Genomic DNA, 57671 nt, shown 5'->3' with positions numbered 1-57671 from the left:
CCATCGACGCGGCCGGCAACAGCAGCACCGCGGCCACGGTGACGATCGACGCCGCGGCGCCGGCGGCGCCAGTGCTGGTGAGCGTGACCGACAACGTCGGGCCCGTGCTCGGGACCGTTCTCTCGGGCGGCAGCACCAACGACGGTACGCCGACGCTGGCCGGTACCGCCGAGGCCGGCAGCACGATCAATATCTTCAACGGCACGACGCTGATCGGCACCGTCACGGCCACCGGGGGCGCGTGGACGTTCACGCCGCCAGACGACCTGGCCGACGGCACCTACACGCTCACGATCACCGCGACCGACGACGCGGGCAATGTCAGCCTGCCCAGCGCGCCGTTCGTGCTCGTGATCGACACCGCGCCGCCGAATACGCCGGTCATCGCCAGCATCACCGACAACTTCGGTCCGGTACTGGGCGCGGTGGGCCCCGGCGGCTTCAGCAACGACAACACGCCGACGCTCGCGGGCACCGCCGAGGCCAACAGCACCGTCAATATCTTCAACGGTGCCGCGCTGGTCGGCACGGCCACGGCCGATCCGCTCGGCAACTGGACGTTCACGCCGGCCACGGGCCTGCCCGACGGCACGTATACGTTCACGGCCGTCGCCACGGACGCGGCCGGCAATGCCAGCGGCGCCAGCACGAGCTTCGCGATCACCATCGATACGGCTCCCCCGCCGGCGCCGACGGTCGTGCCGACCGACGGCACGATCCTGTCGGGCACGGGCGAAGCGGGCAGCTTCGTCAATATCGACCTCAATGGCGATGGCGTGGCCGACGCCACGGTCGGGGTCAATGCAAGCGGCAACTGGTCGTATCAACCCACCACGGCGCTCGGCAACGGTGTCGTCGTGACGGTCACGGCGACCGACCGCGCGGGCAATCCCAGCGCCGCCGGCGCCTCGACGACGGTCAACATCAACCTCAACGACACCACGCCGCCGGCATTGCCGACCATCGCGGCGACCAACGGCACGGTACTGGCCGGCACCGCCGAGGCCGGCAGCCGCGTCAATATCGACCTTACCGGTGACGGCGTCGCCGATGTCTCGGTGTTCGCCAGCGCGGGCGGCGCATGGACCTATACCCCGCCCGTGCGGCTCGGCAACGGCATCGTCGTCACGGTGACCGCGACCGACGCGGCCAACAATACGAGCCCGCCCGCCTCGACGATCGTCGATGCGGCGGCGCCCGCCGCGCCGGTCCTGCTGACCGTGACCGACGACGTCGCGCCGGGCCTCGGGTCGATCCTGGCCAATGGCGTGACCAACGACACCACGCCGACGTTCACGGGCACGGCCGAGGCCGGCAGCATCGTCAATATCTACAACGGCACCACGCTGCTCGGCACCGTCACGGCAACGGGCGGCGCGTGGACCTTCACGCCGCCCGCGCTCATCGACGGCACCTACACGATCACCGCCACCGCGACCGACGCGGTCGGCAACACCAGCGTCGCCAGCGGCGGCTTCACGTTCCGCGTGGATACCGCCGCGCCCGCGCTGCCCACCGTGGGCGCGAGCAACGGCACCACGCTGACCGGCACCGCGGAAGCCGGCAGCCTCGTCGGGCTCGACTTCAACGGCGACGGCGTGGCCGATGCGACGGTCACGGCCACCGCCGGCGGCACGTGGACCTATACGCCCGCCGTGCCGCTCGTCAATGGCACCGTGGTCGCGGTCACCGCCACCGACGCGGCCGGCAATGTCAGCGCTCCCGCCAGCACGGTCATCGACCGGCTCGCGCCAGCCGTGCCGATCCTCCTGACCGTCACCGACGATGTGGCGCCCGTGGTGGGCGGTATTGCGCTGGGCGGGCGTACCAACGACACCACGCCGACGCTGACCGGCACCGCGGAAGCGGGCAGCACCGTCAGCGTATTCAACGGCGTGACGCTGCTCGGCACCGTCGTCGCGGACGTCAACGGCAACTGGTCCTTCACGACACCGGCCCTTGCCAACGGCACCTACGCGCTGACCGTCACGGCCACGGACGCGGTCGGGAATATCAGCGGCGCCACCGCGCCCTTCGGCTTTATCGTCGATACCATCGCGCCGGTCGCGCCGGTCATCACGCGTGCGAGCGGCACCTCGCTCACCGGCACCGCGGAGGCGGGCAGCGTCGTCGCCATCGACCTCAACGGCGATGGCGTGGCCGATGTCTCGGTGACCGCCACCGCGGGCGGCACGTGGTCTTTCTCGCCATCGCCCGCGCTGGGCAACGGTATCGTCGTCGGCGTGACGTCCGTCGATGGGGCCGGCAATACCAGCCCCCGCGTGACGGCGACCGTCGATGCGCTGGCACCGACCGTGCCCGTCATCTCCAGCGTGGTCGATAACGTGGCGCCCGTGGTCGGCACGCTGCTCAGCGGCGCGAGCACCAACGACACCACACCGACGCTGAACGGCACCGCCGAGGCGGGCGCGCTGATCAGCGTGTTCAACGGCGCCACGCTGCTCGGAACGGTGGTGGTCGATGGCACGGGCAACTGGAGCTTTACCCCGACGGCGCTCGGCAACGGGACGTACGCGCTGACCGTCACCGCGACCGATGCCTCGGGCAACGTGAGCGCGCCGACCGCGGCGTTCACTCTCACGATCGACACGGTGGCGCCGACCGTCACGACGGCGATCACGACGATTACCGACGACACGGGCACGATCGGCGACTTCGTGACCGGCGATACCACGCCGATCGTCGGCGGCACGCTGAGCGCCGCGCTGGGCGCGGGCGAAGTGCTGCAGGTCAGCCTCAATGGCGGCACCACGTGGACGAACGCGATCGTCGCGGGCACCGCGTGGACCTGGTATTCGAGCGGCGTGCTGGCCGACGGCAGCTACACCATCAGCACGCGCGTGGTCGATGCGGCCGGCAATATCGGCGGCATCGCGAGCCAGGCGCTGACCATCAACCACAACGTCGCACCGCAGGTCACGGTACGCGATGCGGGTGGGCTGCTCGGCATCGCCGACGCGAACGTGCTGGGGCTCATCGAGCTCGGCCAACAGCAGTTCTTCGCGGCCAGCGACTACAACAACAATATCCAGCAGGTGCAGATCTCGTTCGGAGGCGTGCTGGACCTGCTGGCACTGCAGACGCTCAACGCCAACCAGACGCTCGCGGCCGAGCTCGGGCTGCGGTTCACGGTGGTGAACAACCCGGGCGTGCTCGGGATCGGCGCGTCGTCGCTGCTTACGGTCACGTCGCTCGACGGCGGGCCGATCGACAACCTGCACCTCAACGAGCTGCTCGGGTCGGTCACGCTGAGCAACGGGCTGCTGGGTGTCAACGCCGCGCTGCTGAACTCGCTGACGATCTCGGCGACCGATACCACCGGACTCACGTCCACCAGCACCGCGAGCCAGCTGCTCAGTGCCGGCGTGCTGACCAACCTGCTCGGCGGCACGCAGTCCTCCACGATCATCGAAGGCACCACGACCGCCAATACGCTCAACGGTTCCGCCGGCGACGATCGGATGTACGGCTATGCGGGCAACGACACGCTCAATGGCGGCGGCGGTAACGACCTGCTGCGTGGCGGGGCCGGCAACGACACGCTCAACGGCGGCGCGGGCAACGACATCCTGATCGGTGGCAGCGGCAACGACACGCTGACGGGCGGCACGGGCGGCGACGTGTTCCTCTGGGAGGTCAACGGCACCGACAACACCGCCGGCAACGGCAGCGACGTGATCACGGATTTCGTGGTGGCCTCGGGCCCGAACCAGACCGGTGCGGACCGGATCGATATCTCGGCGTTGCTCGTGGGGTACCAGCACGACGCGGATGGTCCGGCGCATTACGTCAACGGCGTGGCCACGATCGATGCCGGCGACGCGATCCGCAACTTCGTGAGCGTGACCAACGTCAACGGCAACACGATCATCGCCATCGACCGCGACGGCGCGGGCGCCGCGTTCTCGTCGCAGACGCTGGTGACGCTGAACAACGTGACGACGAACCTGGAGACCTTGCTGGCGAACCACCAACTGGTGGTGTGAAGGGATTGACCCTCTCTCCCCTCTCGGGGGGAGAGAGGCCGGGGGTGAGGGCAACCACCCCCTAACGCACTCACGACCGCAACAATTGCCCACCATCCGTCCAGAACACCTCAGTCGCGCGATGGCCGCCTGTACGCTCGCGCTAGCGTACGCCGGGGCCATTGCCGCCCCATCGGAGTACATGCTGCCCGCATCGTCCCCGCTGGCTGCCCCGCCCACCCCGTCCTCGACCATCGACAGCACCGGCGGCATGCGCCATATCCAGGTGCAGGGCATCGGCATCCGCGAAGCCATCGGCCTGGCCATCTCGCGGCATCCCGACATCAGCCGTGCCAACGCCGTGATCGCGCAAAGCACGTCCGAGATCGCGGTGGCCAAGGCCGCCTGGTATCCGAAGCTCGAATATGGCGTGCGCCCCGGCTACGGCGGCACGTACGGCACCGGTGGCAACCTTGCGGGCGTGCGCAGCTCGGTGGGCGTGAGCCAGCTGGTCTATGACTTCGGCAGGACCCAGAGCCGCATTGCCGCGGCCGATGCCACGCTCAGCCGCAACCGGCATTTGCTGTCCGACACCATGGAGACGATCGCGCAGAACACCGCGGCCACCTTCGTGGAGCTCGCCGCCAGCCAGGAGATCGTCGCCGCCGCGCAGCGGCAGGTGGAAGCGCTCACGGCCACGCGCGCCAAGATCGGCGACCGTGTCCGTGCCGGCCTGTCGGTCAACTCGGATCGCAATATGGCCGACATCGCCATCCAGCGCGCGAAGTCCGACGAGCTGCGCGCGCGCAGCCGCTTCGACGTCGCGGCCTCGCGCCTGGCGGAGCTCATCGGCATCAAGCCCGAGCAGGTCGAGGACCTCAACAACACCGACGGCGATATCCGCAACCTCGGCGACGAAACGGGCAACGTCGAACAAACGCCCGCGGTACTGGCGGCGGGCGCCGCCGTGGAAGCCGCGCAGGCCCATGTCTCGCAGGCCGAAGCCGAACGCTTCCCGTCCGTCAGCGTAGGGGTCAGCCGCTCGGTGTCGACCGGCCCCGCCAACGCCCTCGACGACACCTGGGTCGGCGTATCGATCTCCGGCGATTTCTCGCTCGGCGGCCTCAACCAGCACCGCATCGCGGCCGCGCAGGCCGAACGCCGCGCCGCGCTGGATGCGCTCGACAACCAGCGCCTGATCGCGCGTACCGCGTTGCGCGCGTCGTCGAGCGAAGCCGCCGGCGCGCTGGCCCGGCGCGAAAGCTACGAGAAGATGATCGCCCTGCTGCGCGCCTCGCGCGATCTGTACTGGCAGGAGTACATCCTTAACAAGCGCACGCTGACCGACGTGCTCAATCCCGAGCGAGAAATCTTTATCGCCGAGCAGGAATGGGTCAGCGCCATGGCGGACGCCACCGTCGCGCGCGTACGCGCGCACGTGGCCGTGGGCCGATTCGTCGACCTGTTGCGCGAGCAGGAACTGGGAGCCGGCAAATGAGAGGAAAACCATGAGCGCCATTCCGGAAAAGAACCCGCTGGAGACGAACCCGGAAGCCGACGGCGTCCCGCTCGAGCGCTGGACCGAAGCCATCCTCATGGCCGCCCGCCACCTCGGCCTGACGAACTCGCCCGAACTGATCCGTGGCGCCTCCGCGTGGGCCGACCGGGCCGACGGCGAACGCACCGTGGTCGAGATGGCCGCCGCGGCAGGCATTACCGCGCAGTACGCCGATATCCGGCCCGAGGACCTGTCCGACGTGCTGCTGCCCGCGCTGGTCCCGATCGACGAACGCCATGTCGGCCTGATCGTGTCGGTCTCGCAAGGCAAGGCCATGGTCCAGCTGGCCACGGACGGCGGCAACGTCGAGCGCACGCCGATGCTCGCGTCGCTGGTCCGGCCGGATCATCAGGGCAAGCTGCGCGTGCTGCTGCTGCGCGAACGCGAAGCGCCGCATAGCGACCGGCTGGACGCATATATCGCCATGCAGCCCAGGTCGTGGCTGACGGGCGCCTTCACGGCCAACTGGCGCACGATGCTCGAACTCGGCCTCGGCTCGCTGTTCGGCAATCTGCTGGCCGTGGCCACCTCGCTGTTCGCGATGCAGGTGTGGGACCGCGTGGTGCCCGCGCGCTCCACCAACACGCTGTGGGTCCTGACCGCTGGCGTCGCGCTGGCACTGTTGCTCGAACTGGCCATCCGCACCGCGCGCGTGGCCATCGCCGATCATTTCGGCAAGCAGGTGGACCTCAAACTGTCTGCCATGTTCTTCGCGCGCGTGCTCGATATCCGCAACGACGCCCGCCCGCAGTCGCCGGGCACGCTGATCTCGCAGTTGCGGGACCTCGAGCAGCTGCGAGAGCTGCTGACCTCGAGTTCGCTCGGCGTGCTGATCGACCTGCCGTTCGTGCTCGCGTTCCTGTTCATCATCTGGCTGCTTGGCGGCTGGCTCGTGCTCGTGCCGCTGGTCGCGATTCCGCTGCTGATCCTGCCCGGCATCCTCGCGCAGGTGCCGCTCGCGCGCCTGTCCACCGAGGGCATGGCGGAGTCCGCGCTGCGCAACGCCATCCTCATGGAATCGATCTACCGCGCCGAGGACATCAAGTCGCTGCAGGCCGAGCCGCGCTTCCGCAAGCTGTGGCAGCACGTCAACGAGGTCAACGGCGAGATCGGTCTCAGGCAGCGCTTTATCGCGGGCATCCTCGTCAATTTCTCGCAGACGATCCAGCAGGTGGCCTATGTGGGCGTGATCGTCGGCGGCGTGTACGGCATTCTCGACGGCAACCTGTCATTCGGCGCCGTGCTTGCGTGCTCGATCCTGACGAGCCGCACGATCGCCCCGCTCTCGCAGATTCCTGCCGTGCTCGGCCGCATCCAGAACGCACGCGTGGGCAAGAAGGCGCTCGACAAGCTCCTCGACTTGCCGCTCGACCACGAGCCCGGCCAGGACGCCTATCACCGGCCCGCCCTCGTCGGCCGCTACCGTTTCGAGAGCGTCGTCTACGGCTTCGACCCGCAGGAAAAGCCCGCGCTCGTCATTCCGCAACTGCGCATCGAACCGGGCGAACGCATCGCGATTCTCGGCCGCGTGGGCGCGGGCAAGTCCACGATGCTGCGGCTGATGGCCGGCCTGGCCACGCCCGTGCAGGGCCGCGTGGTGTTCAACGAGACGCCGATGGGATTGATCGATACCGCGGACATCCGCCGCGACGTCGGCGTGGTCATGCAGGAGTCGAACCTGTTCTACGGCACGCTGCGCGACAACTTGCGCATCGCCGATCCGCTCGCCACCGACGAGGCATTGCTCGAAGCGCTTCGCCTCGCGTGCGCGGACCAGATGCTGCTGAACCAGCCGCACGGCCTGGACCTGCGTATCCGCGAGAACGGCGTGGGCCTCTCCGGCGGACAGCGGCAGGCCCTCGTGCTCGCGCGCACGCTGCTGCGGGCACCGAACGTGCTACTGCTCGACGAGCCGACCGCCTCGCTCGACGAGGCCACCGAGCACAGCATCATCGAGCGCGTAGGCGGCTGGCTCGGCAATCGCACGCTGGTCGTGGCCACGCACCGCTATGCGGTGCTCGGCCTCGTCGACCGGCTTATCGTGCTCGACGGCGGTCGCATCGTGCGGGACGGGCCCAAGAACGAAGTGCTGGCCAGCCTGCGGCAAAACGCCGCGAGATCGGCCGCGTCGCCGGCCGCTCACATGCGGCCGACGCCTTCCGCAGGAGGTCTGGCATGAACACGTACACGATGTGGATGCGGACGGGCCAGCCCGCCAACGGCCCGCGCTACCTGCTATGGCTGATCATCGGCGCGCTCGCGATCTTCCTCGTCTGGGCCGGCTTCGCCGTGCTCGACGAAGTCGCGGTGGGCGAAGGCAAGGTGACGCCCGCGTCCAAGGGGCAGATCATCCAGAGCCTCGAAGGCGGCATCGTATCGGAGCTGTCCGTGCGCGAAGGCGATGTGGTGCAGGCCGGGCAAAAGCTGGCCACGCTCGATCCGGTGCTCGCGCGATCGTCGATGGAAGAAGCGCTCGAGAAGATCGTCGCCCTGCAGGCGCGCGCGGCCCGGCTGCGCGCGGAGATGAACGATGCCGCGACCGTGAGCTTTCCGCCAGAACTGGCGAAGGAGCAAGCCGTGGTCGATCGCGAGCGGCAGGCCTTCGAGACCAACCGTCGCGCGTTCCGCGAAAACGTCTCGAACCTCCAGAAGCAACTGAAGCTCGCGCAGGATGAACTCCAGATCGCGCTGCCGCTGCTGCGCACGGGCGCCACCAACGAAGTGGAAATCCTGCGGCTGCGGCAGAAGGCGGCCGAGCTTGCCACCAAGCTGTCCGCCACGCAGAGCGAGTACTACGTGGCGCTGAAATCGGATTACGCCACCACGATGGGTGATCTCGGCCCGCTGCTCAAGGTCCGGGAGGGCCGCGCCGACCAGCTGCGGCGCACGTCCATCACCTCGCCATCGCGCGGCATCGTCAAGGACATTCGCATCTCGACCATCGGCGGCGTGGTCGGGCCCGGCGGCGTGCTGATGGAAATCGTGCCGCTCGGCGACCAGTTGCTGATCGAAGCGCGCCTGAGTCCGCGCGATATCGCCTTTATCCATCCGGGACAGGCGGCGACGGTCAAGATCTCCGCATACGAGTCGTCGGTCTACGGCACGCTGCCGGCCAAGGTGGATCGCATCTCGCCGGACACCATCGAGGATCAGGTGGACAAGCGCGTCTATTACTACCGCGTCTATGTCCTGACCGACCACGCGTATCTGGAAACCAGCGATGGCAAGCGGCATCCGATCCTGCCGGGGATGGTGGCCACGGCCGAGATCCAGACCGGACACCGGACCGTGCTGCAATACCTGCTGAAGCCGCTGAATCGCGCCGCGGAGGCGCTCAGGGAACGTTGAATCCGGGGCCCGGCGCGGCCTCGCGACGAGCGAGACCGCGCCGGCCGCCGGGGCGTTGCTACATCGTCGAGCCGCCCATGCCCGCGAGCACCTTGTCCAGCGTGATCGGATACTCGCGCACGCGCACGCCGCTCGCGTTGTAGATGGCGTTGGCCACCGCCGCGCCGACCCCGCAAATCCCGAGTTCGCCGACACCCTTCGCCTTCATCGGGGACGACATCGGATCCACCTCGTCGAGGAAGATCACATCCTGATGCGGAATATCGGCATGCACGGGCACCTCGTAGCCGGCCAGGTCGTGGTTGACGAAGAACCCGCGCCGCTTGTCGACGGCGAGTTCCTCCATCAGCGCGGCCCCCACGCCCATCGTCATGGCGCCAATCACCTGGCTGCGCGCTGACTTCGGATTGAGAATGCGCCCGGCCGCGCAGACCGCGAGCATCCGCCGTACCCGAATCTCGCCCGTCGCCACGTCCACGCCCACCTCGACGAAATGCCCGCCGAACGTCGACTGCTGATACTTCTTGTCGAGGTCGCCGTACTCCATGCTGTCCTCGGCCACGAGCTCGCCATCGGAGGCGACCGACGCCAGCGGCACCGCGCGACCGGCCGATGACACCTGCCCGTTCGCGAATACCGCATCGCCGGCATTGAGTCCCGCGCGCTTCGCCACGGCCTCGCGCAGCTTCACGCATGCCGCGTAGACGCCCGCCGTGGAGCTGTTGCCGCCCCACTGCCCGCCGGATCCCGCCGACACCGGAAACGACGAATCGCCGAGGCGCACCGCAACCTTCTCGATCGGCACGCCGAGCATCTCGGCGGCCGTCTGCGCGATGATCGTGTAGCTGCCCGTGCCGATGTCGGTCATATCGGTTTCCACGATGACCATGCCCGAGCGATCGAGCTTCACGCGCGCGCCGGACTTCATCACGAGGTTGTTTCGGAACGCGGCCGCCACGCCCATGCCGACCAGCCATTGGCCATCGCGCACCGCACCGGGCTTCGGCTTGCGCGCACTCCAGCCAAAGCGCTCGGCGCCCATGCGCAGGCACTCGGCAAGCCGGCGCTGCGAATACGGGCGCTGCGGATGTTCGGGATCGACCTGCGTGTCGTTGGCCACGCGGAACGCGATCGGGTCCATGCCGAGCTTCTCGGCCATCTCGTCGATGGCGATCTCCAGCGCCATCAGCCCGGGCGCTTCGCCCGGCGCGCGCATCGCGTTGCCTTCGGGCAGATCGAGCGTGGCCAGCCGCATGGCGGTCATCCGGTTGGCACCCGCGTAGAGCAACCGCGTCTGCTGCACGGCCGTCTCCGGTTGGCCGCCCGGCAGATCGCCCGACCAGCTTTCGTGACCGATCGCCGTGATCTTGCCGTCCGGCGTGGCGCCGATGCGAATGCGCTGGATCGTCGCGGGACGGTGCGTGGTGTTGTTCATCATCATCGGCCGCGCAAGCGCGACCTTGACGGGGCGCTTCGCGGCGCGCGCGCCGAGCACGGCCAGCAGCGACTCGGCGCGCAGGAACAGCTTGCCGCCAAACCCGCCGCCGATGAACGGCGAGATGATGCGCACGTTCTCCTTGGGAATGCCGAGCGTGGCGGCCATGTCCTGCTTGCCCCAGTCGATCATCTGGTTCGCCGTCCAGATCGTCACCTTGTCGCCATCCCACGCGGCCAGCGACGCATGCGGTTCCATCATCGCGTGCGACTGGTCCGGCGTGGTGTAGATCGCATCGAGCTTGACGGGCGCCTTGCCGAACGCCTCGGTGAAATTGCCGACGGCCGTGTCGGCCTCCTCGGACTTCGGCTTGACCGCATTGGTGCGCGCGTTGTGCAGGTCGTACGCGCCGGGCTTCGCATCGTACTGGACGCGCACGAGGTTGGCCGCCGCGCGTGCCTGCTCGAACGTCTCCGCCACGACCAATGCCACGGCCTGGTGGTAGTGCTGGATCTCCGGGCCACCCAGCAGGGGCGCGGTGTTGCGCTTGCCCTTGCCGAGCTTGCCGGCGGTCTCGGCCGTGACGATCGTGATCACGCCCGGCGCGCGGCGCGCCTCGGCGAGGTCCATCGACGCGATGCGGCCCTTGGCGATGCCGGCATGGACGATATACCCACAGGCGGGGTTGGGCGCCACGTCGTGACGTTCGTACGCATAGGGCGCCTTGCCGCACGCCTTCATCGGCCCGTCGATACGGTCCAGCGGCTTGCCGACCACCTGCAGGCGGTCGATCGGATTCTCGGTAGCGGGGGAATCGAATTTCATGGGTCAGGTCCTCGCTTGCGTGAGCACGGCACCGAGCGTGCGCTGGGCCAGCACGATCTTGAATCGGTTGTCCTCGGTCGGCATCGCCTCCGCGAACAGGCGGTCGCTCGCGGCCTTGGCGCCGCGCGCCAGTTCGGCATCGGCGGCGTCCATGCGCCATGGCTTGGGCGCGACGCCGCCGAGCGCCACGCGTCCCGTGCCGTCGCGCTGCACGATCGCCGCCACGGACACCAGCGCGAACGCATACGAGGCGCGGTCGCGCACCTTGCGGTAGATCTGCGCGCCGCCGACCGGCGCGGGCAGCGTCACCGCGGTAATCAGTTCGCCGGGCATCAGCGAGGTCTCTACCTGCGGGGTATCGCCGGGCAGGCGGTGCAGATCGACGATCGGTATCACGCGGCGCGTGCCGTCCGCGCGTACGGTCTCCACATTGGCGTCGAGCACGCGCATGGCCACGGCCATGTCGCTGGGATGGGTCGCGATGCAGGCCTGACTGCCGCCCACCACGGCAAGCTGCCGGCTCACGCCGCCGAGCGCGCTGCAACCGCTGCCGGGCTGGCGCTTGTTGCAGGGCTGGTTCGTGTCATAGAAATAGGGACAACGCGTGCGCTGCAGCAGGTTGCCGGCCGTCGTCGCGCGATTGCGCAGTTGCCCCGAAGCACCGGCCAGCAACGCGCGCGACAGTACGCCATAGTCGCGGCGCACGCGGGCGTCGGCCGCGAGGTCGGTATTGCGCACGAGGGCACCGATGCGCAGCCCGCCCTGCGGTGTCGGCTCGATCTTGTCGAGCCCAAGGCCGTTCACGTCGATCAGATGCGCGGGCTGTTCGATCTCGAGCTTCATAAGGTCCAGCAGGTTCGTGCCGCCGGCAATGAAGCGTGCGCCTGGCGTGCGCTGGGCCGCTGCCGCGGCGGCGGCCGGATCCTGCGCGCGTTCGTAGGTAAAGGCTTTCATGCGCGGCTCCTTCCGGTCGTCGTCCCCGTGGCGGCTGCCGCCTCCACGATCGCCTCGACGATATTGGAGTAGGCGCCGCAGCGGCAGATATTGCCGCTCATGCGCTCGCGAATCTCCGCTTCCGTCAGCTGCGGCCGCGCGGTCAGGCTCGCGCTCACATGACTCGGAATGCCGGCGCGGATCTCGTCGATCACGGCCACGGCAGAGCACACCTGCCCCGGCGTGCAGTAGCCGCATTGATAGCCATCGTGCTTCACGAACGCACGCTGCATCGGGTGCATGCGCTGCGGCGTGCCGAGGCCCTCCACCGTCGTGACTTTTGCGCCCTCGTGCATGATCGCGAGCGTCAGACACGAATTGATGCGGCGGCCATCGAGGTGCACCGTGCAGGCGCCGCACTGGCCGTGGTCGCAGCCCTTCTTGGTTCCGGTCAGATGCAGGTGCTCGCGCAAGGCGTCGAGCAGCGTGGTGCGGGTATCGAGGTCGAGCGTGACGCGCTGGCCGTTGACCTCGAGCGTGACTTGAGACATCGCAGGTTGGCTCCTAGATGCGGAAACGGCGGGGGCCGAGGGGGCGCCCTGCGCGGAAGCCAGCGGCGGAATGGCCGCGGCGGTGGCGGCGGTCGCGCTGGCTTTGAGCACATCGCGCCGCGTACAGCGAAAAGCGTGAACGTCGTCCATTGTTCGTATCCTTCTTCCAGGCGGAGATCGATGGAACAGATGGCTTACCGGGCTTTCGTGGGGGGGATTGGGTCAGGCGGGCGGTCCTGGCCGGCATGCCAGAACGGTCTGGCACGCAAGAAGCGTGCGGGGGTCGCGTGCGGCGACGGAAGGACGGTGCTGCAAGGAAATCCGGGGGAGAGGGTGCCCCCTCCCCGGTAAAAATTACTGCCCGGTGCGATGAATCGACAACGCGCCAAACGACTGCGTCACCGGCATCAGCTCGATCACGTTGATATTGACGCGCGCCGGCAGCGTGGCTGCCCAGAACACGGTCTCGGCGATATCGTCGGGCGTGAGCGCGTCCGCGCCCTCGTACACCTTGGCCACGCGCGACTGGTCGCCGCCGAACCGCACCGCCGAAAACTCGGTGCCGCCCACGAGGCCCGGCGCCACGTCCGTCACGCGGACCCTGGTGCCCGTCAGATCCGCGCGCAGGTTCAGCGAGAACTGCCGCACGAATGCCTTGGTGCCGCCGTAGGCGTTGCCGCCGGGATACGGATACTCGCCCGCCGTCGAACCGATGTTCACCACGTGGCCGCGATTGCGCGACACCATGCCCGGCAGCACCGCGCGCGTCATGTACATCAGGCCCTTTACATTGGTGTCGACCATCTGGTCCCACTTGTCGAGGTCCGCCGACTGCGCGGGCTCGAGACCCAGTGCCAGCCCCGCGTTGTTGACCAGCAGATCGATCTCGGCGAACGGCGCCGGCAGCCCGGCGATCGCGGCCTGCACGGCCTCGCGGTCGCGCACGTCGAGCACCAGCGGCAATACCTTGTCGCGGCCGAGTTCGTCGGCCAGCGCATCGAGGCGGTCCTCACGGCGGCCCGCGGCGATCACGCGATGACCCGCCGCGGCGAAACGCCTGGCGATGGCGATGCCGAATCCAGCGGTGGCGCCCGTGACTAGTACATTCATATCCGTTTCCTGCTGTGCTTGTAGTGGTGGAAATTCACGCATCGCCGTCCTTCACGTACTGCGCGATGCCGTTGCCGAACGACCAGTCCTCGCGCCCGTTCGGCGACAGCTGGATCTGGACGTCCTCCCGCCGCAGCCCCGGGCTTCGCGCAAGGCGATCCGCCACGGCCCGATATAGCGCCTGCTTGGTCTTCGTATCCCGCCAGTTGCTCTGCAGGATGTTGATAAAGACCACGTCGTCGCTCCGGTGTACGCCGAGATAGTCCGCATCGTAGATGAATTCGTCGCGATCGTGCTGATGGATCAGCTGGAAGCGGTCCTCCGGCGGGACGTGGAACGTCTCGACGAGCGCCTCGTGCACGCCGTCGGCGATGGCGCGGATATGGGCGGGCGATTTGCCCTTGAGCAGGGAGATGCGGACCAGCGGCATGGTGGACTCCGTTGTTTGCGTGGTTGACGTGTCCAAGATAGCCGCCAATAATGTTTCTGAAAATCAGAAATATTCAAATCTTTACTTCCACGTAATCGAACGATCATGCGCACCAACCTTGACATGGATGTGCTGCGGACATTCGTGACGGGCTTCGAGCTCGGCAGCTTCGCGCGGGCGGCGGACCGTCTGGGCCGCTCACAGTCGGCCGTCAGCACCCAGCTACGCAAGCTCGAGGACCAGATCGGCCTGCCCCTCGTCCAGAAAGCGGGCCGCGGGCTTGCGCTGACCACCGCGGGCGAGGCGTTGCTGAGCTATGCGCGGCGGCTGCTCGAACTCAACGACGAGGCCGTGGACACCGTGCGCGGCGCGAATCTCGAGGGATGGGTGCGGCTGGGGTTGCCGCAGGATTTCGCCGATACGCTGCTGCCAGCGGTGCTGGGTCGCTTTGCGCGCGCGCACCCGAAGGTTCGAGTGGAGGTGCAGGTCGATCGCAGCGTGCCGCTGGCGGAGAAGACGCTGCGGGGGGAACTCGATATGGCGCTGGTGTGGGGCGACGGTAGCGATTTGCCGCACTACCCCAATGGCGAGCGCGTGGCCGACGTGCCCATCGCATGGGTCGGCACCCCCGAGTGGGCCGAGCGGGCCGAGCGGGCCGCACGTCGGCACGCCCTGCCCGACGAACCGCTGCCGCTGATCGCGTTCGTCCCCCCGTGCACCTTCCGCGCGGCCGGTATCGCCGCGCTCGATGCCGCGGGCATGCCCTGGCGCCTGGCGTTCACGAGCCCCAGCCTCTCGGGCCTCTGGGCCGCCGCCGAGGCCGGCCTCGGCGTGACGCCGCGCACGACGGTCAGCCTGCCGGGCACCCTGACCGCGCTCGATCCGAAGACGAGCGGCCTGCCGCCGCTGCCAACCGCCCCGCTTTCGCTCCATCGCGCCGAAGCGGACCCGAGCGCGGCGGTACAGAGACTGACGACGATCGTGCTGGAGACCATCCGCGAGGCCCTGGATCAGGCGCCCGCGAACCGATCCGTCGCCGCGACGAGCTGATCCAGTATCCCCGGCTCCGTCCACGCATGGCCCGCGCCCTCGATCACATGCAACGTGGCAGCGGGCCACGCCGCCTGCAGCGCATAGGCGTACCGCACCGGACACGGCATGTCGTACCGCCCATGCACGATCACCCCCGGTATCCCCGCGAGCCGGTGCGCATCCCGCAGTAGCTGCCCGTCCTCGAGCCAGCATCGATGCGTGAAGTAATGGTTCTCCAGCCGCGCGAACGCCAGCGCGAAATGCCCGTCGTCGTGCTTGGCCGTATTGTCGGGATTCGGCAATAACGTGATCGTCTGCCCTTCCCAGACACTCCACGCCCGCGCCGCCTCGACCTGCTTCTCGAGATCGTCGCCCGTCAGCAGCTTCCGGTAGGCGGCAATCATGTTCCCGCGCTCGGCCTCGGGCACGGGCGCCTGGAAGCGCGCCCATTTCTCGGGATGCATCTCGGAGACCCCGTATTGGTAGTACCAATCGAGTTCCGCCTGCGACACGGTGTAGACGCCCCGCAGCACGAGCGCAGTCGTCCGCTCGGGAAACTTCTCCGCATAGGCCAGCGCCAGCGTGGAGCCCCAGGACCCACCGAACACGAGCCACCGCTCGACGCCGGCCAGCAACCGCAGCCGCTCGATGTCATCCACCAGATGCCAGGTCGTATTGGCTTCCAGCCCCGCATGCGGCGTAGAGCGTCCGCATCCGCGCTGGTCGAACAGCATCACGTCGTAGCGCGCGGGGTCGAAGAGCCGCCGATGGTCGGCGGAGATCCCCCCGCCCGGACCGCCATGCAGAAACACCGCGGGCTTGGCCCCGGGCGTGCCGACACGCTCGTAGTAGATGACGTGGCCGTCGCCGACGTCGAGCATGCCGGTCTCGTAAGGTTCGATGGCGGGATAGAGGGTGCGCAGGGTCATGGCGGGATCGAAAATGGGCGATGGAACGCCGGAAATTCTACGCCCGGCAACGATTCGAGCGTTTATTACACGCGCGCTTACAGCCATTTACATCTGCTCACCATCGCATAACCCACTGTAATGATTAGTGGTGCATCATGAACTCCATCAACAAAGGCCAGCGAATCTGGCCGACCACAGCCCCGAAGGAGCTCACCATGCGCAAGTCGATTCGATATACGGGCATTGCCCTGCTCAGTGCCGCACTGCTGGCCGCAGGCCCGGCATCGGCGCGCGACTACGGCCGCGACCGCGGTCACTATCACGGTGGCGGCCATGGCGGCGGCGGTGGCGGCGTAGCCCTCGCGATCGGCGCGCTCGCCGGTCTCGCGATCGGCGCGGCCGTCCTCAGCAGCAGCACCGCCGTTGCCGCGCCGGCCCCGGTCTACGCCCCGCCGCAACCGGTCACGTATATCGAGCAGGGCGGTTATGTCGAGCAGGGTTACACCTCGTACCAGCAGCCCTACCCGCAACAGCAGGTGCAACCGTACTCGCAGGTGCCTCCGGGCTACTGCTACCGCAGCAGCGACCGCGCCTATGTACCGTGCTCGCAGCCGGCGCAGGTCAACTACTACGGCTACTGATCGCCGCACGCATATACATTGAGATACAAGCGCGAGGGTTCGCGAACATACGTCGGATACATCGTCAGGGACAAATAGCAGGGCATCCCGTCCCCGTAGGAAACAACGATGAAAACGACGCGCTTCACCCTCGCCTCCCTCGCTTCCCTCGCGCTGGCCGCCTCGGCCGCCCTGCTCGCGCACCCGGCCCTGTCCGCCCCGTCGGACAACAAGGCAGCCGCCAGACCGGACCCCAATGCCTCGCCGATCTATGGCGTGACGATCCCCAAGGGCTATCGTCAGTGGGAGTTCGTCGCCCCGGCGCTCGAAAAAGAGCCGCTCAACGAACTGCGCACCGTGGTCGGCAACAAGATCGCGATGGACGCATACAAGAAGGGCAAGCTCCCCTTCCCCGACGGGTCGATCCTGGTCAAGCTCGCGTACAAGTACACGCAGTCTCCGGACTTCGAATCCGCGCTCGTGCCCGACCACGCGACCACGGTGCAGGTAATGGTCAAGGACTCGAAGAAATACGCCGCGTCGGGCGGCTGGGGCTATGGCCGTTTCATCAACGGCAAGCCCGTCGACGAGGCCCAGCACCAGACCTGTTTCGCCTGCCACGCGGCGCGCGTGAAAGACCGCGATTACGTATTTACCCGGCTCGTACCGTAAGCGCGCCAAATCGCGATTTATTGGCCTCAGAGCGTGTAAAAACGACAATTTTCGCGCGCGGTGGGGCACCCCCGTCCGTTGCCGGCATCCTGTAAGATACGAGTTCTCCGCAGCCTGCCAGCCCACCGCTGGCGGCTGCGTTTTGACTGGAACGACGACCGGACCGACGCGGGCATTGCGTGACTGCACAACAGACACATCTCGAGACTCAATCTGAAGGACACGGCGAAGGACAGGGCAAGGACGCTGCCGCCGCCGACGTACTCGCGGCACTCCGTGCGGCAACGTCCGCGCGGCATGCGACGCTGGACAGCTCGATGCCGCTTTCCCAGCCCGAACCGGCCCTCGTCGATTACCGCGACCATCTGCTGCTGATCCGCGCCTGGCTCGCCCCCCTCGAAGCGTGGTTCGCGCAGTTCGGCGACGGCCCGCAAGATCCGAGGCTGCTGCCCACCGTGCAACGCCTGCCCGCGCTCGACGCGGATCTCTCGCATGCCACGATGCCGCCGGGCGGCCCCGAGGTCCCGCCCGTGGATACGGCCTCGCTGCGCACGGATGCGGCTTACCGCTGGGGCATCAGCTACGTCATCGAGGGTTCGCAGCTCGGCGGCGCCGTGCTGTATCGCCAGCTGGCCGAGCGCTTCGCGCCGCATCCGCTTCGATACCTCGGTCCGCAATCGCCGGGCCCGCGATGGAAGCAGTTTCTCGACGCGCTGCGCGCCAACGTGCACGGCCCCGCCGATATCGCGGCGGCGTGCGAAGGCGCATGCCGTGCGTTCGACGACCTGCTGGCGCGCACCGCCGCCGTGGACGGGATCGCCCCGTGAGCAGCGCGGTCAACGACGCCGGCAACGACGCCGGCAACAAATCGGGCGGCGACGCGGCCAACGATGGCGGGAACGACCCTACGCGTCTGCCCGTCGACACCGCCTACCTGTTCGAGGTGCTCCCCGACGCGTACCTGATTCTCGACGCGCGCCTTATCGTCCTGCACGCCAACGCGAAGTACCGCGCGATGACGGGCCGCACGCTCGCCGAGGTCGTCGGCAAGTCCGTCTACGAGATCAATCAGGCAGGCTCGGCCGCGCAGCGCCGGGCCCGCGCCGAATGGCTCGATGCCACACTGCACGGCCTCGCCCCCGGCGAGGCACGCCTGTCTTCGCTGATCCGCTACGACATCAGCACGCACGGCGCGTTTGCCGAGCACTACTGGCAGGTCCGCGCGTCGCGTGTGGAGGCTCCGCCCGCTGCCGCATCGGTGGCGCCCGACGGGTTGCTGCTGCTCCAGGTGATGGACGTGACGACCCAGGTCGTCGCCGAAGAGCACAATCGCCGCGAGCACGCGAAGCTGCGCTCGCAGGCCCGGCTGCGGCAGGTGCTGGTCGAGGAAGCCAACGAGGAGTTGCGCTACAACCAGGCGCGGCTGGACGAAGTGCTGTCGTTCGCGCGCGTCGGCGCGTGGGAGATCGACCTCGCCACGGGGTTCATGATCTGCACCGACCAGTGCAAGGCCAATCTGGGCCTGCAGCCCACGGACGCGCTCGACGAACGGCGGCTGTTCAGCGAACTGATCCATGAAGACGATCGCGAACGCGTGCGTGCCGCGATCGATGCGAGCATCGACGCCCGCGCGCATTTCGAGGTCGAGTACCGCGTCACGTGGGCCGACGGCAGCGTGCACTGGCTGATGTCGCGCGGCGCGGCCCGCCATCTTGGCGATGGCACCGCGCAGTCGATGCTCGGCTTCACCATCGACATTACCGCGCGCAAGACCAGCGAACTGCGCAGCCAGGCCTATGCGGCCGAGCAGCAGCGCGCGCGCGAGCACAGCGATCGCGCCGTCCGCGCGATGGACCACTTCGTCGCCGCCGTCAGCCATGAACTGCGTTCGCCGCTGCATGCCATCCTCTGGTGGACCACGCTGCTGCAGCGCGCCAAGGACATGGCGCACGTGGAGCGCGCGACCGAGGTCATCGAGCGCAATACGCACCAGCTTGCGCGCATGGTCGATGACCTGCTCGACAGCGGCGCCATTGCCACGGGCAAGCTCTCGGTCGAACTCCGGCCGCTGGATCTGGCGGCACTCGCCAGCGTCGTGGCCGAGGATATCCGCGTGGGCGCCGAATCGAAGGGTCTCGTCGTGCGCGCGGACTCGCTGACCCCCGCCATCGTGCTCGCCGACGAAAGCCGCATGCGCCAGATCGTGTGGAACCTGCTGACGAATGCGGTCAAGTTCACGGACCGCGGCAGTATCGAGCTGGCCGTGACCCTCGACGGCGCGCGCGCCGAGCTGACGGTGCGGGACACGGGCGCGGGCATCGAGGCAGAAGCGCTCGAACGGATCTTCGAGCGTTTCGAACAGGCGCGCGGCGAAGGCACGGGCCGTACCGCGGGGCTTGGGCTGGGACTCTGGATGGTGCGGAACCTCGTGCAGGTACACCGCGGAACGGTGACCGCGCACAGCGACGGCCCGGGCACGGGCGCGCTGTTCCGCGTGGTGCTGCCGCTGGCCACGCCGGACGATATCCGGCGCGCGGCCGCGCAGCGCTAGGGGTGCGGGGTCAGGGCCGCGGGGTCAGGGTTGATAAGGCGGGGGCTCGTTCAGCACCGCCCAGAACACGCCCAGGTCGTTGATCGCCGCCATGAAGTCGTCGAACTCCACGGGCTTGACGACATACGCGTTCACGCCAAGGTCGTAGCTGCGCAGCAGGTCGCGCTCCTCGCGCGAGGACGTGAGCATCACCACCGGAATACGCCGCAGCCGTTCGTCGTCGCGCACGGCCTTGAGTACCTCGTGCCCATCGATCTTGGGCAGCTTCTTGTCGAGCAGGATCACCGCGGGATTCTCTTCCACGCGGTCCACCCACTTGCCCTCGCGACGCAGGAAATCGAGCGCTTCCGCGCCATCGCGTACCGACACCACCGGATTGGCGAGCCGGGACCGCTCGAGCGCGATCAGCGTCAGCTCGATATCGTCGGGATTGTCTTCAACCAGCAGGATCGGCCTCAGCACGATCGTCCTCCACTTTCTTCGTATCTTTGAAAACCGGCCGGTACGGCTGGCCGGATGACACCGCAGCCAGTCGTGCGGCCGTCTCGGTAGCGGTCTCGTGGACCGGCACGCTCTCGGGCGTGACTTCCCGTGGCAGCGAGAACGAAATCGTGGCGCCCCGGTCGAGCTCCCCCTCGGCCCAGGTCTCGCCGCCATGGCGCTCGATGATACGCCGGACGCTGGCCAGGCCGATTCCCGTGCCCGGAAACTCCTCGAACCGGTGGAGCCGCTGAAACACGCCGAACAGCTTGTCCGCGTACTTCATGTCGAAGCCCACGCCATTGTCGCGCACCGTGATCACGTCTTGTCCGGCGAGGTTGCCCTCGCCTTCGGTGCGGGTCACGGAGATGCGTGCCACCGGCTGACCGTCGGTCCCCGTGCGCGTGCCCGTGAATTTTATCGCGTTCGAGATCAGGTTCCGCAATACCACGACCATCAGCACCGGATCGGCATTGACCATGCCCAGATTGCCGATCTCCCATTCGATGCGGCGGTCGATCTGGCGATCGCCGAGTTCCCGGGTTTCATCGGCCACCACGCGCGCGAGCAGATCGTCGAGATCGATGGCCTGCGCGCGCAACGCGGCGCGTCCCATCTGCGAAAACGACAGCAGGTCATCGACGAGCTTGCCGCCGAAGCGCGCCTGGGCAATGATGCGCTCGACGAAGTGCCGGCCACGGTCGGACAGCTTGGCCTGCTCCATCTCGCGCAGCAGGTCCGCATAGCCGACGATATGGCGCAACGGGGCGCGCAAGTCGTGCGACACCGTGTACGAGAATCCTTCGAGCTCGCGGTTCACGCGACCGAGTTCGAGTGCGAGCTGCGCGAGCTCTTCCGCGCGGCGCAGCACGAGGTTCAACAGCGCGCCGCGGAACTCGCCCGCGATCTCGACCTCCGCGAGCCGCCACGGGGCCGAGCGGTTGCGCACGGTCTGCGTCCAGACCTCGAAGCTTTCGCGCGGGGACAGCGACGGCGACAGCGTCGACAGCTTGGCGCGGGGATCGCCCGCCCAGCGGATCGTGCGCACGACCTCGGGCCGGAACCAGATCACGTAGTTGCGGAACAGGCGCGACAGCGACACCGCGAGCAGCCCCGATGTGGCGGGGGACAACTCGGTGATCTCGGGCCACGCCTCGGCGAGGTTGTCGGTGGCGAATACGTCCTCGGTCCGCGTGTCGAACCAGTTCACGAGGCGTTCGATCACGCCGGTTGCGGGCGCGTCGCCCATCCGCACCACGCGGCCTTCGAACACCACGGCCGCGCCGGTGGCGCCGGGCAGGTCCAGCAGGTCGCGCGGGTCGGCGGCGATCGCGTCGATGAAATCGTCGGCGTTGGCCATCGAGGCCAGCAGGCGTGCCTGGCGGCGGCGTAGCTCGAGCCGGTAGTCGGCCTCCGCGTGGTCTTCCTTCGCCTCGATCTGCAGCGACAGCACCTGCGCGATGTGTTCGCACGCGGTGCGCACTTCGAAGGGCGGCACGCGCGCGGTGTCGTGGTGGCACGAGATGAGGCCCCACAGGCGGCCGCGCACGACGATGGACATCGACATCGACGACCAGGTGCCCATGTTCTTCATGTACTGCACGTGCACGGGCGAGATACTGCGCAGCGAGGCGTAGGTCAGGTCGGTCGTGCGACCCGTGGCCGGATGCGCCGGCGGGACCAGCGGCGATGCCACATAGTCCGCGTCCGCGATCAGGCGGATGCGATTGCGCAAGTACAGCGCACGGGCCTGTGCGGGGATGTCCGAGGCAGGAAAGCGCTGACCGAGGTAGCCGGCATAGCCCGGCGACAACGACTCGGCGATGACATGGCCATGGCCTTCGTCGTCGAACGAGTACACCATCGTGCGGCCGTAGCCGGTAATCCGATGGACCTCGCGCGCGGCGAGCACCGCCAGCGCGTCGGAGTCCTCGACGTTCTGCAGGCTGTTGATGAACGTACGGACCAGCGGGTACATCGACCCGAACACGTCGGACGTGTCGCGCGCGGGCTCGAGCTCGACGATGGCCGTGCCGTCGTACCGGTGCACGACGATCGCGAGCGGCGCATGCATGCCGCCGCGCGGGTCGTCGATGGATCCCGCGTAGAGCGGGATACCGTCGGTATCGAGATCGTGCAACGCCTGGTGGACGAGCTGCGCGCCACGCTCGCCGAGCACCGCCGACAGCGTCTGCCCGAGCACCGACTCGACGTTGGCGCCCACCAGTACGCTGATGTTGGCGCTGACCTGCACCACCTGGCCGTCGTCATCGACGCTCAGCAGAAAGCCATGCGGCTGGATACCACCAGGAATGTGAATCGGCTCACGCGCGCAGTCTGCCTCCACGGCTTTCGTGGGAAGCGCCGAAACCGTGGCAGTCGTCGAATCCGTGGCAGTCGAGTCGTCGGCCATGTCTGCTCCGTCAAAGAGACCTCGATTCTCTCACAGGCACACTGCCCCCGGGCGTTGCAAAATTTACCGGTGCCGTTGCACACCGAGTTCGTCTATTCTCGCTAGATCGCATCGCAAAAAGAGAACAACACGATGATCATGAAACCCTATCGCCGGCGCCTGCTCGGCGGCCTCGCGGCCCTGCTCTTCACGGGCCTGCTCACAGGCCTGCTCGCCGGCTGCGTGACCGACAACGACGACGACGATCTCCCTTCCGCCGACACCCCCGGCGGGGTCCGCCTGCAGATCGTCTCGTTCGGCGACAGCCTGTCCGACGTCGGCACGTATGCCCCGTTCGCCAGCACGCTCGGCGGCGGCCGCTACACGACGAATCCGGGCCAGGTGTGGACGCAGGTCGTGGCCACCTACTACGGCGACACGCTCGTGGCCGCCCAGACCGGCGGCTACTCCGCGCCCATCGTGAACAACCCCAACGGATATGGCTACGCGCAAGGCGGCGCGCTGGTCACCGGCACGCAAGGCGTCAACTGGGCCGCCAATGGCACGGCCGCCCTCACGGTCCCCGTCGCCACGCAGCTCCAGAACTACCTGTCCGCTCACGGCAGCTTCCGCAACGACCAGCTCGTGCTGATCCAGGGGGGACCGAACGACGTGATCCAGGCCGCCGGCAACATCGTCAGCAACCCGCTGAACGCGGTATCGGCCACGGCCGCGGTACAGGCCGCGGGCGTGGCGCTGGCAAAGGTGGCGCAGAACGCGATCCAGAATGGCGCCAGGCATGTCGTGGTGGTCAACGTCCCGAACCTCGCCGAGACGCCGCTGACGATGTTGTCGCTCGACCCGTCGGTCACGGCCGCGGTATTCAACCCGCTCGTGCAGGCCTTCAACACCGCGCTGGCCAATCAGCTGACCAACGACGACACCATGCGCCGGGTCGTCTATATCGACGCCGCGACGTGGTTCCACAACGCGCTGGCCAGCTACCAGTCGCAGGGTTTCACGGTGTCGAACACGGCAACGGCGTGCAACCTCGCGGCCATGGCGCTGCGCCCGCCCCCGGCCTTCCAGTCGAACCCGACCGCATACGCGACGTCGCTGTTCTGCTCGCCGGTCAACTTCACCGCTGCCGGCGCGGACCAGACGTACATGTTTGCGGACCTCGTCCATCCGACCACTCATCTGCACGCGCTGTTCGCGCAGAACGTGCAGCGCGCCGTCGCCGCCTCGGGCCTCGGCCGCTAGTCAGGCCGGACCCGCCATCCTTACGGCCGGTCCGTCTCCCACGACGCTTCCGCGCGCAGCACGGGCCGCGCCTTGACATAGGTCTTCAGGAGCGCGTGCTGGTTCGCCGGAATCTCGTAGTCCCAGCCGAACATGCCGAGCTGCAGGCTGCTGGCGATGCGCAACGCGGGCCGCACGAATTCGGCCGCCACCACGTCGTCGAACGTCTCGTGGGCCGTGGCCACGAACAGCGCGATCCAGCGGTCGAAATGCCGGCCCTCGACGCCGGCCAGCGTCAGATGCTTCGCGAGCACGTGGCCGCGATAACGCCGGGTCCCGAGCACGATGCTCGACCAGAAGTCGTCCATCTTGCCGAGGTGAGCGTCCCAGCCGTCCGCGAGCACGCGCTCGAACAGGGGACCGATCAGCGCGTCCGCGCGAACGCGGCCATAGAACCGCCGCACGAACGCGGCGACCGCCTCCTCGTCCGGCAAGGCGGGACGGTAAGACGCGGGTGGGAACGCGGACACGTCATTCATGGCACGGCTCGGTATTTTAAAGATGCATTCACTATACACCTTACAGACGCTTGTCGCACCGGAATCCGGTGCTAGCCCGCCTTCACCGGAATCCGCGCGAGCGCCGCATGGTCGTCCAGCACGCGCTGCAGCGCATGGGGCTTGCGAACGAGATCTTCGAGCGTGTACCGGTCCAGCACGTCGAAGTACGCCTGCAGCGCGTCGCGCAGCACGCCGCGCAGGCCGCAGACGGGCGTGATCAGGCATTCGTTGCCGGTCCGGAAGCATTCGACCATGCCGAAGTCCTGCTCCATGGTCCGGATGACGGCCCCTACCCCGATCTTCGCGGCGGGCCGGGCCAGCTGGATGCCGCCGGAGCGGCCGCGCAACGTGTGCAGGAATCCTTCCTGCCCCAGCCGGTGGACGATCTTGATCAGGTGGTTCTTGGGAATGCCGAAGCTGTCGGCAATCTGCTGGATCGTCACGAGCCTGTCCGGGTGTACCGCGATGTGGATCAGCGTGCGTAGCGCGTAGTCGGTGTAATCGGTGAGTTTCATCGGCGCTCCGGCCGGGAGCCGGGAAATCGTTAACTTGACCGAAGGATACATCTTTTGTGCGCCATTCAGGTGCATTGTCCAGCACACTGGACGCTATGTTTCAGGCTGCACATTTCACGGACGTAGCAGTAGGGCTTTGCCTATACTTATGTCTGTATCCAGGTTTGCCCTCGTTACAGCCCACGAGTCCGGGACGACCCGGCAAGGAGTGTCCTCATGGTTAAGATGAACCGCCGACAGTTCCTGAAGATCACAGGAGCTTCGCTGGCGGGTTCCAGCCTCGCGTTACTGGGGGTCGCCCCCGAGACCGCGCTGGCGGAGGTGCGCACATACAAGCTCGCGCGCACCACAGAGACCCGCAATACCTGCCCCTATTGTTCGGTCGCTTGTGGGGTTCTGATGTATAGCCTCGGCGACGGCGCGAAAAACGCGACCAAGTCCGTCATCCATATCGAGGGCGATCCCGATCACCCGGTCAATCGCGGCACCCTGTGCCCGAAAGGCGCCGGCCTGATCGACTTCATCCACAGCCCCAGCCGCCTGAAGTATCCCGAGTACCGCGCGGCGGGCTCGGACAAATGGCAGCGCATCAGCTGGGAAGACGCGCTGGACCGCATCTCCAAGCTGCTGAAGCAGGACCGCGACGCGAACTTCGTCGAGAAGAACGAGAAGGGACAGACCGTCAATCGCTGGCTGACCACGGGCATGCTCGCCGCGTCCGCCGCGAGCAACGAGGTTGGCTATATCACGCACAAGACTGTCCGCAGTCTTGGCATGCTGGGATTCGACAATCAGGCACGTGTCTGACATGGCCCGACGGTGGCAGGTCTTGCCCCGACGTTTGGCCGTGGAGCGATGACGAACCATTGGGTCGACATCAAGAACGCGGACGTTATCCTGATCATGGGCGGCAATGCCGCCGAGGCACACCCGTGCGGCTTCAAATGGGTCACCGAAGCCAAGGCGCACAACAAGGCGCGGCTGATCGTCGTCGATCCGCGCTTCACGCGCTCGGCCTCGATTGCCGACTATTACGCGCCGATTCGCACCGGCACGGATATCGCCTTCCTGGGCGGGGTGATCAACTACCTGCTGACGAACGACAAGATCCAGCACGAATACGTGAAGTCGTACACGGACTTCACCTTCATCGTGCGCGAGGACTTCCAGTTCGAGGACGGCATCTTCTCCGGCTACGACGCGGAGAAGCGGTTCTATGACAAGTCCACCTGGGACTACGAGCGCGGCGCCGACGGATATGTGAAGACCGATCCGACGCTCTCGCACCCGCGGTGCGTCTACAACCTGATGAAGGCGCACTACGCGCGCTATACGCCCGAGATCGTCGAGCGCATCTGCGGCACGCCGAAGGACAAGTTCCTCAAGGTGTGCGAGATGCTGGCGTCCACGTCCACGCCGGACCGCAACATGACCATCATGTACGCGCTCGGCTGGACGCAGCACTCCATCGGCTCGCAGAACGTACGCTCCGGTGCCATGGTGCAGCTGCTGCTTGGCAATATCGGCGCGGCGGGCGGCGGCATGAACGCGCTGCGCGGCCACTCGAACATCCAGGGTCTGACCGACCTCGGGCTGCTGTCCAACTCGCTCCCGGGCTACCTGACGCTGCCCGGCGAGGCCGAGCAGGACTACCAGAAGTACATCGAGGCCCGCTCGCCGAAGCCGCTGCGCGCGAACCAGCTCAGCTACTGGCAGAACTACCCGAAGTTCCACGTGAGCCTGATGAAGGCATGGTGGGGCCCGGCCGCCACGGCGGAGAACAACTGGGCGTACGACTACCTGCCCAAGCTCGACAAGCCCTACGACATCCTGCAGATGTACGAGCTGATGCTGCAGGGCAAGGTCAACGGCTATATCGCGCAGGGCTTCAACCCGCTGGCCGCGGCACCGAACAAGAACAAGGTGTCGCAGGCGTTCTCGAAGCTCAAGTTCCTGATCGTCATGGACCCGCTTGCGACCGAGACGTCGGAGTTCTGGCGCAACGCCGGCGAGAGCAACGACGTCGATCCGTCCAAGATCCAGACCGAGGTGTTCCGCCTGCCCACCACCTGCTTCGCCGAGGAAAACGGCGCGCTCGTGAACTCGGCGCGCTGGCTCCAGTGGCACTGGCAGGGCGCGGATCCTCCCGGCGAGGCGCGCAGCGACATCGAGATCATGTCCGACCTGTTCCTGCGCATCCGCAAGATGTACCAGACCGAGGGCGGCAAGTACCCCGATCCGATCGTCAACCTGTACTGGCCGTACGCGGTGCCCCATTCGCCGACGCCCGAGGAACTGGCGAAGGAGTATTCGGGCCGCGCGATCACGGACCTCGTGGACCCGAAGGACTCGACCAAGGTCATCCGCAAGGCCGGCGAGCAGCTGGACAGCTTTGGGCAGTTGCAGGCGGACGGCAGCACGGCCAGCGGCTGCTGGATCTTCTGCGGGTCGTGGACGCAGAACGGCAACCAGATGGCCAAGCGCGACAACGCGGACCCGACCGGTATCGGCCAGACGCTGAACTGGGCGTGGGCATGGCCGGCCAACCGGCGCGTGCTCTACAACCGCGCGTCGTGCGATGTCAGCGGCAAGCCGTTCAACCCGAACCGCAAGCTCATCGCGTGGAACGGCAAGAGCTGGACCGGCTTCGACACGCCCGACTACAAGCTGGACGAGGATCCCGCCAATGGCATGGGTCCGTTCATCATGCAGCCGGAAGGCGTGGCGCGGTTCTTCGCGCGCGGCAATATGGTCGAGGGGCCCTTCCCCGAGCACTACGAGCCGTTCGAGAATCCGCTCGGCTACAACGTGCTGCACAAGAACAAGCAGGCCATCAGCAACCCGGCCGCGCGCGTGTTCAAGGACGACTGGCAGCACTTCGGCAAGCCCGATGCGTTCCCGCATGTGGCCACGACGTACCGGCTTACCGAGCATTTCCACTTCTGGACCAAGCACGCGCGAATCAACGCGATATTGCAGCCGGAACAGTTCGTGGAGATCGGCGAGGACCTCGCGAAGCAGGTCGGCGTGAAGGCAGGCGACCGGGTCAAGGTGTCGTCGGCACGTGGCTACATCAAGGCCGTGGCGCTGGTGACCAAGCGGATCAAGCCGATGGCGATCGACGGCAAGACCGTGCATACGGTCGGCGTGCCGCTGCACTGGGGGTTCACGGGACTGACCAAGCCCGGCTTCATCACCAACACACTGACGCCATACGTGGGCGACGGCAATACCCAGACGCCGGAGTTCAAATCGTTCATGGTCAAGGTTGAAAGGGCATAGGGGGCGCGATGGCACTACAGTCTCTCGATATCCTGCGGCTGTCGGCAACCACCACGCCCATGCCGAGCGTGAGGCAGCCGATCACCGGCAGCGTCGCCAAGCTGATCGACACCACCAAATGCATCGGCTGCAAGGCTTGCCAGGCCGCGTGCATGGAATGGAACGACCTGCGTGGCGATGTGGGCACGAACGTCGGCGTGTACGACAATCCGGCGGACCTCGACGAACATACGTGGACGCTGATGCGGTTCTCCGAATACGAGAACCCCAACGGCAACTTCGAATGGCTGATCCGCAAGGACGGCTGCATGCACTGCGAGGATCCGGGCTGCCTCAAGGCCTGCCCCTCGCCGGGCGCGATCGTGCAGTACGCGAACGGCATCGTCGACTTCCACGAGGAAGCGTGCATCGGCTGCGGCTACTGCGTGGCCGGCTGCCCATTCAACATTCCGCGTATCTCCAAGACCGACCACAAGGCCTACAAGTGCACGTTGTGCTCGGACCGCGTGGCCGTGGGGCAGGAGCCCGCTTGCGTCAAGACCTGCCCGACGGGCGCGATCGTGTTCGGTACCAAGACGGACATGATCCAGCACGCCGAGGAACGCATCGTCGACCTCAAGTCGCGCGGGTTCGACCAGGCGGGTCTGTACGATCCGGCCGGCGTCGGCGGCACGCACGTGATGTACGTGCTGCATCACGCCGACAAGCCGCAGATCTATCACAACCTCGCCGAAGATCCGCATATCAGCCCGCTCGTAAGCCTGTGGAAAGGCATTGCCAAGCCGCTCGCAGTCGCGGGCATGGCCTTCGCGGCGCTGGCCGGATTCTTCCACTACATCCGCGTGGGTCCGAACGAGACCGGCCCCGAGGACGAAGCGGCGGCCGAGGACGAGATCGTGCGGTGGGGCCGCGACAATCCGAAGCCGCAGGGCATGCCTGCCGGCGCCACGCCACCCGAGGAGGAGGTCCGCGATGAGGAACGTCGATAAACACCGCCCCGCGGTGATCCACCGCTATACGGCCGGCGAGCGCACGAACCACTGGATCGTCGCGTTCACGTTCGTGCTGCTGGCGCTATCGGGGCTTGCGCTGTTCCATCCGTCGATGTTCTGGCTCAGCGCGCTGTTCGGCGGCGGCACCTGGACGCGGATCCTGCATCCGTTCCTCGGCGTGCTGATGTTCGTCTGCTTCGTGGTGCTGGCGCTGCGGTTCTGGCATCACAACCTGCTGACGCGCAGCGATGCCGAATGGCTGCGGCAAGTGGACGACGTGGTCAACAACCGGGAAGAGAACCTGCCGGAAGTCGGGCGCTACAACGCCGGACAGAAGCTGCTGTTCTTCATGATGGTGGGTTGCCTGCTGTTCCTGCTGCTGAGCGGCATCGTGATCTGGCGCGCGTACTTCGCGATGTACTTCCCGATCGGGGCCATCCGGCTCGCGGCCGTGGTCCACGCCGTTTGCGCGTGGGGCCTGATTTGCGGCATCATTGTGCACATCTATGCGGCCGTATGGGTCAAGGGTTCGGTGCAGGCCATGACGCGCGGGACCGTGACGCCGGGCTGGGCGTGGAAACATCACCGTGCCTGGTTCCGCGAGACCTTCCGGCCGAGCGACAAGTCGTAGAGACGCGTCGCAAGCTGGTCATTCAGGACAATCGATGGTGCAACGCATCTTACAACCGCAGGAAATCGAGTCTACCGATCATGTCTCGATCGCCCGCCTGCGGCTGCCCGAGCGGACCGAGGTGTTTGCCCACCGCGCGCAGCGCCTGCGCAAGCTGTCGGCCGACAATCCGCTCGGCCAGGCCTTTGGGCCGTATCTCGCGCTGATGGCCGGCGTTGCCGAGGCGCAGCACGCGATCGCCGGCACGCTGACCTTGCCGCCGCCTTCCGACGCCGCGATCGATCGCGCGCAATCGCATGGCATGCCGTTGTTCGCGGCCATGGACGAAGACGCGCTCGAGGGCTGGCAGCCCGTGGCCAACCGCCTTGTCGCGGAACTGATCGCGGGCGGCACCCTGCCCCCGGACGCGCTCGCCGCATTGCAGGCGCTGACGCCGGAAACGCTCGACGAACAGGCGCAGGCCATTCTCGGCATGCGGGACCTGCCCGTCGATGGCATGAGCGCGCCATTCATCATGGCCGCGCTGCAGCTGCACCGCACGGTGCTGGCATCGCAGTTGCGCGAATCGCAGGTGCCGACGCTCGACGTCGCCACGGTGTGCCCCTGCTGCGGGTCGCTGCCGGTGGCGAGTGTCGTGCGCATCGGCGGCCGCTATCAGGGCCTGCGTTATCTGCAATGCGGGCTCTGCGCGACGGAATGGCATATGGTGCGCGTCAAGTGCACGCATTGCGAATCGACGGAAGGCATCAGCTATCACGTCGTCGAAGAGCGTTTCGAAGCGCTCAAGGCAGAGACCTGCGATCAGTGCCATCACTACCGCAAGATCGTCTATATGGAGAAGGACGCGACCGTCGAGCCGCTGGCCGACGACCTCGCTTCCCTCGCGCTCGACGTCATGATGGCGGAGGCCGGCTACGGACGCGCGAGCGGCAATCCGCTGCTGTGGCTCGGCGAGGACGATGATGACGAGTACGCGGACGGCGCCGATGAACGATAGCGTCTCGACCGCTGCCCGTCCCGCCGACATCCCCTCGGTCGATCGCCTGCTGAACCAGCCCTTCCTGCAACCCCTGATCGCGCGCCATGGCCGCGCACCGGCCACGGCCGCGCTGCGCCGGCTGCTCGATGGCCTGCGCGCGGAGGCCGTGGCGGGCCGTCTGACGCGGCAGGCGCTGGACGATGCCGCGCTGCACGATGCGCTGGCCGAGGCGCTGGCCCGCGACAGCGCGCCACGGCTGCGCGCGGTATTCAACCTGACCGGCACCGTGCTGCATACCAACCTCGGCCGTGCGCTGCTGCCCGATGCCGCGGTGCAGGCGGTCGTGCGCGCGATGACGAGCGCGGCCAACCTCGAATTCGACCTCGACGACGGCGGCCGTGGCGATCGCGACGACCTCATCGACGATCTGCTGTGCGAACTGACGGGCGCGGAGGCTGCGACCGTCGTCAACAACAATGCCGCCGCGGTGCTGCTGGTGCTCAACACGCTCGCGCAGCGGCGCGAGGTGGTGGTATCGCGCGGGGAGCTCGTCGAGATCGGCGGGGCCTTTCGCATTCCGGACGTCATGCAGCGTGCCGGCGCCAAACTCGTGGAGATCGGCACGACCAATCGCACGCATCCGCACGACTACGCGAACGCCGTCGGCGCGCGCACCGCGATGCTGATGAAGGTGCATTGCAGCAACTACGAGATTACGGGCTTCACGCGCAGCGTGGAGGTGGCCGAGGTGGCCGGTATCGCGAAGCCGCATGGGGTGCCCGTGGTGGTCGATCTCGGCAGCGGCACGCTGTGCGACCTCACGCGCTGGGGACTGCCGCGCGAGACGACGGTGCGCGAGACCATCGCGGCCGGCGCGGACCTCGTGACGTTCAGCGGCGACAAGCTGCTGGGCGGTCCGCAGGCCGGACTGATCGTCGGGCGCAAGGACCTGATCGCCAGGATCAAGAAGAACCCGCTCAAGCGCGCGCTGCGCGTGGGCAAGATCACGCTCGCCGCACTGGAACCGGTGCTGCGGCTCTATCGCGACCCTGACACGCTGGCGCAGACGCTGCCGACGTTGCGGCTGCTCACGCGACCCGCCGCGTCGATGGCGGCAATGGCCGAACGCCTGCTGCCGCCGCTGCAGGCCGCGCTCGGCGAGGCCTGGCGTGTCGATGCCGTGCCCACGGTCAGCCAGATCGGCAGCGGTGCGCTGCCCGGGGGCCAGTTGCCGAGCCATGGGCTCGTCATCGCGCCCGTGGCGGGGAATGCGGGCGGCGCGAAACGTGGGACCGGGCGTCAGTTGCAGCGGCTGGAAGCGGCGCTGCGCGGATTGCCGCGCCCCGTGATCGGCCGCGTGGGCGAGCAGGCGCTCTGGCTCGACCTGCGGTGCCTCGAGGAAGCCGACGAAGCGGAATTCGTCGCGCAATGGTCCCAGCTTGGGCTTACTGGCTGAAGCACCGCGCTCATGATCGTCGGCACGGCCGGACATATCGACCATGGCAAGACCACGCTGGTCCGCACGCTGACCGGGGTCGACACCGATCGCCTCAAGGAAGAGAAGGCGCGCGGCATTTCGATCGAGCTCGGCTATGCCTATACGCCGCTGCCCAATGGCGACGTGCTGGGCTATATCGATGTGCCGGGCCACGAGAAGCTGATCCATACGATGGCCGCCGGCGCGAGCGGGATCGACCTGGCGTTGCTCGTGATCGCCGCCGACGATGGCGTCATGCCGCAGACGCGCGAGCATCTCGCGATCGTGCAGCGGCTTGGCGTGCCGCGCGCGGCCGTGGCGCTGACCAAGGCGGACCGCGTCGATGCGGCGCGGCTTGGCGCCGTGGAGGCGGACGTGGCGGCGTTGCTGGCCGATACGCCTTACGCCGATGCGCCGCGTTTTCCGCTCGACGGGACCGATGCCGGTCATGCGGGCGTGCTCGCCCTGCGCGCGTATCTCCATGATGCCGCGATGCGGATGCCCGCGCGGCGGGAGGCGGGCCTGTTCCGGCTGGCGGTCGATCGCGTGTTCACGCTGGCCGGGCATGGCACCGTGGTGACGGGCACCGTGTTCAACGGACATGTGCGCGTGGGCGATGCGATGCAGCTCGCACCGGCTGGCCTGCCGGTGCGCATTCGCAGTATCCATGCGCAGCAGCGGGCGGCCGAGGTCGGCGTGGCGGGACAGCGGTGCGCGCTCAATCTGGCGGGCATCGACAAGGATGCGATCCGGCGCGGCGACTGGATCATGGACCCGGCACTGCTGCCGCCCTCGCCTGTCACGCGGCTCGATGTGTCGCTCGCGTTGACGCCCGGCATCGATGTTCGTGTCGGTCACTGGACGCCCGTGCATGTGCACCTTGGCGCGACGCACCGTACGGCGAACGTCGTCCTGCTCGACCGCGAGGTACTGACTGCCGGCCGGATGGATGCCGCGACCGGCGCGCTGCCCGCTGGCCCGTCGTCCGCCGGCTTGCCGTCCGCCGGCTCGGACGGCGATGGCGCGCAGCGCGGCGGCATGGCGCTGGCGCAATTGGTCTTTACCAGCCCCGTCTGCGCGCAGGCCGGCGACCGGCTGATCCTCCGCAACGCGCAAGCCACGCAAACCATCGGCGGCGGCACCGTGCTCGACAACGTCGCCCCGGAACGCCACCGCCGCACTCCCGCGCGGCTCGACTGGCTGCGGGCCATCGCCGCGATGCTCGACGGCGCGGGCCTCGCGCCGCTGCTCGCGCAGGCCCCGCACGGCATCGCCCATGGCCGCCTCGTGCGGCTCACGGGCCTGCCGCCCGAGGCATGGGACGTCCCACCCGACGCGCTATCGTTCGGCGGCACAGGCCGCGGCGCAAGCCCCGACGGCCATGCGGCGCCTAGCCACGCCGGCAGCCGGCACGCCGCGGGCGAAGACCGTTGCCTGATCCTCGCTCCGTATCTGCAAGCGTTACGCCAACGCATCCTCGACACGCTGACCGCGTTCCACGCGCGCCTGCCCGACGAGCCCGGGCTCAATGCCGGCTCCCTGCGGCGCCTCGCCTTCGCGGGTGCCGCGGTACCCGACGCGCTCTGGACCGCGCTGCTCGACGCCCTGCTCGCCGACGGCGAGCTCGACCGTCATGGCGGCTGGCTGCGCCTGCCCACGCACGAGATCGCCATGACCGACGCCGAGCGCGCGCTCGCGGACGAACTCCTCCCGCGCGTGCTGGCGGGCGGCAACGATCCGCCCTGGGTCCGCGATCACGCCGCCGCGCTGAACGCTCCCGAGGACGCCGTGCGCGCGCTGCTGCGCAAGCTCGCGCGGCAAGGCGCGATCCATCAGGTCGTGCGCGACCTGTTCTACGCCGATGCCACCATCGACACGCTCGCCGCGCAACTGGCATCGCTCGCGCAAACGCATACGCGCGTCGAAGCCGTGCATTTTCGCGATGCAGTGGGACTCGGCAGAAAACGGGCGATCCAGATTCTGGAATTCTTCGATCGCGCGGGATACACTCGGCGCGTTGGCAACGGGCGAATGCTGCGCCCGAACACCGAATGGAGCCGCGAAACGGATCCGCAACAGCATTGAGCGGCATCGATCATCGTCGTACGGAAGGCACGCGCATCCGGTGATGCGGCCGGACTTCAAATCCGGTTGGGGGCGTCAGACGTTCCCAGGTAGGTTCGACTCCTGCTGCTTTCCGCCAGTATTTTCGTAGCACCTCAGCACCCGCATGCCGCGCCGCAGCATCCTCTGCCCCGCGGTTTTCCCGCCCAGACATTGCCCGCACGACCTACCATGCATGGGCAGCGGTTGGGCACGTTTCGAGTCTCGAACAAGGGGATCATCATGGATCGACGCGATTTTCTGCGGCTTGGCGCCGCGCTACCTGTCTCCGTCGGCGCTGCCGGCATCCTTCCCGCCCACGCGGCCAACCCGACATCCTCCGGCACCCTGCCCGGCGCCCGCGCAAGCGATATCGAAAACGCGAGCGGCTGGCGCGTCTACGAAATGACCACCGAAGTCACGCTGCCGCCCGCCGCCGCGCCCGCGCGCGTCTGGCTGCCCGTTACCGCGCAGCAGGTCGGCGACTACCAGCGCACGCTGGCCACGGCGTGGAATGCTCCCGGCGCGCGCACCCGCGCGGCCACCACGGGCGGCTACGACGTGCGCATGGTCGCCGTCGAATGGCCGTCGGCGCCGGCCGGCGAGCCGCTCAAGGCCACGCTGACCAACAAGGTCGCCATTCGCGATCGCGACGTCGATCTGGGCGCCGCCCCCTCGGCCCGCGCACCGCGAGAATCCGCCGCGACGTTGCGCGAGTATCTGCGTCCGACGCAGCTGATGCCGACCGATGGCATCGTGCGCGACACCGCGCTGAAGATCACGGCCGGCCTCGACGACGACATGACGCGCGCGCGCGCCATCTATCAATGGGTCGTCGACAACACGTGCCGCGAGGCGAGCGTGCGCGGCTGCGGCACCGGCGACGTCGTGGCGATGCTCAAGACCGGCGGCATCATGAACGGCAAGTGTGCCGACATCAACGGCCTGTTCGTCGCGCTCTCGCGCGCGGCAGGCATTCCCGCGCGCGATGCCTACGGCGTGCGCGTCGATACCTCGGCGCTGGGCTTCAAGGCGCTCGGCAAGGCTGGCGACATCTCCAAGGCGCAGCACTGCCGCTCCGAGTTCTATGCGGCCGGCTACGGCTGGATTCCCGCGGATCCGGCCGATGTGCGCAAGGTCGCCCTCGAAGAGGTCCCCGGCGGCCTGCCGATGACGGACAGCAAGGTACGTGCCGCGCGCGCGATGCTGCTCGGCGCGTGGGAGGGCAACTGGGTCGTGTACAACCATGGCCACGACGTGGCGCTGCCCGGCAGCGGCGCGGCGCCCGTGCCGTTCCTGATGTATCCGAACGGGCAGACCGTCGCGGGCACGCTGGACAGCCTCGATCCGGACAAATTCGGCTATCGCATCACGTCGACGAGGATCGTGTAAATGGCGGAGGCATCGATGCGCGACGGTCAGCCCCGGCTGACGTCGCTGGCACACGGCGGAGGCTGCGGCTGCAAGATCGCGCCCGCCGTGTTGTCCGAAATCCTGCGCAACGCGCGGCATTTCCCCGCCCCGCCCGCGCTGCTGGTCGGTATCGAGACCAGTGACGACGCGGCGGTCTACAAGCTCAACGATACGCAGGCGCTCGTCGCGACCACGGACTTCTTCATGCCCGTGGTCGATGACCCCTTCGACTTCGGCCGCATTGCCGCAACCAATGCCATTTCCGACGTCTATGCGATGGGCGGCACGCCGATCCTCGCGCTGGCGCTGGTCGGCATGCCCGTCGACAAGCTCTCGCCGGAAGTCATCGGCAAGATCCTCGAAGGCGGCGAATCGGTCTGCGCACAGGCCGGTATCGCGATCGGCGGCGGCCATACCATCGACGCGGTGGAGCCCATCTACGGCCTCGTCGTGTTGGGGCTCGTGCATCCGGACCGCATCAAGCGCAACCGCGACGCGCGCGCGGGCGACGTGCTGGTGCTCGGCAAGCCGCTGGGCGTTGGCGTGTATTCGGCGGCGATCAAGAAAGATCGGCTCGACGCGGACGGTTATCGCGAGATGATCGCCAATACGACCAAGCTCAATACACCGGGCAAGACGCTCGGCGATCTGCCCGGCGTGCATGCGATGACCGATGTCACGGGCTTCGGCCTGCTTGGCCATCTGCTGGAACTGTGCCGCGGCAGCGCGTTGTCGGCCACGCTCGATATGTCGCGCGTGCCGCTGCTGCGCGGCGTGACCGCCCTGGCCGAAGGCGGGGCCATTACCGGCGCGTCCAGACGCAACTGGGCCAGCTATGGGCACGAGGTATCGCTCGCACCGGAGATCTCGGCCGTCCAGCAGGCCTTGCTGACCGATCCGCAGACCAGCGGCGGGCTGCTCGTCGCGTGCGCGCCCGAGGCCGTCGATGACGTGCTGGCGTTGTTCCGTCGGGAAGGATTCGCCGATGCGGCCGTGATTGGCGAGATGCGCGGCAAGTCGGGCGAGGGCGCGCCAGCCGTCGCCGTGCGCTGAAGTCTTTTCAGATTCCCCCGTCGTTTCCGGTTTCCCACGCTTTGTACGGTTAACGATACAAATCCGGAAGAACACGACACAAACCGGACAACGCGCCCCCTCAAAATCGTGTCTGGGGCCGGACATGCGGGCGTTCCCGCATGTCACGGCTTTGTACATTCCCTGGAGAACACGATGGAGACTTCCCAAGAACGCGCGGAGGGAGGCGGCTGGGTGCGCCTGCTGCTGCTCGCCCCCTATATCGCGCTGCTATGGCTGCCGTTCTACAACGATACGCAGCCCGCGCTGTTCGGCTTTCCCTTCTTCTACTGGTACCAGTTCCTCTGGGTGCCGATTACCTCGCTGTTGCTGTACATCGTGTATCGGAGCATGAAATGAGCGAGCCGACCACGATCAACAGCACCGCGATGGCGGTGTTCATCTTCTTCTTCGTGCTCGTCACGGTGCTCGGCTTCGTGGCAGCGCGCTGGAAGCGCGGCGACCTCAACCAGCTGCATGAGTGGGGCCTCGGCGGGCGCCAGTTCGGCACGCTGATCTCGTGGTTCCTCGTCGGCGGCGACTTCTACACGGCCTATACCGTGATCGCGGTGCCCGCGCTCGTGTACTCGGTGGGGGCGTACGGCTTCTTCGCGCTGCCGTACACGATCATCGTCTATCCGTTCGTGTTCGCGGTCATGCCAAAGCTGTGGGAAGTCTGCCATCGCAACAACCACATCACCGCGGCGGACTATGTGCATGGCGAGTTCGGCGGCAAATGGCTGCCCGCGGCCGTGGCGCTGACCGGCATCGTCGCGACGCTGCCGTATATCGCGTTGCAGCTCGTGGGCATGCAGGTCGTGATCAAGAGCCTCGGCGTCACCGGTGAACTGCCGCTGGTCGTGGCGTTCGCGATCCTGGCCGTCTACACGTACTCGAGCGGCCTGCGCGCGCCGGCGATGATCGCGTTCGTCAAGGACATCATGATCTATATCGTCGTGATCGTCGCGGTGTCGATCATCCCGAGCAAGCTCGGCGGGTACGGCACGCTGTTCGAGGCCGCGGACAAGTTCTTCCAGGCCAAGGGCGGCACCACGGGCATCATCCTGCAGCCGTCGCAGTTCATGGCGTACGCCACGCTTGCGCTGGGCTCCGCGCTCGCGGCATTCATGTACCCGCATACGATGACGGCGGTGCTGTCCTCGTCGTCGGCAAAGACCGTGCGCAAGAATGCGATCGTGCTGCCCGCGTACACGCTGCTGCTCGGCCTGATCGCGGTACTCGGCTACATGGCGATTGCGGCGAACGTGCATGTGACGTCGGCCTCCGACGTGGTGCCCACGCTGTTCCTCACGCTGTTCCCGTCGTGGTTCGTCGGCTTTGCCGCCGCGGCCATCGCGATCAGCGCGCTGGTGCCCGCGGCCATCATGTCGATCGGTGCGGCCAACCTGTTCACGCGCAACCTGTACAGGCCGCTGATCAACCCGACCGTCACGCCCGAGAAGGAAGCGAAGAGCGCCAAGCTGTTCTCGCTGGTGGTCAAGTTCGGCGCGCTGCTGTTCATCATCGTGCTGCCCACGCAGTACGCGATCGACCTGCAGCTGCTCGGCGGCGTCTGGATCCTCCAGATCTTCCCCGCCGTGGTGTTCTCGCTCTACACGCGCCGCCTGACCACCACCGGCCTGTTCGCGGGCTGGATCGTCGGCATCGTGCTCGGCACCGGCCTTGCCTCGGTGATGGGTCTCAAGCCCGTGTATACGCTGCATATCGGCGGCAGCGCGTATCCGACGTATATCGGCCTGATCGCGCTTGCGGCGAACATCGTCGTGTCGTTCGTGGTCTCCGCGCTCACGCAGGGCCAGCGCGTGGTGGCGCGCGCCGCCAACTGACGCCCGACCGCTTCTGCGGGTGCCCCTCTTCCGTGTGGAGAGGGGCGCGCCGAAACGTATCAAGCGTGCAAACGCGCGCAATCCCGGCCCGTCCTAAAGCACGGGCTTGCGGCATCTCCTACAGTCCGGCTCTTAAAGAGCCCCACGACACAAACCAGAGGAGAACGTTCATGCCGCAGCTTTGTATCCGTCAGCACATCAAGCCCCTGTTCGCCGCCGTCGTCATGATGGCTACCGCGCACGGCGCCAACGCACTGGAACGCTGGCAGACCCTGCCGCCTACCCCGACCCCCGTCAAATGGGCGCAGGAGCGCCATAGCGAGCTGCGCGGCATCAGGCTGTATAACGCCGAGGTCGGCAAGGGCTCGCCCGTCATCGTGCTGCACGGCGGCCTGGCCAATTCCGACTATCTCGCCAACCAGGTCCGCACGCTGAGCGCGAAGCATCGCGTGATCGTCGTCGACTCGCGCGGCCACGGCCGCAGCACGCGCGACGCCACGCCGTATGGCTACGACCTCATGGCCGACGACGTCATCGCGCTGATGGACGAACTGAAGATTCCGCGCGCCGATATCGTCGGCTGGAGCGACGGCGCCATCCAGGCGCTCGACATCGCCATCCGCCATCCGGAACGCGTCGGCAAGATCGTCGCGTTCGGCGTGAACACGAAGACGGACGGGCTGATCCCCGCATTCGACAAGAACCCCGTCTTCGCGGCCTATATCGAGCGCGCGGGCAAGGAGTACACGAAGCTGTCGCCCACGCCGAACGACTACGAAGCCTTCCTCTCGCAAATCGGCAAGATGTGGGAAACCGAACCCAACTGGTCCGATGCGCAACTGAAGACGATCAAGTCGCCGGTGCTCGTCATGGACGGCGACCACGACGAAGGCATCAAGCGTTCGCACACGGCCTACATCGCGCGCACGATTCCGCACGCGCGCATGCTGATCCTGCCGAACGCGAGCCACTTTGCGTTCATGCAGGACCCGAAGACGTTCGACGCGGCGATCGTCAAGTTTCTCGATGGGTCCGCTTCGCCCGCGCGGTAACGCGGCGCTTCAGGACAAAACCTGGAGCCTTGCCATCGCGGACATTGCGCCGTCCAGCATCGCGCGCAACACCGGCTGCACGCGCGCCGACGCCTCCGGCAGATACGGGAATGGCGCATCCTCGCTCATATAGACGGCCTGCACCATTTCCAGCTGAATCGTGTGCACGCCGTGCGCGGGCTGGCCGTAGTGGCGGGTGATATGGCCGCCCTTGAACCGTCCGTCCGCCACCCATGTGTACGGACTGCCCGCGGCCGCCGCGACGACGGCGTCGCGCATGGCCGGCGCGCAGCTGGCACCGCTGTTGGTACCGATGTTCAGGTCGGGCAGCTTGCCCTCGAACAGATGCGGCAAGACACCGGCGATGGAATGCGCCTCCCAGACCAGGACGTTGGCGTGCTCGCCGCGCAGCCGCGCGATCTCGGCGGCGAGCGCATCGTGATACGGCTGCCAGTATTCGCGCTTGCGCACGTCGATTTCGTCGGGCGACGGCCCGCTACCGTCCAGATAAAGCGGTACGCCCCGGAACGACTCCACCGGGCACAGCGTCGTCGTGGTCTGGCCGGGATATAGCGCGCTGCCATCGGCCGGCCGGTTCACGTCGATGACGTAGCGCGAGTAGTTGGCTTGCACCACGGACGCGCCCTGCTCCGCCGCGAACGCGTACAGCCTGCGCAGGTGCCAGTCCGTATCGGCGCGCTCGCGCGCGAGCGGCGTCAGCCGTGGCGCGAGCCAGTCGGGCAACAGTTCGCCGCCATGCGGAATCGAGATGACCAGCGGCAAGCTGCCCTGGGTAACGGTGCAAATCGGGGATGTCATGCCTGTGCCTCTGCCTGTTCGTTGGTGGCCCGGTGCGCGCCGGTGTGCCGACGGCTCACCCATACCGATGGGTCGAGCATATGGTCTGGTTGCCGCCCGGCCAGCACGTCGATGATCTGGTCCGCGCACTGGCGCGCGGTGTCGGCCAGCGCCTCCTGCGTGGAACCCGCTTGATGCGGGCTCAGCACGACATTGGCCAGCGCGGCCAGCGGCGATGCGACGGGCAATGGCTCGCGCTCGAACACATCGAGCCCCGCACCGAACAGCTTGCCCGCGCGCAGCGCATCGACGAGCGCCGGCTCGTCGATCAGTCCGCCGCGCGACGTGTTGACGAGAATCGCACCGGGTTGCATCGCCGCCAGCGCGGCGGCATCGATGGTGTGACGCGTATCGGCGCGCAATGGGCGATGCAGCGATACGACGTCGGAAATCGCGAGCAGCGTGTGCAGCGTGTCCACGCGCCGCGCACCCAGCGCCTCGACCTCGGCGTCATCGACGCGCGGCGACCATACGACCACCTGCATGCCGAAGCCCGCGCTCGCCATCCGGGCCACGATCTGGCCCGTGCGGCCAAAGCCCACGATGCCCAGCGTCTTGCCGGACAGCGAATGCATCGGTACCTGATAGCGGTGCTGCCAGTCCGAGCGGCGCGTGGCGGCGTCGGCCACCACCGTGCCGCGCGCCACGGCGAGCATCAGCATCATCGCGTGTTCGGCCACCGCGCGCACGTTCGCGGCGGGCGTGGACACCACGGGGATGCCGCGGGCATGGGCATGCGCCACCGCGATCTTGTCGGTGCCCGTGCCGTGATTGCTGATGACGGCCAGGCGCGGGGCGGCATCGATGGCGGCGGCGGACAGACCTTCGCGCACGATCACCGCGTCGACATCGCGCACTTCGGCAATCCGCTCGGCCTCGTTCGTGGCGGTGCCGTGGCGCACCTCGATGCCGGCCGCACGCATGCGTTCGGCACCGATGGGATGAATCGGTTGGGTAATCAGACAGACTGGCATGAGTTCAACATCGCTGTGGAAAGGGAAACACCGGCCCGCGCGCCCAGCGCACTGGCCAGTACGCGCGTAGCCTGCGCGAACTCGTCGAGCCGCATCGACTCGTCGGGGTTATGGCTGCCGTGCGCATTGCGGACGAACAGCATCGCGGCGGGCACGCCCTGCGCCGCGAACAGCGCCGCATCGTGCCCGGCCCCGCTGGGCATGGACCGCGCGGGCACACCGGCCGCTTCGGCCGCCGCGGTCAATATCGCCCGCAAGGCCGGATCCATGACCCCCGCCGCGCTGGCGGTCATCGGGCCGAGGTCGATCTCGACGCGGCAGGTCTGCGCGATCTCGGCCCGGATGGTCTGGATTGCGGCATCCATCGCCTCCAGCGTGGCCACACTGCGCGAACGCACGTCGATGCTGAAATCGACGCGGCCCGAGACCTTGCTGAAGTCCGCCTGCGCGGCATCGGTCGTGCATTGGCCGACCGTGACGGTGAGCTCGTGCCCCGCGGCTTCCATCGCGACCCACGCACGCTGCAACGCGGTGACCAGTGCCGCGGCCGCTACCACGGCATCGCGGCGATGCGTGCGCGGCGTCGCGCCGGAATGCGCGTACTGCCCGCGAATCGTGGCATGACGGTAGCGCCGGCTGCCGCAGATGCCCGTCACCACGCCCAGCACATCGTCGCTCTCGTCGAGCACGGGGCCCTGTTCGATATGGAGTTCGACAAAGCAGTCGATCTGCGCTGCCCGCAGGGCCGGGATGCCCGCGGCGACGGCCTCGGGGTCGCCGCCCGCGGCACGCATATGGTCGGCCAGCGTGCGGCCCGTATCGGCACGGCGCAATGCCGTGGCCGTGCCGTCGAGCAGGCCGAATGCGGCCTTGCTGCCAATATACGACAGCGGAAACCACGCACTCTCCTCGGCGCGAATGGCCATGACGGTCACGTCGCGCGCCGGTACGACGCCCGCGCGGCGCCATGCCGCCAGAATGGCCAGCCCGGCCACCACACCGGCCGCGCCATCGAAATTGCCGCCGCGCGGCACGGAATCGAGGTGCGAGCCCGTCATCACGGCCGGCGCGCCACGGTCGGCGCCGGGCAGCGTCAGATACAGATTGCTCGCCGCATCGCGGCGCGTCTCCAGTCCGTACTGCTCGGCCGTCGCGCGCAACAGCGCATGCGCGGCATTCTCGCCATCGCCATAGGTGTCGCGCGTGATGCCGACACCGTCGTGGCTCTGGGCGACCAGCTGCGCGAACAGCGAGGCCGCGAGCGCATGGTCGGGTTCGACAGCCAGATTCATACGGTCTCCATCGCTTCCGTCTTCGGGGCGAGCGAATCTTGCACGGCTTGGGGGTCCCACGACTTGCCGGGCATCGAGTCGATGAGCCGGCGCGTATAGGCATCGCGCGGGGTCTCGAAGATCTCGGCGGGGCTGCCCTGCTCGACCACACTGCCGCGATGCATCACAAGCACCTTGTCGCAGATCTGCGCGGCCACGCGCAGATCGTGCGTGATGAAGATCAATGCGATGCCCAGGCGCTTCTGCACTTCGGCCAGCAGCTTCAGCACCTGCGCCTGCACCGAGACATCGAGCGCGGACACCGATTCATCGGCCACGATCAGGCGCGGCTCCATGGCGAGCGCACGGGCGATGCCGACGCGCTGGCGCTGGCCGCCGGAGAACTGGCTGGGATAGCGATCGAACGCGCTGGGTTCCAGTTCCACGAGCTTGAGCAGTTCCCGCGCGCGCGCTTCGGCCTCCGCGCGTGGCACGCCGTTGGCCATGGGGCCGTCGCACAGGATCCGGCCCACCGTATTGCGCGGATTGAGCGAGGCGAACGGGTCCTGGAAGATCATCTGGATATGGCGGCGCATCGGCCGGAACGCCCGCTCGCTGATGGGCGCGATATCGCGACCTTCGAATGCCATCACGCCGCCGTCGTTCTCGGTCAGCTTGAGCAGGCATTTGCCGATCGTCGACTTGCCCGAACCGGACTCGCCGACGATACCCAGCGTTTCGCCCGCGCGGACTTCGAAGCTCACGCCCTTGACGGCCTCGACCACGCGCTTGCGCTGGAACAGGCCGCCCGGCGTCGTGTAGGTCTTGCGCAGCCCCTCCACGCGAAGCACCGGATAGCCTTCCGGTTCGGTTGCGGGTGCGCCGGCGCGCGCGCGATGCGACGGCACGCTGCCGATCAGCCGGCGCGTGTACGGATGCGCGGGACGGTTCAGCACCTGTTCGGCCGTGCCCTGCTCGACGATGCGCCCCTTCTCCATCACGATGACGCGGTCGGCAATCTCCGCCACGACGCCGAAATCGTGCGTGACGAACATCACGCCCATGCCCTTCTCTTTCTGGATGCGGGCAATCAGCGCGAGAATCTGCGCCTGCGTGGTGACGTCGAGCGCCGTGGTGGGCTCGTCGGCGATCAGAAAGGCCGGCTCCAGCGCCAGGGCCATGGCGATCATCACGCGCTGGCGCTGGCCGCCGGACAGCGCGAACGGATAGGCATTGCACAGCGTGGGCGGGTCGGGCAGGCCGACGAAGGCGAGCAGCTCCAGCACCCGCGCGCGGCGCGATGCCGGGTCGAGCGCGCCATGCACGCGCATCACTTCTGCAATCTGGTCGCCCACGCGATGCAGCGGGTTGAGCGCGGAGAGCGGCTCCTGGAAGATCATCGCCATGTCCTTCCCGCGCATGCCGCGCAGCGTGGCTTCGTCCTGCGTCAGCAGGTCGCGGCCACGAAACAGGATCTGGCCCGACTCCGGCTTCAGGTACGCCGGCAGCAGACCCATGATCGCATTGGCGCTCATCGACTTGCCCGAGCCAGACTCGCCGACGATGCAGACCAGTTCGCCGGCACCGATCTCGAAGTCGATGTCGCGCACGGCATAGGGACGGTCGCCGCCCTTCGGCAGCGCGATGCTCAGGTTGCGGATGGACAGCAACGGCGCCTCGGACGCTCGATTGCGGGATGCTTGCATCGGTCAGTTCCCCCGTTTGCGCAGTTGCGGATTCAGGGCATCGTTGAGCCCTTCGCCGATCAGGTTGATCGCGAGCACCGTCAGCATGATGGCCACGCCGGGCCACAGGCTCATCCACGGGGCTTCGCGCAGCATCGTGCGCGCCGCGCCGATCATGAAGCCCCAGCTCATGAGATTGCGGTCGCCCAGCCCCAGGAACGACAGCGCCGATTCCGTGAGGATCGCGGTAGCGGTCATCAGCGAGGCTGTGACGATGACGGGCGACGCCGCATTGGGCAGGATCTGCGTGAAGATGATGCGCGCCGGCGACTGGCCGATCACGATGGCCGCCTGCACGAACTCGCGCTCCTTGAGCGTCATGAATTCGGAGCGCACGAGCCGCGCCACCGGGGGCCACGACACGATCGCGATGGCGCCCACGATCGAATAGAGCGACGGCTTGAAGATGGCCACGAGCACCAGCGCCATGGCCAGCTGCGGAATGGTCTGGAAGAACTCGGTGCCGCGCATCAGCGCGTCGTCGACGCGGCCGCCGTAGTAGCCCGCCAGCGCGCCGACCACAATGCCGATCAGCACCGCGACCAGCGTGGAGATCACGCCGATGGTCAGCGAGACGCGCGCGCCGTAGGCGATGCCCGCGGCGATATCGCGGCCGAGCATGTCGGTACCCAGCGGATAGGCGCTGTCGTGGAACGGCGCCAGCAACGGGTCGGCGACCATCATCCAGGGCGGATCTTCATACAACGTGGACGCCAGCGCCGCCGCGACAATCACGATCAGCAGCAGCACGAGGCCCACGGCGGCGCCACGATTGGCGCCAAAGCGTTTCAGGAAAGACATGTCCAGGCTCCTCGAATCCGGCTTATTGCCTGCCGATGCGCGGATCGATCAGGCGATACACCAGATCCGTCAGCAGGTTGAACACAACGACCATCGTCGATGTCACGAGGAACACCCCCAGCAGCAGCTGGTAGTCGCGCTGGATCAGCGCATCGAACATCAGGCGCCCGATGCCGGGCCAGCCGAACACGGTCTCCGTCAGCACGGCGCCGCCCGCCATCTGGCCCAGCTGGATGCCCGCGAACGTCACCACGGGCAGCATCGCGTTACGCAGCGCATGCCGGCGAATCGTCTCGCCGAGCGGCACGCCCTTGGCGCAGGCGGTCTTGGTGTAGTCCATGCCCAGCACTTCGAGCATCGAGGCGCGCGTCAGGCGCGCATACACGGCCATGAAGAAGCAGCCGAGCGACACGGTGGGCAGTACCAGATGGTGGGCGATGTCGGCGACGCGCGCCCAGCCATGCAGATTGCCGCCCACCTGTTCCATGCCATAGGGCGGCACCCAGCCCAGATGCAGCGAGAAGAACAGGATGGCCAGCAGCGCGAGCCAGAACTGCGGCGTCGCGTAGATCAGCAGCGAGCCCGTCATCAGCACGCTATCGAGCCACGTGCGCCGGCCCGCATAGCGCGCCCGCGACGCGATCACGCCGAACATGACCCCGAATGCGAGCGCGAACACGAACGCGCACGACATCAGCAGCAGCGTGGCCGGCAACCGGTCGAGAATCAGGTCCAGCACGGGCAGACGCTCGCGATAGGAGTAGCCGAGATCGAGATGCGCCACGCCCCACAGGTAGCGGCCCAGCTGCACGGGCAGCGGCTGGTCGAGGCCGAACTCCTTGCGCAGTTCCTGCACGTACGCCGGGTCGGACGAGCCGGACTCGCCGGCCAGCACCGATGCCGGATCTCCCGGCGCCATGCGCACCAGCATGAAGTTGATGATGACCACGCCAAGCACGACGAACAACGCCTTGCCGAGCCTGGCGACCAGAATGGAGAGTGACTTATCCACGCGATCGAATCCTTCTTGAGACGGGCGCAGCGCGCTTACTTGCTGATGTAGACGTCGGCGAACGTGTCGTTCAGGCCGATGGCCGTCTGGATCAGGTTGTGGACCTTGTTGCTATAGAGCGTCGGCAGCTCCATCTCGAACAGGTAGCCGTTGGCCACTTCCTGGACCAGCGTCTTCTGGATGTTCGAGTAGAGCTGCTGGCGCTCCGCATCGGACGTCGCGGCGGCGGCCTTGTCCCACATCGCGTCCACGCCCGCATTCACATAGCCCTGGTTGTTCACGAACGCCGAACCCTTGACCTGGTTGCGTGCCAGATAGAGGCGCGAGACGCCCAGCGCGGGGTCGCCGTACTGCGACGTGAAGCTGAAGGTCAGGTCGAAGTCGAAGTCCGACACGCGCTTGGCCCACGTGCCCGCGTCGGCGGACTCGATCTCCACCTTGAAGCCCAGTTGCTCCAGGCACTGGCGCGTGTATTCGCCCAGGCGGTCCCACGTGGCGCCGTACGGGTAGGACAGGATGTGAATCGGGGTCTTGGACGGATCGATGCCAGACTCCTTGATCAGCGCGCGCGCCTTCTTCAGGTCGAACCCATACGCGGGCACATTGGCGTCGTAGAACGGCGTCGTCGAGGAGATGGGTCCGGTCGCCACCTTGCCGAGACCGAAGAAGATATTGTTCACCACGAACTTGCGATTGATCGCTTCCATGATGGCCTGCCGCACCTTCACGTTGTCGAACGGCGCCTTGCGCTGATTCATCTGGATATACGCGAGCTTGGAGAACATTTCCCAGCCCTTGGTCGTGTATTCCACGTTGGGCAGCGCGCGCAGGCGCTTGATCTCGACGTTGTCCACGTCGCCGGCGCTCACCACCTGCACGTCGCCGCGTTCGAAGGCGACCGCGCGCGATGCGGCATCCGGAATCACGTTGAAGACGATCTCGTCCAGATAGGGCTTGCCCTTCTGCCAGTAGTTCGGGTTACGCGTCAGCACGATATAGGCGCCCTTCTTCCACTCCTTGAACATGAAGGGGCCGGTACCCACCGGGGTCTGGTTGGCGGGGTTCTTCGCATAGTCCGTGCCGTCGTAGATATGCTTCGGCACCATCGGCATGTTGTCGCTGACAAACGACTTGAGGAACGGCGCGAACGGTTCCTTGAGCGTGATGACCACCTTGTTCGCGCCCTGCGCCTTGACCGACTGCACGAACTGCTCGATGACCACACGGGCGCGCGGATGCACGGCGCGCAGGAACTTGTCGATCGAGAACACGACGTCGTCGGACGAGAACGGCTTGCCGTCGTGCCACTTGACGTTGGACTGCAGCTCGAACGTGTAGACCTTGCCGTCGGGCGACACGGTCCACGACCTGGCGAGGCCCGGCAGGGGCTTCATGTCGGGAGACCAGGTCAGCAGGCTCTCATAGATCTTGCCGGCCACGTACTGCGTGGGCGTCTGCTGGTTCAGGCCCAGCATCAGCGTGGGCGGCTCGGGCTGGGCGATGGCGCGCAGCGTGCCGCCGCGGGTCTGGGCATGGGCACCCGCGGCGATACCGACGGTCAGGGCAATCGAGCAGGTTGCGATCTTGAGCAGGCGGGCGGCGGGCAGGTTCAGCTTGGTGGTCATGGATATACCTGATAGTCGTGGAAGCAAGGGATGGGATTCAAAGCGGCTGGATGGCAATGCCGTCGGCGATCAGGGCACTGCGAATACGTTCGGCGAACAGGACCGCGCCGGGCTGGTCGCCGTGGATGCACAGCGTGTCGGCCGTGATGGGTACCGACTTGCCGGAGAGCGCCTGCACGCTGCCGTCAAGCACCATGCGGCGTACCTGCGCGATGGACGCGTCGACGTCTTCGATCATCGCGTGCGGCATCGAGCGGGGCGTGAGCGTGGCGTCGTCCTGGTAGGAACGGTCGGCATACACCTCGTTGGCCACGCGCAGGCCCGCGGCCTCCGCGGCGGCGGCCATATTGGCGTTGGCCACGTAGATGAGCACCTCGGGCGATACCGCGCGCACGGCATCGGCCACCGCGGCGGCGAGCGCGGGATCGCGCGCGGTCATGTTGTAGAGCGCGCCGTGCGTCTTCACGTGGTGCAGCGGCACGCCGACCGCGCGCGTCACGCCCAGCATCGCGCCGACCTGATAGACCGTGAGCGCGTAGACCTCGGCGGCCGTCATGGCCATGGCGCGGCGGCCAAAGCCCTGGAGGTCGGGCAGGCCGGGATGGGCGCCCACGGCCACGCCGGCCTCGGCGGCGGCGCGCACGGTGGCCAGCATCACGTCGGGATCTCCGGCGTGGAAGCCGCACGCGATGTTCGCGGACGTGACATGGCGCAGGATCGCGGCATCGTCGCCCATGCGCCAGGCGCCGAAGCTTTCGCCCATGTCACAGTTGATATCGAGAGTTGGCATCGGTGATTTCCTCGTTCGTTCTCGTGATTTGGGGGGTTATGTCGGGAGGCCGATCAGCCGTGCCGCCTCGGCGGCAATGGCATCGAGCCGGTCCGTCATCGCCAGCAGCGCGCGATGCGCGGTCTCGGGCGTCACGGCGCGGAAGCGCAGCGCGGTACCGGGCACGGCCTGCGCCAGCCGCGGCAGGTCGGCGCTGATGACATAGGCGATCTTTGGATAGCCGCCGACGCTCTGCCGGTCGGCCATCAGCACGATCGGCGCGCCGCCCGGGGGCACCTGCACGGTGCCGAAGCTCACCGCCTCCGACACCATTTCCAGCGGTGCGGCCAGCGCGAGCGCGGGCCCTTCGAGCCGATAGCCCATGCGGTCCGACTGGTTCGATACCGTATAGGCCTCGCCCCCGAAGGCCTTGCGCGCGGCCGGCGTAAAGCACTCCCATTGCGGGCCCGGCAGAAAGCGGATGGCATCGCCCGCGTCCGGCGCGGCGCAATCGGCGGGCGCCTCCGCCGCGACCCATGGCATGGCGCTCTGCACCATCATCCGGGCCAGCGGCAGCATCTCCCTGCGCGGGGATGCGATGGCGATGCGATCTCCGGCCCGCAGCGCGCGGCCCTCCATGCCGCCGAAGCGGGCACGGAGGTTCGTGCTGCGGCTGCCCAGCACCGCGTCGGGCGCGAAGCCGCCGCGCACGGCCAGATAGGCGCGGGCACCGCGGCGGCAGTGACCGAGCGCGATCGGCACGTCGTGGCGCACCATCGCCGCGCAATGGGTGGGCAGCGGCACGCCACCGGCCGTCACGGCGATATCGGCACCGGTCACCGCGATCAGCGTGTCCTGCGCAAAGCGCACGGTGGGACCATTGAGCGTGATTTCGAGCGCGGCCGTATCGGCGGCATTGCCCACCAGCACATTGGCCAGCGGATACGACCATTCGTCCATCGCGCCGTTGACGGGCACGCCAAAGCGCTGGTAACCGTAGCGGCCGCCGTCCTGCAGCACCGACAGCATGCCGGGCTTGTCCACACGCATCGCGTTCATGGCCGCGGCTCCAGCATGGCGTCGAACTCGGCCGGCGTAATGGGCACGAAGCGCAGCCGGTCCCCGAGTTGGAGGCGGGTCGGCGGATTCTGGCCCACGTGGAACAGGTTCCACGGCGTGCGCGCGATCAGGTTCCAGCCGCCCGGCGATGCGTCCTGATAGATCGACGAGATGCCGTTCGCGATCGCGACCGATCCGGCCGGCACCAGCGTGCGTGGCGTGGCACGGCGCGGTACGGCAAGGCGCGGATGCAACGGTCCCGCAAACGGATTGCCCGGAGAGAAGAAGAAGGTGTAGAGCGTGAGCGGTGTGGCGCAATGGAGCCGGATGACTTCGGCCGTATCGATCTCGCAGGCACGTGCCACGTCTTCGAGGTCGGGACCGTACTCGCCGCCATAGCAGGCGGGCACTTCCACTTCGCGGCCGGCGTGGACCACGGCGGGCACGCCATCGACCAGCGCGTCGCGTATCCATGCGGAGAGCTGGACGAACGGCGCGCCCTTGTCACGCGCAAACATCTCGGGACGAAAGTGGACGGCCACCGTGGTGAACGCGGGCACGACATCGCGCACGCCGGGCCAGCGCTGCCGCAGCAGGTACTCGGTCACCGCATGCACGCGCTGGCTGACCGCCACGCCGACCTGATCGCCGAGACGAATCTGCAGGCAGCGGTCGCCGACGGGCTCGATGCGACAATCCGTCAGCGCAAGAAGCCCATCGTCCGTTTGCACGGTGGCTGCTTGTGCGAGGGCCGTTTGCGCCATCACCATGACATGCGCTCCAGCGCGGCACAAGCCGTCACGATGCGCTCGCACGCCTCGCGCAGCCGGTCATCGGCCAGCGCGTAGGCCAGCCGTACGTAGGGCGCCAGCCCGAAAGCGGAACCGGGCACCACGGCAACATGGGCCGCGTGCAGCAGGTACATCGCAAAGTCGGTATCGGTCTCGATGCGCTTGCCATCCGGCGTGCGCATGCCGAGCGCGGCGGCGCAATCCGCATACAGATAGAACGCCGCGGGGGGACGGCGCATGGCGAGCACGGGCGCGGCGTCGGCCAGCACGGAGAGCGCGAGGTCGCGGCGCGCGCGCAGGCGGGTACGCCAGCCATCGAGAAAGTCCTGCGGACCGTTCAGCGCGGCTACCGCTCCCGCCTGGCTGATCGCACTGGGGTTGCTGGTGCTCTGGGACTGCAGCAGCGCCATGGCCTTGATCAGCCACGCGGGACCGGCCGCGTAGCCGAGGCGCCAGCCCGTCATCGCATACGCCTTGGATACGCCGTTGACGGTCAGCGTACGGTCGCGCATGGCCGGCGCGGCCTGTGCGAACGACGTGAACGTGCCGTCGAACAGGATCTCTTCGTAGATCTCGTCCGACAGCACGAGCACATCGGGATAGTCGTCGAGGACGTCGGCCAGCGCGCGCAGTTCGCCGGCCGAGTAGAGAGCGCCCGACGGGTTGCACGGCGAGTTGAGCATGAGCCAGCGCGTACGCGGCGTCAGTGCGGCGCGCAGCGCGGCCGGTGTGAGCTTGAAGTCGTCCGCGGGCGTTGCCGTGACCAGCACCGGCGTACCACCGGCGATATGGACCATGTCGCTATACGACACCCAGTACGGGGCGGTGACGATCACTTCGTCCCCGGCATCGACGGTGGCGAGCAACGCGTTGAACAACATCTGCTTGGCGCCCGTGCCCGCGATGATTTCTGCTTCGACATAGTGCAGATCGTTGTCGCGGGCCAGTTTCCGTGCAATCGCCGCCTTGAGTTGGTGCGTGCCGTCCACGTTCGTGTAGCGCGTCTCCCCTGCCGTCATGGCCTGGATGGCCGCCAGCTGGATATGCGCGGGCGTATCGAAATCCAGTTCGCCTTCGGACAGGCTGATGACGGGCTTGCCGTCTTCGGCAAGGCGCCGGGCGGCCTCGGACATGGCGCCGGTGGCGGACGGACGCGCCATGGCCAGGCGCTGGGAGAGTCGATGGGCGGCGGAGGAAGTCGGCATGAAATTCGCGTAGCGTAAGGATCGGCATTCACATCGAATGCCATTGGTATACCACTGGCATTCAAGCAAACTGCGTGCCATACTTCGCAACATGACAAAAACGACCGCACTCGCTTTTCCAGCATCCGCCGTGGAGACGGAGACGGATGCCAGCCTTCTTCCGGCTGCAACGGCTGACGAAACCCCGAAGGAACGCGCGCTGGGCAACCTCGCCTACGAGGCCGTGCTGGATCTGCTCGTCTCCGGCGGGCTGCATCCCGGCGATCCCATCCAGGAACGGGCCCTCGCCGCCCAGCTTGGCTTCTCGCGCACGCCGCTGCGCGAAGCCCTCCACCGGCTCGAAGGCGAGCGCCTGCTGGAACGGGGCGCGAACAGCCGTCTGTTCGTGAGGCAAGTGACGGTGCAGGAGATCCTCGAGGCCCTGCACGTCCGGCGCCTGCTGGAACCCGACGCGGCCTCCCGCGCCGCGGGGCAGATCCCGCAGTCCGAACTGGAACGGCTACGCCGGCGCGTGGAGGAACTGCTTGCGCGCAACGAGCCCGGCAATCCCGAGCATCAGGTGCTGGACGCCGATCTGCATGGCGTCATCTGCAAATACTGCGACAACGAGATGCTGGCCGGCATCATCGCGGAAGTCCGACGCAAGACGCGCATGTTCTCGCTCAAGCGACTCGAGCGCCGACTCGGCCCCGTGTGCCATGAACACCTGGCCATGATCGCCGCCCTCGAACGCGGCGACGGCGCGGAGGCCGCGCGCCAGACGGCCGAACATATCGACAATATCCGCGCGTCGATCCTGGAGAAGCTGGCGCGGTGGTGAGCCACGCGGTGGTGAGCACCGCTGTGGTGAGCCCAGATGTGGGCGCCCTGAAACACTTGCCGATTCCCCCAACAACAACAGGCCATCCATGCCCCTCTCCCACTGGCTCCGCCAAGCCGCGACATGCGCCGCGATGGCCATGACCGCATCCGCGTTCGCGGCCGACGTACCGCCAGGCCAGTACGCCTACACCGACGGCGGCAGCGCGCACGGCACGCTGACGGTGAAGGGGTCCGCGTTCACCATCGACACTATCGGTGTCAATTGCCACACTTGCACGGCCGAAGGCGTGATCAAGGGCAAGACCGGGTTGGTCAAGGACAGCCAATGCCGCATCGCGTTCTCGCGCAGCGGCGATACGCTCAACCTCGACGTGGAGGCGACCGTCGAAGCCTGTCGCGATTCCTGCGGCATGCGGGCAAGCTTCGACGGCGAATATCGCCTGCCGCCCCCGGCATGTACCGATCGTCAGCGCACCGCGCGAGTCTCGCTGTCGCACCGGCAATACGCGGCGAAAAACTACGACGCCGCGCGCGGCACGCTGACGGCGTTGATCGGCGAATGCAAGCCATTCATGCACTGGATCGAGATCGACAAGGCGCGCAGCGATCTCGCCATCACCGAATTCCATCGGGGCGATCGGGCGCAGTGCCTTGCGGCCCTGTCGGACACGGTGGCCGTGCGCATGACCCGGGACGATTCGATCAGCTTGCCGCCCTGCGACAAGGACAACTACGATCCCACGGGCAAGGCGATCCGGCACAACCTCGCGCTCTGTCAGGGAATGCCGCAGCGCTGATCCGCAAGGCGAGTTGCCGGCCGCCTGCATCGCTCGATCCCTTGGACAATCGGGATTGAGCACTGCTATATTGCGTGGAACTTTCATGTGTCCCTCTGGCCATCCTGACCCATGGCTCGCTTGCTCCCGCTCGCAGTGTTGGCTGCCCTGCTTCATGGCTGTGCGGGCGCCCCTTCCTTTGTCCTGTTCGGAGCGTATTTTCCGCTCTGGCTGCTCAGCGCATTGATCGGTATTCTGGGCGCCGTGATTGCCTGGCGTGTGTTCGTCGCAACCGGCTGGGCGGAAACCGTCCGCTTCCAGCTACTCGTCAATACGGCGATCGGCGTCATGATTGCCGAAATCGTCTGGCTACTCGGTGCGGGGCATCTATGAAAATGGCCGGCGTCCGCCGCAGCCCGTTGGGCGGGAAACTGATTGCGCTGGTCATCGTCCTGCTGGCCGTCGCGCTTTCCATCTATGCATACGCGCGTACGTCCGGATATCCATCGACCGACGATGCCACGCTCGACGCGGATCTGGTCCACGTGGCATCTCCGGTTGGCGGCCGGATTGCGCGCATCCTGGTCACCGAAAACCAGCACGTGTCCAGGGGCGACGTCCTGTTCGAAATCGACCCCGTCCCCTACCGGCTCGCCCTGGCCCAGGCGCAGGCAGACCTCGAGCTGGCAAAGGCGATGCTCGGCACGCGGCGCCGCGCCGTCGGGACCGAGCGCGGCACGGCGTCGGTCGCCTCCGATCAGATCGCCCGCGCCGAGCAGAACTACGCGCTGGCCCAACGTACCGTGGAACGGTTGCGGCCGCTCGCCGCCGACGGCTACGTGCCGAAGCAACAGCTCGACCAGGCCGAGGTGGCCAGGAACGATGCGGCGGTGACCCTCAAGCAGGCGCAGGTACAGCGAGCCACGACGGCGCAGGCCGTTGGCAACGAGGACGACGCCATCGCCACCGTGCACGCGCGGGAAGCAGCATTGGCCATCGCCCAGCGCGCGTTGGACGATACCGTGGTCCGCGCCCCGCATGATGGCCGCGTCATCGGCCTTACGGTGCTGGCCGGCGAAGTCGTGATTCCCAACCAGTCGCTGTTCGTGCTCGTTCATACCGGAGAGTGGTTCGCGGTCGCGAACTTCCGCGAAACGCAACTTGGCCATATCCGTGTCGGCGACTGCGCCACGGTCTACTCGATGATCGACCGGCGCCAGGCGATTCGTGGCACCGTGCAGGGCATCGGAGTGGGTATCACCGACACCGACCGCCTCAACCTGCCGCGCTCCCTTCCCTATGTGCAGCCTTCCGTGAACTGGGTGCGCGTGGCGCACCGGTTCCCGGTGCGCATCAAGCTGGACGAGCCACCGGAAGCGCTGGCGCGGGTCGGGGCGAGTGCGACGGTCGAGGTCGGGCGTGGCGCATCCTGCCGCTGAACGGCGCCGCATCGGCATTGCCGACCTCGGCGCGCTGCTCGCGCCGTTTCCAGGGCGCGCGGCCGCCACCACGCGCATCGCCCTGGCCAGCACGCTGACCGTGCTGATTGCCGCCACGTACGGCACGCCGGAAGCCGCCATCTCGGCGTACGTGATCTTTTTCGTCAATCGCGCGGACCGCACCAGCAGTATCGTGATGAGCATCGCCATGCTGATCCTGGTCAGCCTCATCGTCGGGCTGGTGATCGTGCTGGCCAATTTCACGCTCGACAATCCCATGCTGCGCGTCGCATGCATGACGGTGTTGTCCGTCGGCCTGCTCTTCCTGACCTCCGCGAGCAAGCTGCGCCCCGTCGGGGCCATCGTGGCGATGATCGTCGGCTTCGGCCTGGACGAGCTCGGCCTGGTGCCTGGCGGTGAGGTCGCCACACGGGCGCTGCTGTACACGCTGCTGATGGTGGCGATTCCCATCGGCGCGAACGTGGTGGTCAACCTGCTCATCGGACCCTCGCCGCGGCGGCTGGCAGGTGCGCGGCTGGCGCATTGCCTGACTGTCGCGGCGCAAAGCCTGCGCGATCCGCCATCGCACTGCGCCGCCCTGGAGAAGGTGTTGCGCGATGGCGTCCAGCCCGTGGACGGGTGGCTCAAGCTGGCAAAGTTCGAAGGCAGCGCGAACACGGCGGACGTACTGGCGCTGCGCCAGGCGACGACCTCGACCACGGCAATCCTGATGGCCGCCGATGTCGGCTGCCGGCAGGCCGGGGCGAGACTGCCGGCCGTCTTCGCGATGCCGGCGGCCGACACGCTCGAAGCCATGGCGCGCATGCTCGCAACAGGTGGCTATCCCGTCGACATCACACTGCCGTGGCCCGATGCCACGGTGTTGTCACCGGTGCAGCAATCCGTGGCGCAGGCGCTGCGCGATGCCATCGAACACTATGCCGAGCCCGACGCGCCGGCCGCATCCAGCGCCCCGCAGCGCGAGCCGGCCGGGAAATCCGGCGGATTCCTGGATGCCGACGCCTTCAGCAACCGTGCCCATGTCCACTACGCGCTGAAGACCACCGGCGCGGCAATGTTCTGCTACCTGCTTTACCAGCAGTTGAACTGGCCCGGCATCCATACCTGCTTCATTACGTGCTACCTCGTGTCGCTGGGTACCGCGGCGGAATCCGTCGAGAAGCTTGCCCTGCGGCTGGCAGGCTGCGTGGCTGGCGCGGCAGTGGGCACCGCGACCCTCGTCTATATCGTGCCGGCACTCGATTCCGTCGGCGGGCTGCTGGCGCTGGTGTTCGTGGGCACCTGGCTGTCCGCCTGGGTGGCCACAGGCTCGCCGCGTATCGCGTACGCGGGCCTGCAGATCGCGTTTGCGTTCTATCTCTGCGTCATCCAGGGGCCGGGGCCGGGGTTCGACCTGACCATTGCGCGTGACCGCGTGATCGGCATCATCATCGGCAATCTGGTCGTGTATGGAGTGTTCACGCGCGTCTGGCCGGTCAGCATCGCCGGGCGTATCGAAGCGACACTGTCTGCGCTGGTCAGCGAGTGGCAGCAACTGATCGACGCCCCGCGGGCCGCCGTGCGCCGCCGGCATGCCGCCAGTGCCCAGGCCTTGCACGGCAATATCGCGCAGGACTTGCTGCTGACAGGCTACGAACCTGCCTCCGTCGGTCCCTCGTCCGCGTGGGTGGAAACCCGCCGGCACCGGCTGCGCGTACTCGACGCGGTGGCAGGCATGCTGTTCATGCTCGCGGAGCGGTATCCGGGCGACCCCGCGGTCGCCGCGCGGCTTCATGCGGTGAATAGCGACGAGGCGCCGCCCGCCGTCCAGGACATCCGTCCCGGGGACGACCAGGGCGGCCAGCGCGACCAAAGCGACCAAAGCGACCAAAGCGACCAGAGCGACCGTACGCGCGACGCCCTGCTTGCGCTGGTCGATGAACAACTGTCTGCATCGCGTCCGGGCGCGGCCACTTCCTCCCCTTCCCATGCGCAACCCTGATTCCTTCGCGCTGCTGCCACTTTGCGCGCTGCTGACCCTGACCGGCTGTGCCACGTCGGCGCTGGACCTTGCGCCGCCGCGGCCCGACCTGCCATGGCAGCCGGCCACCACGGCCACGGGGGAGATCGTCGCCGGTGCGGCAAGCAAGCCCGCGCCGCAGGACAGACCATCGAACCATGTGCTGCCGGCAAATACCGCGCTTGGAACGATTGCCCCGCCGGCGCCGCTCGATCCCGCTCACGACTACACGCTGCCCGAGCTGATCGACCTGGCGGAATCGTCCAACCCACTGACGCGGGTGGCATGGAACGATGCCCGCAATGCCGCACTGGCGACCGGCATTGCTCGCAGCACCTATCTTCCACGGCTATCGGTATCGGCGATGGGCGGCTGGCAGAACGGCCATCTGTCCAGTCCCACCGCGCTGGGGCAGGCAGGCGCGGACATTTCTCACCAGGGAGCGGTATCGGTGCTATCGCTGCAATGGCTGCTGTTCGATTTCGGGGAGCGGGCCGGCGTGGTGG

At 67.4% G+C, this 57671-nt stretch carries 48 protein-coding genes and 1 tRNA gene (2 of these 49 only partly in view); 28 read left to right on the top strand and 21 right to left on the bottom strand.

The genetic code is table 11. The features are described from left to right. The 4 genes from FOB72_RS31690 to FOB72_RS31675 all read left to right on the top strand — a co-directional run. On the top strand, positions 1 to 4007 hold the final stretch of the coding sequence (locus tag FOB72_RS31690; protein ID WP_150377164.1) for an Ig-like domain-containing protein. It extends 7117 nt beyond the left edge of the window; the window shows 4007 of its 11124 coding nt (coding positions 7118-11124); the start codon falls outside the window, past its left edge; it ends in the stop codon at positions 4005 to 4007. A 121-nt stretch (positions 4008 to 4128) separates the two neighbouring features. Next, positions 4129 to 5484 (top strand): TolC family protein, encoded by a 1356-nt coding sequence (locus FOB72_RS31685; protein ID WP_150377163.1) that lies wholly within the window; start codon positions 4129 to 4131, stop codon positions 5482 to 5484. 10 nt (positions 5485 to 5494) lie between these two features. After that, on the top strand, positions 5495 to 7723 hold the full coding sequence (locus FOB72_RS31680; RefSeq protein WP_150377162.1) for a type I secretion system permease/ATPase: 2229 nt from the start codon (positions 5495 to 5497) through the stop codon (positions 7721 to 7723). Then, positions 7720 to 8892: an HlyD family efflux transporter periplasmic adaptor subunit gene (locus FOB72_RS31675; RefSeq protein ID WP_150377161.1), complete on the top strand. Its 1173-nt coding sequence runs from the start codon at positions 7720 to 7722 to the stop codon at positions 8890 to 8892. Before FOB72_RS31680 ends, FOB72_RS31675 begins: the two co-directional genes overlap by 4 nt. Before the next feature lie 58 nt (positions 8893 to 8950). Here the strand turns inward: FOB72_RS31675 and paoC are convergent, their stop codons facing one another. The 5 genes from paoC to FOB72_RS31650 all read right to left on the bottom strand — a co-directional run bounded on the left by paoC (position 8951) and on the right by FOB72_RS31650 (position 14176). Next, positions 8951 to 11152, bottom strand: a complete 2202-nt coding sequence (paoC, locus tag FOB72_RS31670) for an aldehyde oxidoreductase molybdenum-binding subunit PaoC (protein WP_150377160.1) — start codon at positions 11150 to 11152, stop codon at positions 8951 to 8953. A 3-nt stretch (positions 11153 to 11155) separates the two neighbouring features. Beyond that, positions 11156 to 12106 carry an FAD binding domain-containing protein gene (locus FOB72_RS31665; RefSeq protein WP_150377159.1) on the bottom strand — a complete coding sequence of 317 codons (951 nt, stop codon included), beginning with the start codon at positions 12104 to 12106 and terminating at the stop codon, positions 11156 to 11158. After that, positions 12103 to 12786 carry an aldehyde dehydrogenase iron-sulfur subunit PaoA gene (gene paoA, locus FOB72_RS31660; RefSeq protein ID WP_150377158.1) on the bottom strand — a complete coding sequence of 228 codons (684 nt, stop codon included), beginning with the start codon at positions 12784 to 12786 and terminating at the stop codon, positions 12103 to 12105. Before paoA ends, FOB72_RS31665 begins: the two co-directional genes overlap by 4 nt. 204 nt (positions 12787 to 12990) lie before the next feature. Continuing rightward, entirely contained in the window at positions 12991 to 13746 is a 756-nt protein-coding gene (locus tag FOB72_RS31655; protein WP_150377157.1) for an SDR family NAD(P)-dependent oxidoreductase, read from the bottom strand. 34 nt (positions 13747 to 13780) lie between these two features. Further along, the gene (locus FOB72_RS31650; protein WP_150377156.1) at positions 13781 to 14176 is read right to left on the bottom strand and encodes a tautomerase family protein; all 396 of its coding nucleotides are present in this window, start codon (positions 14174 to 14176) and stop codon (positions 13781 to 13783) included. Positions 14177 to 14281: 105 nt separating this feature from the next. Between FOB72_RS31650 and FOB72_RS31645 the strand changes: the two genes are divergently transcribed. Next, the gene (locus tag FOB72_RS31645; RefSeq protein ID WP_150377155.1) at positions 14282 to 15226 is read left to right on the top strand and encodes a LysR substrate-binding domain-containing protein; all 945 of its coding nucleotides are present in this window, start codon (positions 14282 to 14284) and stop codon (positions 15224 to 15226) included. Here the strand turns inward: FOB72_RS31645 and pip are convergent. Then, entirely contained in the window at positions 15187 to 16137 is a 951-nt protein-coding gene (gene pip, locus FOB72_RS31640; protein WP_150377154.1) for a prolyl aminopeptidase, read from the bottom strand. The genes FOB72_RS31645 and pip overlap by 40 nt on opposite strands. 197 nt (positions 16138 to 16334) lie before the next feature. On the opposite strand from pip, the gene FOB72_RS31635 reads away from it, so the two are divergent. The 4 genes from FOB72_RS31635 (at position 16335) to FOB72_RS31620 (ending at position 19962) form a co-directional block, all read left to right on the top strand. Continuing rightward, positions 16335 to 16760 (top strand): mechanosensitive ion channel protein MscS, encoded by a 426-nt coding sequence (locus FOB72_RS31635; RefSeq protein WP_150377153.1) that lies wholly within the window; start codon positions 16335 to 16337, stop codon positions 16758 to 16760. Positions 16761 to 16868: 108 nt separating this feature from the next. Further along, positions 16869 to 17411, top strand: a complete 543-nt coding sequence (locus FOB72_RS31630) for a cytochrome P460 family protein (RefSeq protein ID WP_150377152.1) — start codon at positions 16869 to 16871, stop codon at positions 17409 to 17411. A 317-nt stretch (positions 17412 to 17728) separates the two neighbouring features. Beyond that, complete coding sequence (locus FOB72_RS31625) at positions 17729 to 18238, top strand: biliverdin-producing heme oxygenase (RefSeq protein WP_223851671.1); 510 nt, start codon at positions 17729 to 17731, stop codon at positions 18236 to 18238. Continuing rightward, on the top strand, positions 18235 to 19962 hold the full coding sequence (locus FOB72_RS31620) for an ATP-binding protein (protein WP_223851670.1): 1728 nt from the start codon (positions 18235 to 18237) through the stop codon (positions 19960 to 19962). Before FOB72_RS31625 ends, FOB72_RS31620 begins: the two co-directional genes overlap by 4 nt. Positions 19963 to 19986: 24 nt before the next feature. On the opposite strand, the gene FOB72_RS31615 is transcribed toward FOB72_RS31620, so the two are convergent. Both FOB72_RS31615 and FOB72_RS31610 read right to left on the bottom strand, forming a co-directional pair. Then, a complete protein-coding gene (locus FOB72_RS31615) occupies positions 19987 to 20424 on the bottom strand; it encodes a response regulator (RefSeq protein ID WP_150377149.1) in 438 nt (145 codons plus the stop codon). After that, positions 20399 to 22855 (bottom strand): ATP-binding protein, encoded by a 2457-nt coding sequence (locus tag FOB72_RS31610; RefSeq protein ID WP_150377148.1) that lies wholly within the window; start codon positions 22853 to 22855, stop codon positions 20399 to 20401. The genes FOB72_RS31615 and FOB72_RS31610 overlap by 26 nt, the downstream gene beginning before the upstream one ends. 138 nt (positions 22856 to 22993) lie before the next feature. Between FOB72_RS31610 and FOB72_RS31605 the strand changes: the two genes are divergently transcribed. Further along, complete coding sequence (locus FOB72_RS31605; protein ID WP_150377147.1) at positions 22994 to 24097, top strand: SGNH/GDSL hydrolase family protein; 1104 nt, start codon at positions 22994 to 22996, stop codon at positions 24095 to 24097. A 20-nt stretch (positions 24098 to 24117) separates the two neighbouring features. On the opposite strand, the gene FOB72_RS31600 is transcribed toward FOB72_RS31605, so the two are convergent. Together FOB72_RS31600 and FOB72_RS31595 are read right to left on the bottom strand one after the other, a co-directional pair. After that, complete coding sequence (locus FOB72_RS31600; RefSeq protein WP_150377146.1) at positions 24118 to 24615, bottom strand: group III truncated hemoglobin; 498 nt, start codon at positions 24613 to 24615, stop codon at positions 24118 to 24120. A 71-nt stretch (positions 24616 to 24686) separates the two neighbouring features. Next, a complete protein-coding gene (locus FOB72_RS31595; protein ID WP_150377145.1) occupies positions 24687 to 25151 on the bottom strand; it encodes an RrF2 family transcriptional regulator in 465 nt (154 codons plus the stop codon). 216 nt (positions 25152 to 25367) lie between these two features. On the opposite strand from FOB72_RS31595, the gene fdnG reads away from it, so the two are divergent. From fdnG to FOB72_RS31535, 12 genes are all read left to right on the top strand, one after another. Beyond that, on the top strand, positions 25368 to 28433 hold the full coding sequence (gene fdnG, locus FOB72_RS31590; RefSeq protein ID WP_150377144.1) for a formate dehydrogenase-N subunit alpha: 3066 nt from the start codon (positions 25368 to 25370) through the stop codon (positions 28431 to 28433). An 8-nt stretch (positions 28434 to 28441) separates the two neighbouring features. Next, positions 28442 to 29422 (top strand): formate dehydrogenase subunit beta, encoded by a 981-nt coding sequence (fdxH, locus tag FOB72_RS31585; protein WP_150377143.1) that lies wholly within the window; start codon positions 28442 to 28444, stop codon positions 29420 to 29422. Further along, positions 29406 to 30056 (top strand): formate dehydrogenase subunit gamma, encoded by a 651-nt coding sequence (locus FOB72_RS31580; protein WP_150377142.1) that lies wholly within the window; start codon positions 29406 to 29408, stop codon positions 30054 to 30056. The genes fdxH and FOB72_RS31580 overlap by 17 nt, the downstream gene beginning before the upstream one ends. A gap of 34 nt (positions 30057 to 30090) precedes the next feature. Then, positions 30091 to 31053, top strand: coding sequence for a formate dehydrogenase accessory protein FdhE (gene fdhE, locus FOB72_RS31575; protein WP_150377141.1), 963 nt, complete (start codon positions 30091 to 30093; stop codon positions 31051 to 31053). Then, a complete protein-coding gene (selA, locus tag FOB72_RS31570; RefSeq protein WP_223851669.1) occupies positions 31043 to 32491 on the top strand; it encodes an L-seryl-tRNA(Sec) selenium transferase in 1449 nt (482 codons plus the stop codon). The genes fdhE and selA overlap by 11 nt, the downstream gene beginning before the upstream one ends. A 12-nt stretch (positions 32492 to 32503) precedes the next feature. Further along, positions 32504 to 34597, top strand: a complete 2094-nt coding sequence (gene selB / locus FOB72_RS31565) for a selenocysteine-specific translation elongation factor (RefSeq protein ID WP_150377140.1) — start codon at positions 32504 to 32506, stop codon at positions 34595 to 34597. A 22-nt stretch (positions 34598 to 34619) separates the two neighbouring features. Continuing rightward, a tRNA-Sec gene (locus FOB72_RS31560) sits at positions 34620 to 34715 on the top strand. Between the two features lie 143 nt (positions 34716 to 34858). After that, positions 34859 to 36007 (top strand): transglutaminase-like domain-containing protein, encoded by a 1149-nt coding sequence (locus FOB72_RS31555; RefSeq protein ID WP_150377139.1) that lies wholly within the window; start codon positions 34859 to 34861, stop codon positions 36005 to 36007. Next, positions 36008 to 37081 carry a selenide, water dikinase SelD gene (selD, locus tag FOB72_RS31550; protein WP_223851668.1) on the top strand — a complete coding sequence of 358 codons (1074 nt, stop codon included), beginning with the start codon at positions 36008 to 36010 and terminating at the stop codon, positions 37079 to 37081. A 174-nt stretch (positions 37082 to 37255) separates the two neighbouring features. Further along, a complete protein-coding gene (locus FOB72_RS31545; RefSeq protein ID WP_150377138.1) occupies positions 37256 to 37459 on the top strand; it encodes a DUF3311 domain-containing protein in 204 nt (67 codons plus the stop codon). Continuing rightward, entirely contained in the window at positions 37456 to 38946 is a 1491-nt protein-coding gene (gene mctP, locus FOB72_RS31540; RefSeq protein ID WP_150377137.1) for a monocarboxylate uptake permease MctP, read from the top strand. The genes FOB72_RS31545 and mctP overlap by 4 nt, the downstream gene beginning before the upstream one ends. 170 nt (positions 38947 to 39116) lie before the next feature. Next, positions 39117 to 39998: an alpha/beta fold hydrolase gene (locus tag FOB72_RS31535; RefSeq protein WP_150377136.1), complete on the top strand. Its 882-nt coding sequence runs from the start codon at positions 39117 to 39119 to the stop codon at positions 39996 to 39998. A gap of 9 nt (positions 39999 to 40007) precedes the next feature. On the opposite strand, the gene hutG is transcribed toward FOB72_RS31535, so the two are convergent. Genes hutG through FOB72_RS31480 form a run of 11 tightly spaced genes read right to left on the bottom strand, consistent with a single transcriptional unit; the run spans position 40008 to position 52108 of the window. Beyond that, positions 40008 to 40817 (bottom strand): N-formylglutamate deformylase, encoded by an 810-nt coding sequence (hutG, locus tag FOB72_RS31530; protein ID WP_150377135.1) that lies wholly within the window; start codon positions 40815 to 40817, stop codon positions 40008 to 40010. Continuing rightward, positions 40814 to 41830 (bottom strand): hydroxyacid dehydrogenase, encoded by a 1017-nt coding sequence (locus FOB72_RS31525; RefSeq protein WP_150377134.1) that lies wholly within the window; start codon positions 41828 to 41830, stop codon positions 40814 to 40816. Before FOB72_RS31525 ends, hutG begins: the two co-directional genes overlap by 4 nt. After that, a complete protein-coding gene (locus FOB72_RS31520) occupies positions 41815 to 43122 on the bottom strand; it encodes a Zn-dependent hydrolase (protein ID WP_150377133.1) in 1308 nt (435 codons plus the stop codon). The genes FOB72_RS31525 and FOB72_RS31520 overlap by 16 nt, the downstream gene beginning before the upstream one ends. After that, positions 43119 to 44807, bottom strand: coding sequence for an ABC transporter ATP-binding protein (locus tag FOB72_RS31515; protein WP_150377132.1), 1689 nt, complete (start codon positions 44805 to 44807; stop codon positions 43119 to 43121). The genes FOB72_RS31520 and FOB72_RS31515 overlap by 4 nt, the downstream gene beginning before the upstream one ends. Before the next feature lie 3 nt (positions 44808 to 44810). Beyond that, positions 44811 to 45647, bottom strand: coding sequence for an ABC transporter permease (locus tag FOB72_RS31510; RefSeq protein ID WP_150377131.1), 837 nt, complete (start codon positions 45645 to 45647; stop codon positions 44811 to 44813). A gap of 22 nt (positions 45648 to 45669) precedes the next feature. Further along, positions 45670 to 46659 (bottom strand): ABC transporter permease, encoded by a 990-nt coding sequence (locus FOB72_RS31505; RefSeq protein WP_150377130.1) that lies wholly within the window; start codon positions 46657 to 46659, stop codon positions 45670 to 45672. Between the two features lie 35 nt (positions 46660 to 46694). Further along, complete coding sequence (locus FOB72_RS31500) at positions 46695 to 48284, bottom strand: ABC transporter substrate-binding protein (protein WP_150377129.1); 1590 nt, start codon at positions 48282 to 48284, stop codon at positions 46695 to 46697. A 37-nt stretch (positions 48285 to 48321) separates the two neighbouring features. After that, entirely contained in the window at positions 48322 to 49074 is a 753-nt protein-coding gene (locus FOB72_RS31495) for a LamB/YcsF family protein (RefSeq protein ID WP_150377128.1), read from the bottom strand. Between the two features lie 36 nt (positions 49075 to 49110). After that, complete coding sequence (locus tag FOB72_RS31490) at positions 49111 to 50112, bottom strand: biotin-dependent carboxyltransferase family protein (protein WP_150377127.1); 1002 nt, start codon at positions 50110 to 50112, stop codon at positions 49111 to 49113. After that, positions 50109 to 50843 (bottom strand): 5-oxoprolinase subunit PxpB, encoded by a 735-nt coding sequence (gene pxpB / locus FOB72_RS31485; RefSeq protein ID WP_223851667.1) that lies wholly within the window; start codon positions 50841 to 50843, stop codon positions 50109 to 50111. Before pxpB ends, FOB72_RS31490 begins: the two co-directional genes overlap by 4 nt. Before the next feature lie 32 nt (positions 50844 to 50875). Further along, a complete protein-coding gene (locus FOB72_RS31480) occupies positions 50876 to 52108 on the bottom strand; it encodes a pyridoxal phosphate-dependent aminotransferase (protein ID WP_150377126.1) in 1233 nt (410 codons plus the stop codon). Between the two features lie 130 nt (positions 52109 to 52238). Here FOB72_RS31480 and FOB72_RS31475 point away from each other — a divergent pair, with 130 nt between their 5' ends. The 6 genes from FOB72_RS31475 to FOB72_RS31450 all read left to right on the top strand — a co-directional run. Beyond that, a complete protein-coding gene (locus tag FOB72_RS31475; RefSeq protein WP_223851666.1) occupies positions 52239 to 52928 on the top strand; it encodes a GntR family transcriptional regulator in 690 nt (229 codons plus the stop codon). Positions 52929 to 53067: 139 nt separating this feature from the next. Beyond that, on the top strand, positions 53068 to 53727 hold the full coding sequence (locus tag FOB72_RS31470; protein ID WP_317889549.1) for a hypothetical protein: 660 nt from the start codon (positions 53068 to 53070) through the stop codon (positions 53725 to 53727). Positions 53728 to 53838: 111 nt separating this feature from the next. Further along, positions 53839 to 54099 carry a hypothetical protein gene (locus FOB72_RS31465; protein ID WP_150377123.1) on the top strand — a complete coding sequence of 87 codons (261 nt, stop codon included), beginning with the start codon at positions 53839 to 53841 and terminating at the stop codon, positions 54097 to 54099. Then, positions 54096 to 55145, top strand: a complete 1050-nt coding sequence (gene mdtN / locus FOB72_RS31460; RefSeq protein ID WP_150377122.1) for a multidrug transporter subunit MdtN — start codon at positions 54096 to 54098, stop codon at positions 55143 to 55145. The genes FOB72_RS31465 and mdtN overlap by 4 nt, the downstream gene beginning before the upstream one ends. Beyond that, on the top strand, positions 55126 to 57147 hold the full coding sequence (locus FOB72_RS31455; RefSeq protein WP_150377121.1) for an FUSC family protein: 2022 nt from the start codon (positions 55126 to 55128) through the stop codon (positions 57145 to 57147). The genes mdtN and FOB72_RS31455 overlap by 20 nt, the downstream gene beginning before the upstream one ends. Next, positions 57134 to 57671: the 5' end (the start) of a TolC family protein gene (locus tag FOB72_RS31450; RefSeq protein WP_150377120.1), read on the top strand. 1001 nt of this gene lie beyond the right edge of the window; the window shows 538 of its 1539 coding nt (coding positions 1-538); the start codon lies at positions 57134 to 57136; its stop codon lies off the right edge, out of view. The genes FOB72_RS31455 and FOB72_RS31450 overlap by 14 nt, the downstream gene beginning before the upstream one ends.

The sequence above is a fragment of the Cupriavidus pauculus genome (assembly GCF_008693385.1).
Classification (GTDB): domain Bacteria; phylum Pseudomonadota; class Gammaproteobacteria; order Burkholderiales; family Burkholderiaceae; genus Cupriavidus; species Cupriavidus pauculus_D.
The sequence above is the reverse complement of the archived record's forward strand: the minus strand, read 5'-3'. Positions and strand labels throughout refer to the sequence as shown.

Coding starts and splice junctions, on each gene's coding strand:
- selA (WP_223851669.1), top strand. CDS start 31,043: ATGAACGATAGCGTCTCGACCGCTGCCCGTCCCGCCGACATCCCCTCG.
- FOB72_RS31655 (WP_150377157.1), bottom strand. CDS start 13,746: ATGAATGTACTAGTCACGGGCGCCACCGCTGGATTCGGCATCGCCATC.
- fdhE (WP_150377141.1), top strand. CDS start 30,091: ATGGTGCAACGCATCTTACAACCGCAGGAAATCGAGTCTACCGATCAT.
- FOB72_RS31480 (WP_150377126.1), bottom strand. CDS start 52,108: ATGCCGACTTCCTCCGCCGCCCATCGACTCTCCCAGCGCCTGGCCATG.
- FOB72_RS31500 (WP_150377129.1), bottom strand. CDS start 48,284: ATGACCACCAAGCTGAACCTGCCCGCCGCCCGCCTGCTCAAGATCGCA.
- FOB72_RS31510 (WP_150377131.1), bottom strand. CDS start 45,647: ATGTCTTTCCTGAAACGCTTTGGCGCCAATCGTGGCGCCGCCGTGGGC.
- FOB72_RS31665 (WP_150377159.1), bottom strand. CDS start 12,106: ATGAAAGCCTTTACCTACGAACGCGCGCAGGATCCGGCCGCCGCCGCG.
- FOB72_RS31545 (WP_150377138.1), top strand. CDS start 37,256: ATGGAGACTTCCCAAGAACGCGCGGAGGGAGGCGGCTGGGTGCGCCTG.
- FOB72_RS31465 (WP_150377123.1), top strand. CDS start 53,839: ATGGCTCGCTTGCTCCCGCTCGCAGTGTTGGCTGCCCTGCTTCATGGC.
- FOB72_RS31490 (WP_150377127.1), bottom strand. CDS start 50,112: ATGAACGCGATGCGTGTGGACAAGCCCGGCATGCTGTCGGTGCTGCAG.
- FOB72_RS31675 (WP_150377161.1), top strand. CDS start 7,720: ATGAACACGTACACGATGTGGATGCGGACGGGCCAGCCCGCCAACGGC.
- FOB72_RS31685 (WP_150377163.1), top strand. CDS start 4,129: ATGGCCGCCTGTACGCTCGCGCTAGCGTACGCCGGGGCCATTGCCGCC.
- FOB72_RS31635 (WP_150377153.1), top strand. CDS start 16,335: ATGCGCAAGTCGATTCGATATACGGGCATTGCCCTGCTCAGTGCCGCA.
- FOB72_RS31595 (WP_150377145.1), bottom strand. CDS start 25,151: ATGAAACTCACCGATTACACCGACTACGCGCTACGCACGCTGATCCAC.
- pip (WP_150377154.1), bottom strand. CDS start 16,137: ATGACCCTGCGCACCCTCTATCCCGCCATCGAACCTTACGAGACCGGC.
- FOB72_RS31630 (WP_150377152.1), top strand. CDS start 16,869: ATGAAAACGACGCGCTTCACCCTCGCCTCCCTCGCTTCCCTCGCGCTG.
- mctP (WP_150377137.1), top strand. CDS start 37,456: ATGAGCGAGCCGACCACGATCAACAGCACCGCGATGGCGGTGTTCATC.
- FOB72_RS31600 (WP_150377146.1), bottom strand. CDS start 24,615: ATGAATGACGTGTCCGCGTTCCCACCCGCGTCTTACCGTCCCGCCTTG.
- selD (WP_223851668.1), top strand. CDS start 36,008: ATGGCGGAGGCATCGATGCGCGACGGTCAGCCCCGGCTGACGTCGCTG.
- FOB72_RS31580 (WP_150377142.1), top strand. CDS start 29,406: ATGAGGAACGTCGATAAACACCGCCCCGCGGTGATCCACCGCTATACG.
- hutG (WP_150377135.1), bottom strand. CDS start 40,817: ATGACATCCCCGATTTGCACCGTTACCCAGGGCAGCTTGCCGCTGGTC.
- FOB72_RS31650 (WP_150377156.1), bottom strand. CDS start 14,176: ATGCCGCTGGTCCGCATCTCCCTGCTCAAGGGCAAATCGCCCGCCCAT.
- FOB72_RS31645 (WP_150377155.1), top strand. CDS start 14,282: ATGCGCACCAACCTTGACATGGATGTGCTGCGGACATTCGTGACGGGC.
- FOB72_RS31515 (WP_150377132.1), bottom strand. CDS start 44,807: ATGCAAGCATCCCGCAATCGAGCGTCCGAGGCGCCGTTGCTGTCCATC.
- FOB72_RS31555 (WP_150377139.1), top strand. CDS start 34,859: ATGGATCGACGCGATTTTCTGCGGCTTGGCGCCGCGCTACCTGTCTCC.
- mdtN (WP_150377122.1), top strand. CDS start 54,096: ATGAAAATGGCCGGCGTCCGCCGCAGCCCGTTGGGCGGGAAACTGATT.
- FOB72_RS31525 (WP_150377134.1), bottom strand. CDS start 41,830: ATGCCAGTCTGTCTGATTACCCAACCGATTCATCCCATCGGTGCCGAA.
- fdxH (WP_150377143.1), top strand. CDS start 28,442: ATGGCACTACAGTCTCTCGATATCCTGCGGCTGTCGGCAACCACCACG.
- FOB72_RS31625 (WP_223851671.1), top strand. CDS start 17,729: ATGCCGCTTTCCCAGCCCGAACCGGCCCTCGTCGATTACCGCGACCAT.
- FOB72_RS31610 (WP_150377148.1), bottom strand. CDS start 22,855: ATGGCCGACGACTCGACTGCCACGGATTCGACGACTGCCACGGTTTCG.
- FOB72_RS31520 (WP_150377133.1), bottom strand. CDS start 43,122: ATGAATCTGGCTGTCGAACCCGACCATGCGCTCGCGGCCTCGCTGTTC.
- FOB72_RS31495 (WP_150377128.1), bottom strand. CDS start 49,074: ATGCCAACTCTCGATATCAACTGTGACATGGGCGAAAGCTTCGGCGCC.
- FOB72_RS31470 (WP_317889549.1), top strand. CDS start 53,068: ATGACCGCATCCGCGTTCGCGGCCGACGTACCGCCAGGCCAGTACGCC.
- paoC (WP_150377160.1), bottom strand. CDS start 11,152: ATGAAATTCGATTCCCCCGCTACCGAGAATCCGATCGACCGCCTGCAG.
- paoA (WP_150377158.1), bottom strand. CDS start 12,786: ATGGACGACGTTCACGCTTTTCGCTGTACGCGGCGCGATGTGCTCAAA.
- FOB72_RS31605 (WP_150377147.1), top strand. CDS start 22,994: ATGAAACCCTATCGCCGGCGCCTGCTCGGCGGCCTCGCGGCCCTGCTC.
- FOB72_RS31680 (WP_150377162.1), top strand. CDS start 5,495: ATGAGCGCCATTCCGGAAAAGAACCCGCTGGAGACGAACCCGGAAGCC.
- FOB72_RS31535 (WP_150377136.1), top strand. CDS start 39,117: ATGCCGCAGCTTTGTATCCGTCAGCACATCAAGCCCCTGTTCGCCGCC.
- selB (WP_150377140.1), top strand. CDS start 32,504: ATGATCGTCGGCACGGCCGGACATATCGACCATGGCAAGACCACGCTG.